This is a genomic window from Pontibacter liquoris (assembly GCF_022758235.1).
Classification (GTDB): domain Bacteria; phylum Bacteroidota; class Bacteroidia; order Cytophagales; family Hymenobacteraceae; genus Pontibacter; species Pontibacter liquoris.
Genome location: NZ_JALEBG010000001.1, coordinates 2,764,723 through 2,822,393 on the forward strand (window position 1 = coordinate 2,764,723; position 57,671 = coordinate 2,822,393).

A 57,671-nucleotide genomic window follows, 5' to 3' on the forward strand; every position below is an offset into this window, starting at 1 on the left:
CTATCAAGCTGGACTGCCGCTCCCTGGACTATGAATACATGGACATAGACATGCAGGATTACCGCATCGTCCTTTGCGATACCCGCATCAAGCACTCGTTGGCAGCCACCGAATACAACACCCGCCGGAAGGAATGCGAAGCCGGCGTTGCCCTGCTGCGCAAGCACTACCCCGAAATTACCAGCCTGCGCGATGTTACCCTGCCGATGCTGGAGCAGCACCAGGCAGAATTTGACCCGGTGGTATACCGGCGCTGTACGTATGTGGTGCAGGAGAACAACCGCGTCCTGGTAGCCTGCCAGCACCTGGAGGAAGGCGATATGCAAGCGTTCGGGCAACAGATGTACGTCTCGCACGAGGGCCTGCAGCACGACTATGAAGTGAGTTGCCCCGAGCTGGATTTCCTGGTAGACCAGACACGGCCGCTAAAAACGGTAGCAGGCGCCCGCATGATGGGCGGCGGCTTTGGCGGTTGCACCATCAACCTGGTGGAGACAGCCGCCGTGGACGCCTTTACAAAACAGATGGCCGACGCCTACCAGAAACAGTTTGGCGTAACGCTGCAGCTCTACATTGCCAGCATTGTGGATGGCAGCAGCCTGGTTGATTGTTGATTGCTAAATGGCTGGAGGTTAAATTGTTGTTATCATTTGATTATAACCATTTAACCGTCAACCACAAATAATTAACAATTTAACCATTTAACAATCAACAATTAAAACCCCTTGCCATGGCAACGTTTAATGCAGCAGACCATCCGCACCGAAGATATAACCCCCTGAACGGCGAGTGGGTGCTCGTATCGCCCCACCGGGCCAAGCGCCCCTGGCAGGGCCAGCAGGAAGAACTGAGCCCTGAAATGCGGCCGGCTTACGACCCTGGCTGCTACCTCTGCCCTACCAACGTGCGGGCAAACGGAGAGCACAACCCGGCTTATACATCCACTTATGTGTTTGACAATGATTTTGGCGCGCTGCAGGCCACCACGCCTCCGGGTGGGTTCAACAAAGGTGGGCTGCTGGTAGCTGAAAGCGAACGGGGTATTTGCAAGGTGATCTGCTTTTCGCCGCGCCACGACCTGACCCTGCCCCAGATGGACGTGGCAGCGATCCGGCACGTGGTAGATGTATGGCAGCAGGAGTATGAGGAACTCGGCAAGCTCGACTTTATCAACCATGTGCAAATATTTGAGAACAAAGGCGCCATGATGGGCTGCAGCAACCCGCACCCGCATGGGCAGATCTGGGCGCAGAGCACCATTCCGGCAGAGCCGGCCAAGGAAACGATGCAACAGGCAGCCTATTACAGCCAGCACCAGCGCAGCCTGCTGCAGGATTACCTGGACCAGGAACTTGCCGACACCTCCCGCATCATTTACCAGAACGAGCATTTTGTAACGCTGGTGCCTTTCTGGGCCGTATGGCCATTTGAAACGATGATCATCAGCAAGCGGCACCTGCAGCACATCGGCCAGCTAACGGATGCGGAGAAAGACGCCTTTGCCGATGCCATCAAGCAGCTGACCACTGCCTACGACAAACTCTTCAACATCTCCTTTCCTTATTCTTCGGGCATTCACCAGCAGCCCACCGACGGACAGGAGCACCCGGAATGGCATTTCCACATGCATTTTTACCCGCCGCTGCTGCGTTCGGCCACCGTTAAAAAATTTATGGTAGGCTACGAGATGCTGGGAGAGCCCCAGCGCGATATTACTGCCGAGACCAGCGCCGAAAAGTTACGCAGCTTGTTTTGAATGTAAACTTTCCTATATTTAGACCCACTTATACTAAAACATCTACAGTTTCTCCTTTACATGAGCGCACTTGACTACATTGTATTCCTGGTATACTTTGTGATAGTATCCGGTTACGGCATCTACATTTACCGCCGCCACCGGCGGCAGGAATTCGACTCCAAAGACTACTTCCTAGCCGAAGGGTCGCTTACCTGGTGGGCCATCGGTGCCTCTCTCATTGCCTCCAACATATCGGCAGAACAGTTTATCGGTATGTCCGGTTCTGGTTTTGCCATGGGCCTGGCCATCTCCACCTACGAGTGGATGGCAGCCGTAACGCTGCTGGTGGTAGCGGTGTTCTTTATCCCGATCTACCTCCGGAACAAGATCTACACCATGCCGCAGTTCCTTTCGCAGCGGTATAACGATACGGTAAGTACCATTCTAGCGGTGTTCTGGCTGCTGGTATACGTTTTCGTGAACCTCACCTCGATCCTATACTTAGGAGCGCTGGCGGTGGAAACCGTGTCAGGCATCGACTTTACTTACTGCCTCTACGGCCTGGCTATCTTTGCCTTGTTCATTACCCTGGGCGGCATGAAAGTGATCGGTTATACCGACGTGTTCCAGGTATTGGTGCTAACCCTGGGCGGCCTTGCTACCACCTACCTGGCGCTGGACCTGGTAGCTACGCAGTTTGGCGGCAGCGGTGTTTTATATGGCTTTAATGTGTTACACCAGGAAGCTGCCTCCCACTTCCACATGATCCTGAACGAAGGGCAGTTGATGATGCCGGACGGCCAGGGAGGCGTACGCGACGCCTATATGGACCTACCCGGCTTATCGGTTCTGATCGGTGGTATGTGGATCGTGAACCTGAGCTACTGGGGTGCTAACCAGTACATCGTGCAGCGTGCGCTGGGTGCCAACCTGCCCACAGCCCGGAGCGGCCTGTTGTTTGCCGCATTCCTGAAACTGCTTATGCCGGTAATTGTAGTACTGCCTGGTATAGCGGCCTATGTGTTGTTTAAAGAAGGCATGTTTCAGCAGGAAATGGTAGATGCTGCCAGCCACGTAAAACCGGACCATGCTTACCCTGCCCTGCTCGATCTGTTGCCAACCGGCCTGAAAGGATTATCTTTTGCAGCCCTGACAGCAGCCATTGTTGCTTCTTTGGCAGGCAAGGCCAACAGTATCTCGACGATCTTTGTGCTGGATATCTATAAGAAATTCCTTAACCCGAGAGCTACCGAAAAGAATCTGGTAAATACAGGTAAGATCGTGATCGTGATTGCCTTGATTATTGGCATTCTGGTGGCGCCTGCGCTGCGCAACCTCGACCAGGGCTTCCAGTACATCCAGGAGTATACGGGCTTTATCTCACCGGGCGTACTGGCCATCTTCCTGCTGGGTTTCTTCTGGAAGCGTACTACTTCGCTGGCCGCTATCGTTGCTTCGCTGCTGACGATTCCGCTCTCCACGTTCCTGAAGTTCCAGTTTCCTGAAATTCCGTTCCTCGACCGGATGGGCATTGTGTTCGTGGTACTGATTGTGCTGATGGTTATTCTGACCCTGCTCGATCCGAAAAGCAAGTATAACCCCAAAGGACTTGATATCGATTCGTCCATGTTCAAGCCTACCCTTTCGTTTGTGATCGGCTCGCTCATTATTATCGGTATTATCTCGGCCCTTTATACCGTTTACTGGTAGCAAGTATAAATCCCTCCCTGCGCAAGCAGCATATACCCGTGGCAGAGCTTTTTAGAAAAGGCCCTGCCACGGGTGTTTAGGGGCAGCTGTCAAAAATCATTTTTATGGTAACAAAGCCCTTGGTAACTTGCTGCTCCTATTATCCTGGTTTATGAAAGTACTTTCTTTTTTGCTGCTGCTCCTTTTTTGCGCCGGCGGTGCTTTTGCCAGGGCTGATAAAGACAGTCTGCTCACCCAGCTCAGTTATACCATCGCGCAAAAGGAGGTTTATAACAGCACCAAAGAAGACCGGATAGCCCGCTTAAAGCAACAGCTCGGAAACGAGGCGTTATCCCTGCAGGAGCAGTTCGGGCTCATTGATACGTTATATACCGAGTACAGGTCTTTTAAGTATGATTCGGCATTTACCTATGCGCAAAAACTGCAGCGCACGGCCGCTAAACTCAACGACACCAACCGGAGCACCTACGCTAAAATTCAGGTAAGCTTTATTCTGCTCTCGTCCGGCATGTTTAAAGAAACCCTGGACTCGCTGCGAACGGTTAGTTTGACCAACCAGCCCGACAGCATCCGGGTAGCCTACTATGCCCTGAAGGCACGCGCCTACTACGATCTGGCCAACTATAACATGGACAACTATTATGCCCGCCGTTATATAGCCAGCGGTAACCGCTACCTGGATTCGGCCATGGCCCTGACCAGCCCCAACACCCTGACTTATCACTCGCTGAGCGGGCTGCGCAACCTCAAGTCTGGAAAGTATGAGAAAGCAGCCGATGATTTCCGGCAGATCCTGCAGGCCCACCACCCCAGCTTACACCAGTATGCCATAGCCGCCGCCTCGCTCGGCACTGTTTACAAAGAAACCGGCGATACGGAAAAGGCCATTTACTGGATGGCCAGGGCTGCCATTGCCGACATAAAATCCAGCACCAGCGAGGCAGTGGCTCTCATGAACCTGGCAGAACTGCTTTACGAGAAGGGCGATGAGAACAGGGCCTATACTTATATAAAACAAGCGCTGGAAGACGCCACTTTCTATGGCGCCAGGCAACGCAAGATCCAGGTAGCCGCTATCCTGCCCATCATTGAGGGCGAACGGCTAACGACGGTGGAGAGCCAGCGACAGCGCCTATTCTTTTATGCCCTGGCGGTTACGGTGCTATCGGGACTGGTGATCCTTTTTGCTGTCATCATTTTCAGGCAGGTGCGCCGGCTCAAACAGGCAGAAAAGAAAATTTCGGAAGCCAACGAAGACCTGCAGCACATGAATGCTAACCTGGTGGAAGCAAACAAGATCAAGGAAGAATACCTGGGCTACTCCTTTAACAGCTACGCCGATTATATCAGCAAATTGGAGAAGTTCAAGCTCTCGATCGACAAGAAGTTAACGGCCCGAAAGTATGACGAGATCCAGCAAGTGCTCAAGTCGGTAAACCTGAAGAAAGAAAGAGGATTGCTTTACCAAAGCTTTGACAAGGTTTTTCTCAAGCTGTTCCCAAACTTTGTCCCGGCCTTTAATGCTTATTTTAATGAGGAAGACAAGATCGTGCCGGCCGATCATGAGTCGCTGACGATCGAGCTGCGGATCTTTGCACTCATCCGGATGGGCATCCACGATCACGAGCAGATCGCCCAGATCCTGGAATACTCGGTAAATACGATCTATACGTATAAGACCAGGGTCAAAAACAGGTCCTTGCTACCAAACGAGGAGTTTGAAAAAAAGATCATGGAAATAAAAGCCTTCTAGGCTTCCCGCATCCGCCTGCAGGGCAGCCGTTATTTAGGGCGTGCTATACTTCCTGAAGCCGATGAACTAACCAGCGGCCACCTTCCTGTCCGACCGCTATTATACCTTCCCGCTATCCTTTCTGCAGCGCTTGCCCTTTAACAGCAGCCTGCTAAAGACTGGCTATTCCGGCTTGCCCGTCCACTGCTGATTACTTATTTAGAAAGCACTTTTTTCCACTTACATACTACCAAAAAAGGCACTTCGGGCTGTTGAGCGGGCCCTTTTGGCCTATATCTCAGTTATATTTATTCAGGCTTCCCCGAAGGCTAAATTATTAGTAGGTAAGCGGTTACTCACCAGTAGGGCGTATTATTTTCTATACTATTTATGTATTCATTGTTAGGGATTGATTATGCGGTATTTTTGTATGGTAAACCCCTGAAAAAAGCTTCATCGAAGTTTAACCTTGAATCCCTTGACCATCTTGGCCGCGCCTCTGATAAATACCGATCTGCTGGAGACTTTAGCAGGTGCCGGATCGGTACCGCAGCCGGCCGAAAAGCGCCTCCTGCCAGCACTTGCCTACCCTGCGGAAGCGATCACTCACGGAAGTGACGGGACAGAAGAAGAGGCATTGCTCCGAAAGCATATTAACAAAAGCTGTACGAAATCTTTTATCCGGCCACTCGTAACTACGTATACTGAGCAACACAGGGTAAAGGCAGCCACTGTAGGTGCCTCATCTCTTTTCCTGAAGCGGGATGCGCAAGCTACGGCAGGAGCTCCTTTTATTTTTAACGACTTACAAGTGGCAGCGCTGCGCATGAAAGGAAAGCAGCACCAAAACAGCACTGCAGCCATCCTGCGCGACTGGCTTTTCCGGGAAAGGGCTGACTGCACCGCTCACTCCGAAAACATTCAAATAAAACCATATGTTACCCTAGTACTATCTCAGTGCCCCGAGCTTCTTAAATCGGAGGATTCATGTTTAAACGCAACCACATTAACCCACAAACCAATTTCATATGCAAAAAAAGTACACCAAGGGGCTAAGTTCTTTTAGCTTAACAGTAAGCTTGTGCTGCCTTTATATGACAGGCAATGCCCAATCTTACACCCCTTCTACCAACATGCTTGCCAGCAATTTCAAGCCGGCAGCATACCACCAGCCCTTTGCAGGAAGCCAGCAAACCGATGTAACTGTGCAGGGGAAAGTGACGGACGAGAACGGCGCTGCGTTACCCGGCGTAACGGTGGTACTGAAAGGTTCGACCCGCGGAACGGCCACCGACGTGAACGGTACCTATACACTTGCCGTACCGGCCACAGGCGCAACCCTCGTTTTCTCCTACATCGGCTATTCGACCAAGGAAGTAGCCGTTGGAAATCAGACTAGCCTGAATGTGGCGCTTGGTCAGGACACCAAGGCCCTGCAGGAAGTAGTTGTAGTGGGTTACGGCACGCAAAAGAAAAGCGACCTTACAGGCTCTGTGACTTCAGTTTCAGAGGAAGAGTTTCAAAAGGGAAACATCGTTACACCAGAGCAGTTGGTGGCCGGTAAAGTTGCAGGCGTGCAGATTACGTCAAACAGTGGTGCGCCAGGTGCAGGCAGCCAGATCAGAATTCGCGGCGGCTCATCCCTGAATGCCAGTAACGACCCACTGGTGGTGATAGATGGTGTTCCTGTAGATAATAACGCTATTTCAGGTTCATCCAACCCCTTGTCGCTTATCAACCCGAATGATATAGAGTCATTTAACATCCTAAAAGATGCCTCAGCCACTGCTATTTATGGCTCAAGAGCCTCTAACGGTGTGATTATCATTACTACAAAAAAAGGCAAAGCCGGAGATAAGCTAAGGGTTAACTTCAGCACGCTTGCTTCTATGTCTCAGGTACCCAACAAAGTTGATGTACTAACCGGTGACGAGTTTCGTAATGTGGTGAATCAATACGCTTCGCCTGAAAACAAACTGCTCTTAGGCAATGCCAATACCGACTGGCAGGATCTAATTTACCGCAAAGCCTACAGCACCGACAACAACCTGAGTGTAAGTGGCTCTATTAAATCCGTCCCGTATCGTGTATCGGTAGGCTACCTCGATCAGAACGGGGTGCTGCTTACCTCCAACATGAAACGAAGCACAGGAACGCTGAGCTTAAATCCGAGCCTGCTGGATGATCACCTGAAGGTTAATCTGAATGTAAAAGGCATGCTTTCCAAGCATCAGTTTGCCGATGAAGGAGCCATTGGTTCAGCTGTAACCTTTGACCCCACGCAGCCGGTTTATTCCGACAATGCTTTTGGCGGCTATTTTGAGTGGGTAGGTGCAGACGGCAACATCAATACGCTTGCCCCGCGAAACCCACTGAGCATGCTGAAGCAACGTGACGACCACAGCGACGTAAAGCGAAGCATTGGTAACATTCAGTTTGACTACAAGCTGCACTTTTTACCAGACCTGCACGCTAACCTGAACTTAGGCTATGATATATCGAAGGGCGAAGGTTCCACCACGCTTCCTACCACGTTAGCCTCTGTTTACACACAAGGCGGCAGCTTCCACCAGTATGAGCAAAAGAAGAGTAACCAATTGCTGGATTTCTACCTCAATTATGTAAAGGATTTATCAGGCATTAAAAGCCACATAGATGCAACGGCCGGCTACTCTTACCAGAAGTTCAACACGCAGGTGCCTCCCTTTGCCACTTTAAACCTTGCCGGCGATACCATAACACAGGCGCCTAGACCTGATGAGTTCACCAACGTGCTTCTCTCGTTCTTCGGAAGAATAAATTACAACTTCAATGAACGTTACCTGCTTACGGCAACCGTGCGCAGAGATGGATCTTCCAGATTTAGCCCGGATAACCGCTGGGGCACTTTCCCGGCACTGGCACTTGCATGGCGCATCTCGGAAGAACCCTTTATGAGAAACATCGCTTCGCTTTCCGATCTGAAGTTAAGAGTTGGCTATGGCCTAACAGGTCAGCAGGACATTGGCTCCTATTACCCGTACCTGCCCCGCTACGCGTACAGCAACAACGAAGCCAGCTACCAGTTTGGAAACCAGTATTATTATACGCTTCGCCCAGCCGGTTACGACAAGAACATCAAGTGGGAAGAGACCGCTACGTATAATGCCGGCCTGGACTTTGGTTTCCTGAATAACAAGATCTCGGGTAGTGTTGAATACTATTTCAAAAAGACCAAAGACTTGCTGGCTATCATCCAGGTACCTGCCGGTTCTAACCTCACCAACAGGCTTTACACAAATGTGGGCAACATGGAAAACAGAGGTGTGGAAGCCGTGCTTAATTACAGTGCCATCAGCACTGATAAAGTGCAGTGGGATCTGAGCGTAAATGGTACCTATAACCAGAACAAGATCACAAACCTGAGCAAAACAGGTGATACCACTTCTATTGGCATCCCAACAGGCGGCATTGGCGGCGGCGTAGGTAACAATATTCAGATATATACTGTGGACTACCCCAGAAACTCCTTCTATGTGTATAAGCAGGTTTATGACCAAAGCGGAAATCCTATCGAGCGCCTGTATAGCGACCTTAACGGTGACGGCATCATAAACGATCAGGATTTTTACCGTTATAAAAGCGCGGATCCGAAAGTATACCTTGGCTTTAGCTCGCAGTTAACCTATGACAGGTGGAACTTTGGATTCGTATTCCGCGGCTCCATCGGCAACTATGTTTACAACAACGTAAATGCGGCAAATGCCTATTATAACAATGTAGACTGGACCGGTTACCTGCTGACATTGCCGACAAACGTACTGGAAACCAACTTTGTAAGCGAGAAACCTGAGCGTCTGTTTTCCGATTACTATGTTGAGAATGCGTCATTCCTGCGCCTGGACAACATTAATCTCGGCTACAACTTCGGCAGCGTCCTGAATGATAAAATAAACCTCCGTTTAACCGCCAGTGGCCAGAACATCTTTGTGATTACCAATTACTCCGGCTTAGACCCCGAAGTAGCCAGCGGTATCGACAATAACTTCTACCCACGGCCACGTGTTTTCTCACTGGGATTAAATGTTGATTTTAAATAGTTGAAAGAAGAGCAAAAATGAAAACCATATATTTTAAAAGGATTCTATTTTCAGGAGTAATTGCGCTAACGATGGCCTCCTCCTGTACCGACGATTTAGATCAGACCCCGCCATACGAGGTAACCTCGGCCACGGTGTACAAGGATTTCAGCAACTACAAGAACGTGCTTGCTAAGCTGTATGCCGGCTATGCGGTAACAGGCCAGCAGGGCCCTGCCGGCAATGCTGATATCTCTGGCGGCGACGAAGGTTTCTCCAGCTACCTGCGCCAGTACTGGCAATTACAGGAGCTCCCAACCGATGAAGCCGTTATTGGCTGGGGCGACGCCGGACTCCCGGATCTGCACAACATGAGCTGGACCTCGAACAACCAGTTTGTTACAGCCCTGTTTAGCCGTATTTATTACCAGATATCACTTACAAACGAGTTTATTCGCGAAACCACCGATGCCAAGCTTTCCGAGCGCGGCATTAGCGGCGCGAACCTGGAAATAGCGAAGCAGTATCGCGCGGAAGCTCGTTTTCTAAGAGCGCTCAGCTACTGGCACGCCCTGGATATGTTTGGTGGCAACATACCTTTTGTAACAGAAGAAAATGCGCCCGGCGCTTTTTTCCCGAAGCCAACAAACAGAACAGACCTGTTCAACTATATTGAGTCTGAGTTGCTCGATATTCAAGACGACTTGGTAGCAGCCAGACAAAACGAGTATGGCCGCGCAGACCAAGCTGCAGCCTGGACCCTCCTGGCCAAGCTATATCTGAATGCTGAGGTGTATACCGGCCAGAAGCGTTACACAGACGTGGTTACATACGCAAACAAGGTGATAAATGCAGGCTATAACCTGGAGCCGGAATACAGCCACTTGTTCCTGACGGACAATAACACCTCCAATGAGATCATCTTCCCGATCGTATTCGATGGTTTGAGAACACAGACCTATGGCGGAATGACTTTCCTGACACACGCGCCCGTAGGCGGTAGTATGAAGCCGGCTGATTTTGGCATAGAAGGCGGCTGGGCAGGCCTTCGCACTACAAAAGCTATTGTTAATTTATTCCCGGATGTTACGGGTGATACAGACGAAAGAGCTTTGTTCTATACCAATGGCCAGGACCTTGAAATTGATGAGATCGGTCCTTTTACCGAAGGCTATCCCATCACTAAATACAAAAACATCAGCTCAACAGGCCAGCCAGGCTCAAGCCCAACAAAAGCCTTCCCAGACACTGACTTCCCAATGTTTCGCTTAGCAGATGTGTATCTGATGTATGCCGAAGCTGTTTTGAGAGGCGGAAGTGGCGGCGATATAGCTACTGCCGTAACGTACATCAACGACCTGCGTGAAAGAGCTTACGATGGCCCATCCGGCGATATAGCGGCGAATGCGCTGACACTCGACTTTATCCTGAACGAGAGAGCGCGGGAACTGAACTGGGAAGCGCAGCGCAGAACCGACCTGATCCGCTTTGGAAAATTTACAGGAAATGAATACCTGTGGCCATGGAAAGGCGGTACGAAGGAAGGCACAGCAGTTGAGAGTTTCCGCTCCATTTATCCCATCCCTTCGGTAGATCTGGTGGCCAACCCTAACTTAACACAAAATCAGGGTTATTAATCTGAAGCGATTAATGGGAAAGGCAAAAGCCTTTCCCATACTTCACCATTTTTTAAAGAGATTTTATGAAAACCTGGATAAAACAACTATTCATACTCAGCGCACTCTCGCTTGTGCTTTTTTCCTGTGAAAAAGACGAAGACAGAGCGATATTAAACGTAGGTGCTGCACCGGCACTTACTGCTTCTTCAACAAATCTTATTTTGCTGGAAGAAGCCGCAAAAAACGAGGCAATAACTCTTACCTGGACTGAGGCAGACTATGGATTTGATGCAGCGGTTAACTACCAGCTTCAGATCGATACAGCCGGAGACAACTTTGTAAAGCCTTACAGTGCTGACCTGGGCAGTACGCTAAGCAAAACCTATACGGTAGAGGAGTTAAATACCTTAATGACAAAGTTAAAGTACACACCAGAAGAGCCTCAGGAAATTAAAATAAGAATCAAGGCCAGCGTGTCTGAATTCGTGGATCCTGTTTACTCCAATGTGGCTGCTGTTACGGTTACACCTTACTCCACGTTTATAGAGCCTACCTTTATTTATGTGCCGGGTGATTACCAGGGCTGGGCACCGGACAAAGCACCGGCACTGGTTTCAGTAGAAGCCAATGGCATCTATACAGGCATTATCAGCTTTGCAGGCACCAATAACCGGAAGTTTAAATTCACCCCTGAAAGAGACTGGGACATGGATTATGGTATGGGCAGTACCCCGACCTCCCTGAAGGAGAAGGGTTCTGACCTGGAAGTGCCCGCCAACGATGTATATAAGATTACGGCCGACCTGAATAACCTTACCTGGTCATTTGCCCGATATTCCTGGGGTATTATTGGAGATGCTACTGCCGGTGGTTGGGATTCCGACCAAGACATGCAGTATGTGAACGGGGAAAGTATCTGGAAAGCTACTTTGATTCTGAAAGCCGGAAAAATAAAATTCAGGCTTAATGATGCATGGGACGTCAATTATGGCGATGATAATGTAGGTGATGATGCGCTGAATGCAGGCGGGGCCGATATACCTGTAGCGTCAGCCGGCACCTATGAAATCACTTTCAAGCTAGATCAGGAGGGTGTAGCCAGCTACACCATTGTTAAAAAGTAATTTTTTCCTTTTCTGACCACATAGTATATAAACCCGGCAATTAACAGTTGCCGGGTTTATTTTTAAATGAATACCTGAACCTATTAATTTAAGTAAAACGGATAGTATAAAAATTTCCTACAGAGCTATTCTCCTGTTGCTTGCCTTTCCGGCCTTCTATGTGCCGGCATTCGGACAAGCCAGCCCGGTACGACAGATCGGTAACGTGACAGCCGTGACCGTGGACGGGCAGCAGGTAATGCTTACCACAGCCGGTAATGAGCACATCGTGCTCTCCGTTTACAGCCCTACCGTGGTGCGCGTGCGCATGGACAAAAACCCCTTGCCCGCCGACTTCTCTTACGCCGTGATCGCCGGGCCGCAGCCCACCAAAGCCACCATTACCCAGAACAGCAACGAAGTAACGATTACCACAGACTCCCTGACGGCGCGCATTAGCAAAACGCCGTTTGCCGTGGCCTTTTATACCCGCGCGGGCAAGGTGATCAGCCAGGATGAGCAGGGGCTGACCACCTCCTGGATCGGCGAGGAGGTGACCACCTACAAGCACATGCAGGAAGGTGAGCGCTTTATCGGGCTGGGCGAAAAAACTGGTCCGCTGGACCGCAAAGGCATCGGCTATACGAACTGGAACACCGACGCCTACGGTTACGCGGCTACCCAGGACCCGATCTACGCCACCATTCCGTTTTATATCGGCATTCACCACGGGCTTAACTATGGCATTTTCCTGGATAATACCTACCAGAGCGATTTTAACTTTGGCGCCAGCAACAACCGTTTCTCCTCCATTGCGGCGCAGGGCGGCGAGATGGATTACTACTTTATCTACCACACCCGGGTAGCCGATATCATCACTTCCTACACCAGCCTGACGGGCCGCATGAACCTACCGCCGCTGTGGAGCCTGGGCTACCAGCAGAACCGCTACTCCTATTACCCTGAAACCGAGGTGATGCGCATTGCCCAGACGCTGCGCGAAAAGAAGATCCCGGCAGATGGCATCACGCTCGACATCCACTATATGGATGCCTATAAGCTCTTTACCTGGAACAAGGACCGCTTCCCCAATCCGGCCGCCATGAACAAAAAGCTGGAGGACATGGGCTTTAAGACCACCGTAATTGTGGACCCGGGCATTAAGGTGGAAGAAGGCTATGAGGCATATGAGAATGGCAAAAAAGCAGACATCTTCCTCAAGTATGTGGACGGGCAATACTATACCGGGCAAGTATGGCCGGGCTGGACGCACTTCCCTGACTTTACCAGCGAGAAAGGCCGTGCATGGTGGCGGGGGCAGGTAAAACGCTTTGCCGACGATGGCGTGGACGGCCTTTGGAACGACATGAACGAAATTGCAACCTGGGGCAACAAAATGCCGAACAACGTGCTGTTTAACTACGACGGGCACCTGACCACCAGCAAAGAGGGCCACAACGTATATGGGCTGCAAATGGCACGCTCCAGCTACGAAGGCACCCGCGCTGCCATGCACAAGCGCCCGTTTATACTTACCCGGGCCGGCTATGCCGGTTTGCAGCGTTATGCCGCCCTATGGACGGGTGACAACCGCGCTGAAGACGACCACATGCTGACGGGCGTCCGGCTGCTGAGCAGCCTGGGTTTGAGCGGCGTTCCTTTTACGGGGATGGACATCGGTGGCTTTACCGGCAACCCCACTATCGGCCTGTATGCCCGCTGGATTCAGCTGGGCGCCTTTACGCCCTACTTCCGCAACCACACCGGTGTGAATACCAAATCGTCGGAGCCCTGGGCCTATGGCGAGGAAGTAACCGAAATTGCACGGAACTTCATCAACCTGCGCTACAAACTGCTGCCCTACCTGTATTCGACCTTTTATGAAGCCACGCAGAACGGCTTGCCGGTGGTACGCTCCCTGGCCATCAACTACACCCAAGATGCCAAGATCTACGATGTGCAGTTCCAGAACCAGTTCCAGTTTGGCGAGGCCTTTTTAGTGGCGCCCTTTGTGAGCACGGTGAGCTATGGCAACGTATACTTTCCGCAGGGCAAGTGGTACAACCTGTATACCGGCGAGGTGGAAAACGGCAACCGGGAAAAAATCATCCCGCTGCCTACAAACAAAATACCGGTCTACGTAAAGGAAAGCAGCATCATTCCGATGCAATCGCTGGTGCAGACCACCGCCGAGAAGCCCACCGACACGCTGACGGTCAATATCTACAAAGGCAGCGTAAACAATACGTTCGTATACTATGAGGATGACGGCACCTCGTATGACTACGAGAAAGGCGACTTCTACAAGCGCTCCATCCGCTACGATGCCGGCCACGACACAATCACCTTCGAGAAAGCAGAAGGCAAGTATAGCTCCAACTTCAAAAACGTAAAAGTGGTGCTGCACGGCTTTGGCAAAGCTTCCAAAGTAAAAGTGAACGGCAGATCCGAAAAGCTCAGCGATGACTTCGTCTCCTTTATCACCCCGATCTCCCGCTTCGACCCACAGGGCACAGCCAACCCGGTGGAAGGCTACCCAGTGAAGCGCATTGTATTGAAGAACGACAACGACAAATTTACCATCAGTCTGTAATTTTCTATCAAAGCTCCTGTACCCCAAACCTGCAGGAGCTTTTAGCTTTACTAATTTCGAAAGCAGGTATAAACTTTCTGATTCCGTTAAAAGCGCTCCTCTTACTGGCACAAGTTTTCTAACTTGTGTCTTTTAATGCTGTCGGGTTTGTAACCCAACTGTGCCAAAGGGCCGTCAACTGGGACTAGGGCTGGCAAAGCAATGCTGCAACTATCAAGTATAAATCGAAAGTCCAATGCCTTATAGCAGCGCATGGGAGGCCTCAAAAGAAATGAATCCGGAGATTCGGGCCAGCTAAAGAAGGAAGGATAAAATCTGCCTTTTTATCAGGCCCTTTATACTTAGAAGGATCTTATACTTGCTGATGATCATTGTTAAACGACAAAATTATGAAACTGAAACTCCTCTTTCTTACCTCCTGCTTCATTTTAGCCACACAGCTCTATGCCCAAAAGCTGCCTAAGCTGGAGCGCGTGGAGCCTATGTTCTGGTGGGCGGGCATGCACAACCCCGAACTGCAGCTCATCGTGCACGGCGACAACATTGCCGGGCGCGAGGTGAGCCTCAACTACCCCGGCGTGCAGCTGAAGCAAGTGCATAAAGTAGAAAACCCGAACTACCTCTTCCTCGACCTCATCCTCTCCCCTGAAGTTAAAGCCGGTTCCTTCCCGATCCGGTTCAAGCAGAAAGGCACAAAGGCGCTCACCTATACCTATGAGCTGCGCCAGCGCGAGCAGCGCCCCAACCGCATTGCGCCGGTAACAAGCGCCGATTTCATTTACCTGATCATGCCCGACCGCTTTGCCAACGGCAATCCGAAAAATGATGTGCTCAAGGGGATGCAGGAAACAACGCTAGCCCGCGACTCGATGTATTACCGCCATGGCGGCGATCTGCAGGGCATCCTGAACCACCTGGATTATTTGCAGGAGCTGGGCGTGACGGCGCTTTGGCTGAACCCGGTGCTGGAAAACGACCAGCCCCAGGCCTCCTACCACGGCTATGCTAACACTGAGAATTACCGGATTGACCCACGCTTTGGCAGCAACGAGCTCTACCGCCAGCTAGGTGACGAGCTGGAGAAGCGCCACATGAAGCTCATAAAGGACGTCGTACCCAACCACGTGGGCAGCCAGCATTGGACTGTAAAAGACATGCCGATGAAAGATTGGGTGCACCAGTGGCCAGTGTTCACGAAGTCCAACTTCCGGGACCAGCCTGTGTTTGACCCTTATGCCTCCGAAGCCGATAAAGAACGCATGCAGAACGGCTGGTTCGATAAGCACATGCCCGACATGAACCAGGACAACCCTTTTGTGCAGCACTACATTACTCAGAGCAACATCTGGTGGATAGAGTATGCCGGCGTGGACGGTTTCCGCATCGACACTTACTCCTATAATGAACCGAAGTATATGGCAAGCTGGGGCAAGGCCTTACAGGACGAGTATCCCGGTTATCACTCATTTGGCGAAACCTGGGTGCGCGGGGTGCCCAACCAGGTATACTTTACCCAAGGCAATACCGTGAACCGCGGCCTGGACACCCACCTGCCCGGTGTAACCGATTTCCAGACGCTCTGGGGCATACAGGCCGCCATGAACGAGAAATTCAACTGGGACGACGGCGTGATCAAGCTTTATACTACCCTGGCCCAGGATTACCAGTACCAGGACCCGACCCGCAACGTGGTGTTCCTGGATAACCACGACATGAGCCGCTGGTATTCGGTGGTGGGCGAAGACCTGAACAAGTATAAATCCGGTATTGCCTGGCTGCTGACCACACGTGGCATTCCGCAGCTCTACTATGGCACCGAGATCCTGATGAAGAATTTCTCGAACCCGGACGGCAAAGTGCGCGAAGATTTTAAGGGCGGCTGGCCCTCCGATAAGGTGAACAAGTTTACCGCCGGCGGCCGCACGGCACTGGAGAACGAGGCCTTTGATTACGTGAAAACACTGGCCACTTACCGTAAAAACAACTCCGTGCTGCAAACCGGCAAGCTGATGCAGTATGTGCCGGAAGAGGGTGTGTATACTTATTTCCGCTATAACTCCGCTAAAACCGTAATGGTAGTAATGAACACCAGCGAGAAAGCCCAGACCCTGAAAACCGATCGCTTTGCCGAGCGTATGCAGGGTTTTAGCAGCGCAACCGACATTGCCACCGGCCAGGCACTGCCTGATATCCGGTCGCTGACGCTGCCTGCCAAAACTACGTGGGTGCTGGAGTTGAAAAAATAAGGTATGTTCTTTACTTTCACAGAAATCAAATGCAAAACAAAACCGCTCATATGAAAAAAAGTAACTCGCTGCTGCTGCTTGCCTTGTTTGGCAGCCTGAGCGTGAGCAGCCTGGTTGGCTGCAACCAGGAAAATAAAACGGACAACACCACGGTGGTTACTTCCTCAGAAGAAAAAAATACTATGGAGATTAAAAAAGAACCTTTCGGCACCACCCAGGACGGACAGCAGGTAAGCCTTTATACCCTTACCAACAAGAATGGCATGCAGGTAAAGATCAGCGACTTTGGCGGCATCATTACTTCCATTATCACCCCGGACCGTGACGGCAACATGGGCGACGTGGTACTGGGCTTCGACAGCATTTCGGGTTACCAGAGCCCGGCTTACGCCAAAAGCGGGCCATACTTCGGTGCCATCATCGGGCGGTACGGCAACCGCATTGCCAACGGTAAATTTCAGCTGGAAGGCACGCAATACTCACTGGCCACTAACAATGGTCCCAACAGCCTCCACGGCGGCACGAAAGGCTTTGACAAGGTGATCTGGCACGTGGAGCCGATGGCCGACCAAAACGCGCTGAAACTGACCTACACCAGCAAGGACATGGAGGAAGGCTACCCCGGCAACCTGCAGACTACGGTGGTGTATACGTTAACCGACGACAACGCCCTCAAGATCGATTACGAAGCCAAGACCGATAAGCCTACCGTACTGAACCTGACCAACCACAGTTACTTTAATTTGTCGGCCGGCAAGCAGGACGACATTCTGAACGAAGTACTGCAGGTGAATGCCGACAAATTTACTGCCGTGGACAAAAACCTGATCCCGACCGGCGAGCTGCAGCCTGTAAAAGGCACGCCACTGGACTTTTCGTCGCCGCAGGCCATCGGCCAGCGCATCAACCAGGTAGAGGGCGGCTATGATCACAACTTTGTGCTGAATGGCAAGCCAGGTTCGATGCAGCAGGCAGCCACCCTATACGATCCTGAAAGCGGTCGTTTTATGGAAGTATCTACCACGCAACCGGGCATACAGGTATACAGCAGCAATTTCCTGGACGGCACCTTAACCGGTAAAAACGGCGAGAAGTACACCAAGCATTACGCTGTAGCGCTGGAAACCCAGCACTTCCCCGACTCGCCGAACCAGCCGGATTTTCCATCCACCACGCTCAAGCCAGGCGACACCTACCATGAAACCACCATCTTTAAATTCTCGGTCAAAGACAAAGACGAATAACCGAATCAATTCCCAGCAAGTATAAAACTGATCAGAAAGGTCCTTGGGCACTGTGCCGGAGGACCTTTTTCTGTTGAGGCAAGTATACCTTTTATACCCAACGGAATCCGCAGCTCGGGTTCCTACTTTGCCAGGCACAGAAACCAAACAGACCAGCACTTTATGACCGACAAACCTGCCCCCGCCTACCTGCCCCTTACCATTACGGCTATTAAAGAGGAGATTCCCGGTTTTAAAACATTTGAATTTGGGGCGGAAGATGCAAAGGCGGTCCCCTACAAGCCGGGCCAGTACCTTACCTTTGTGCACCCGGGGCTTACGCAGGAAGTGCGGCGCTCCTACTCCATCATCTCGGCGCCGGCCCTGCAGGAGCCGCTGGCTATTGGCGTAAAACGGGTGGAGAATGGCTTTTATTCCCGCCGCCTGGTTGATAACGCCCAGGTGGGCGATACCCTGCAAACCATTGGCGCCACCGGCCTGTTTACCTTGCCTGATGATATGACGCCTTACCGGCAGGTCTTTCTGCTGGCAGCCGGCAGCGGTATTACACCCATTTACGCGCTGCTTAAAACGCTGCTTTATACTTATCCGGCTATCCATGTCGTGCTGATTTACAGCAACAGCACGCCGCAGCAGATCATTTTCCGGGAGGAGCTGGAGCAACTGGCTATCAGGTTCCCGGCCCAATTGCGCATCGAGTTCCTACTCAGCAACTCCCCTGACCTGGCCCGCGCCCGCCTGTACAAAGACCTGTTGCAGGACCTTTTGCAGCAATATACCCTGGCGCCCTATGAGCAGGTGCTTTTTTATTTGTGTGGCCCGCTCACCTACATGCGGATGTGCTTTTATGCGCTGCGCCAAGTAAATGTGCCGGCTGATAACATCCGCAAAGAAAGCTTCAGCACCGCAAAGGTTGCGCCCCGCGTGCTGCCCCCCGACACGGAGCCGCATACGGTGACACTCCGCTTCCACGATAACAGCTATTCGTTGCAGGTACAACACCCCCAAACCATCCTGCAGAGCGCTAAGAAAGCCGGTATTGCTGTGCCGTATAGTTGCGAGGCGGGCAAATGCGGCAGTTGCGCCGCACGCTGTATCACAGGCCAGGTATGGCTCTCGTACAACGAGGTGCTGACGGAAAAAGACCTGCAAAAAGGCCTCACCCTGACCTGCGTGGGCTACCCGGTTGGCGGCGATGTGGAATTGGAAATTCTGTAAGTCCCTACCTGGCAGCATATAGTATAAAAGGCATATAATATTTTACTATATTGGCCAACGAAAACATGTTGGAGGCTGCAGCGAAGCAAGCAGGGGATACCTAATTATAGCTATTGTGCTGATAAACGTATAGTACTGGCTATAAAATAGGTTGGGTAAAATAAGAATCATAAAGTAAGCTATGATACACTTAAACAAACTCTCCTTACTACGGGCAGATATGTATTGTGTGGAAGAGCATAACCTGCCTCTCATAAATGAAGCCGAGGCGGATGAATTCTTAAAGCTCATAAAGGATGAACATTCAGCTATATCTTGATAGAATAAATTACAAAAATCAGGTTACTGTAAGCAAGGAGGTGCTTTTTGACCTTCAGGCAGCGCATTTATTGAGTATCCCTTTTGAGAATCTGGATATCCATTATGCACATCAGATAAGGCTAGAATTAGATTCCATTTACAAAAAGATAGTTCTCAACGGCAGAGGCGGGTTTTGCTATGAATTAAATGGCTTGTTTTACCATCTTCTTAAGTGCATCGGGTTTGATGTACAAATGATTTCAGGCAGAGGTTATACCAAAGATGGTAGTTACGGAGCAGAATATGACCATTTAGCTATTGTGGCTACTATTGACGCAAAGAAGTACCTGGTGGATGTAGGCTTTGGGAAGTTCTCTTATAAGCCTTTAGAGATAACGCTTGGCGTTAACCTGGTCGATGCGTTCGGATTATTCAGGTTTGATAAAGCACAGGATGGTTATTTAAGAATAAACCTCATTGAGAATGGGCTCCTGGTACCACAATATCTATTTGAGATAAAAGAAAGGGAGTTTCGGGAATTTGAGGGGATGTGTGAATTCCATCAAACAAGCAAGGAGTCTCATTTTACAACTAAAAAGGTTGTTTCTATCGTTACGAAAACCGGTCGTAAAACGCTTACAAATAACCAAATCAAGATTTCAGACGGTGACACCGAAAGGATAACAGAATTTGAGGAAGAACTATTCGACGTTAACCTGAAGGAGTACTTTGATATTGAAATAAAGCTCGGTTACTGACAAAGTGTAAACGTCAGCCTAATCTATAGGTAGCATCAAACTGTTCCAACTATTCTAATCCAAATCCCATGAAAGAAAAAATCGCCATTGCCATAGCAGGAATTATACTTGCCTCCTGCGGGACAGCGCCCCTAGAGACCAATTCGGAAGTAAGCTCAAACCCGCTTACCGGCACCTGGCAGCTGGTTTCCGGAACGCTGATTGCGCAGGGCGACACCACCGTAACACACTATACCAACGGCATCTCCTTTATCAAGATCATCAACGACACGCATTTTGCCTTCCTGCAGCATGATCTGACAAAGGGCAAGGATTCAGCCGTTTTTGTGTCCGGCGGCGGCCGTTATACTTTAGCTGATAGTGTATACACCGAAAAGCTGGAGTATTGCAGCGCCCGGGAATGGGAAGGAAATGACTTTACGTTTACGGTAGCCCTGCAAGGCGACACGCTTGTGCAACGGGGCATCGAAAAGGTAGACGAGGCAGGCGTGAACAGGGAGAATATCGAAACCTACATCCGCATAAAGAACTAGCTACCCACTAGCCTCAACCTATGATTCGCCCCTATTCGCCCAATGACAAAGAAGCGCTGCTGGCCCTTTTACGGCTTAACACGCCGCAGTATTTTCACCCCGCCGAAGAGCAGGATCTCAGCGATTACCTGGAGCAATACGCGCAGGACTACTTTGTAGTAACGGAGGCAGCCACCCTGGTCGGTTCGGGCGGCATCAATTATTTTGAGGCCGATAAGGTAGCCCGTCTCTCCTGGGACATCATTCACCCCGATTTTCAGGGAAAAGGAATCGGCCGAAAACTCACTGAGTTCAGAATAGCCCGGATCAGCACCCACCCCGAAATAGACACGATCGTGGTCAGGACCACGCAACTGGTGTATGGCTTTTACCAGAAAGCCGGGTTTGCCTTAACAAATACCGCTAAAGATTTCTGGGCACCGGGTTTTGACCTTTACCAGATGGAAATGAAGATAAAGCGGTAAACAACTGGCGTTTTTCCGTAAAAACACGTACCTTTTTTTCTATACTTAAGAAGCTAATCTCATGCACAACTTAAAACTAACTCTTTGCCTGCTTACAGCCCTGCTACTTTCCGGGCACCTGACACAGGCACAGCAAACCGCCACAAAACCTGCCGCCCAGAAAACAGAAGAGCAGAAAAATAAAGAATACGAGGCCTGGACAAAGATGCGCGACGACTGGGCGAACCTGGGCCGCTACCGCGAGGATAACCAGAACCTGAAGGCGCCACTTCCCGGAGAGAACCGCGTTGTGTTTATGGGCAACTCCATCACCGAAGGGTGGGTAAAGCTTTCTCCAGAGTTCTTTGCCGGTAAGCCCTACATTGGCCGCGGCATTGGTGGCCAGACCACGCCCCAGATGCTGATCCGCTTTCGCCCGGACGTGATCATGCTGCAGCCCAAAGCGGTGGTTATACTTGCCGGCACCAACGATATCGCCGGCAATACAGGGCCTTCCTCTCTCGAGATGATAGAAGATAACCTGGCCTCGATGGCCGAACTGGCCAAATCAAACGGCATCAAAGTGATCCTATCATCTGTGTTGCCGGTATACGATTACCCCTGGAAACCCGGCCTGCAACCTGCCGAAAAGATCATTACCCTGAACAAATGGATCAAGGCGTATGCCGAGGCCAACCACATGATATACCTGGACTATTTCTCAGCGATGGTGGACGACCGGAAGGGCATGAAAGCTGCCTACTCGGAAGATGGCGTACATCCGAACAAAGCAGGATATAAAGTAATGGAGGGGCTGGCAGAAAAAGCAATCAAAAAAGCCTTACAACCTGTTAAATAAGCAGGCACAGCGGGTGAGAACGGCAGTATAAACCAGCCGCTACCCTTGCTGGGAGTACCGCCTCAGCCACAGGCGGGCATCTTCAATGTTATCGAACATCTCGGTCTGAAAGGCGGTGATGTTGGAATAAAAGTTTTCTGCCGAGGATGCACCCAGCGAGTCGGGATTGGTGATCATAGCAAAGTGCTTTAAACCGGCTTTGGCTGCATTTGGGGCCCACTCGTTCAATACCCAGTCCAGGGAGTGGTTCCAGGAACCGATAATCAGGCGCGTATCATTAAGTACACAGCTATAACCAGCCTTTTGTAGTGTTTCGGTATATGCTGCCGCTCCTTCCTTGATGTTCTCTGCCGTAAGATAGCCCATCCAGTTCACGTAGATCCACCTGTTCCGGCTATCCTGTTTAATGGTAAGATATACGCGCCCAAAAGGGTTGGTTAGTTCCTGGGTCATTTGTAAAAGGTACTGAAAACTTGATTGGAAGCAAAATACTTTCTGCCTTGGCGGCCTCCTTTGCCAGAGAATATCTTCTAAGATCTCCTCTGGCAAAGGCAAAGGCAGAAAGAAGATAAATATCGCTGCTTAGCGGCCAAAATCGTCCTGCACGCGCACAATATCATCTTCATCAGAAGGCAGTTCCACATCGGTGTGCTGCCAGATCTCGGCCAGCACGCCCCAGTCTTTTAAACCGACCAACCGGTGGCGCTCGCCTTGCTTAAGGGTGATCAGCTCGCCGGGCATCAGCTCTTTCACATCCCCTTCCTCATCGGTGTCGCTGGTTACTACGCCTACTTTGCCTTCCACCACTTTCCATATTTCAGCGCGGCGGTGATGATATTGCCACGACAGGCGCTTTTCCGGTGCCACGATCAGGATCTTCGGGCTTAGCTTACCCGATATCTTCAGCTGGTCTATGGACATGCCATCAAAATACGTATCGGCAAACTGCTGTGCCTGGTCCTCGTTGATCACAAAAAAGCCACCCCAGGGGCGTGTCGGGTCCTGCTTATTAATGGTAAAACCCTGCTCTTGCAACTGCTGCGCTGTTTTCCGGAAGATCGTCTCTTTGTCTTGTTGGGTACTCATAGTTTCTGTTAAAGCCTTAGTTAGGTTGTGCGTTCTCTCTAGTGATGCTTAAAAATGCATAATAATTCTTATTCGGCCATAAGCAGGCCCAATTTTGGTCCCGCGCTCCTGCCTGATTACGGCCTGGCCGGTAATAAAAAGAGGAAAAAAGTATAGCTTCCCTCCTCTTACTTTGTTGTTACATGATGGGTTACGGCATGACGGCCGGCTGCTTTTTATTTGGCTTTGCCCCCATGTAAAAAGTAATCGTACCGCCGTTCATTATATCGTCGTGGGTCAGGTAGTTACGGTTCAGTGGTTGCCCGTTCAAAACCATTTTCTGCACATACACATTTTTGTCGCTCTGGTGCCGGGTGCCGATGGTAAAGGTTTTGCCGTTCTCCAGGTGGAGGGTGGCTTCCGTTACAGCCGGGCTGCCCAGGGCATACTGTGTGGAACCGGGCGCAACCGGGTAAAACCCGAGCGTGCTGAAAATATACCAAGCACTCATCTGGCCACAATCGTCGTTGCCGCCCAGGCCATCCACTGTGGGTTTATACATGGCTTTAAGGATCATGCGCACGCGCTCCTGCGTTTTCCAGGGCTGATCGGCCCAGTTATACAGGTAGGCTACGTGGTGCGAGGGTTCGTTGCCGTGCACATAGTTGCCAATAATGCCGTCACGCGAGATGTCTTCGGTTTGCGCAAAGTACTTATCGGGCAGGTGCATGGTAAAGAGCGAGTCCAGGTGCGTGGCGAAGCGTTCCTTGCCGCCCATCATCCCGATCAGGGCTATCGGGTCGTGCGGCACATACAGGCTGTAGTTCCAGGAATTTCCTTCAATAAAGCCCTGCCCGTGCGTATCGAGCGGGTCAAACTCCTTTTTCCAGGAGCCATCGCTCAGCCGGGGCCTTGTAAAACCGCTTTTTGCATCGTACACATTTTTGTAGTTCTGCGCCCGCTTCATAAATTCGTCATAAATAGCAGGCTTGTTTAGTTTTTTAGCCATCTGGGCAATGCACCAATCGTCGTAAGCATACTCCAGCGTTTTAGAGACCGAGGAGCTGTTCTTGTCTTCGGGCACGTAGCCCAGCTGCATGTAGTAATCCAGCCCGTCGTAGTAACCTGTGCGGGCGGTGGCCACGCAGGCTTCCAGTGCTTTTTCCGCATCAAAGCCGGTGTTGCCTTTCAGCACCGCATCAGCTATCACGGGCACGCTGTGGTAGCCGATCATGCACCAGTTCTCATTCCCGTAATGCGACCATACCGGCAGCATGTGCTCGGCACTCTGGTTGTAATGGGCCAGCATACTCTGCACCATATCGGCATTGCGTTTGGGCTGCACAATATTGAAGAGCGGGTGAAGGGCGCGGTACGTATCCCAGAGCGAGAAGGTCGTATAGTTGGTAAAGCCCTCCGCTTTGTGATTGTTCTGATCCAGGCCACGGTAGCTGCCATCGGTGTCCATAAAGGTGGTAGGCCCCAGGAAGGTATGATACAGGGCGGTATAGAAGTTCACCAGGTCGTCTTTGCGCGTGGCTTTCACGGCCACTTTCTGCAACTCTTTGTTCCACAGGGCCTGGCTCTGTTGTTTTACCTTCTCAAAATCCCACCCCGGAATTTCGGCTTTCATGTTGGCCAGGGCTCCGGCCGTGCTCACCGGCGACAAAGCAAACTTGATCTTGATCTTCTCTCCTTCCGTGGTTTTAAAATCGAAGTAGGCGCGCAGTTTTTTACCGGCAAACTCCGGGAAGTTCTTGGTCTGGTCGAACTTGCGCCAGAAGCCTTTGTAGGGTTGTGCCTCTGCGTAGTCTTTGTTGCCATACTGGTAAAAAGGCTTGCTGAACGACATGGCAAAGTATACCGTACGGGTTCGGGCCCAGCCGTTCGTTTGCCGGTAGCCCGTAATAAGCGTATCGTTCTCCACGCGTACAAACGTCCACACGTTCTTTTCGTCGTAGTTATAGAGGCCATGCATCAAATCCAGGATGATGTGCGCCGAATCAGATTTGGGGAATGTATACTGGTGCATGCCCACGCGGGTGGTGGCCGTCATTTCGGCGGTGATGGCGTGGTCGTCGAGCTTCACCTTGTAATAGGCGGGTTCGGCCAATTCGTTCTTATGCGAGAAAGCCGAACGGTAGCCACTGGCCGGTTTGTCGGCCGTGCCGGGGTTCAGCTGCAGTTTACCGGTAGTCGGCATCACCAGGAAATCGCCCAGATCGGAATGGCCGGTGCCGCTGAAATGCGTATGGCTAAAGCCCACAATGGTTTTATCGCTATACTGGTAGCCAGCGCAGTACTTGTACACGTCGGGGTTATACTTGCCATTCACCGCGTAGGGGATCGTGTCGGTATCGGGGCTAAGCTGCACCATGCCAAAAGGCACTGTGGCTCCCGGGTAAGTATGCCCCATTTTGGCCGTGCCGATCAGCGGGTTCACATACTTTATATAATCCGCGGCAGGTTTGGTCTGGGCAAGTGCCAGTGCCGGGGCAAAAAGGAGAAGAACGAGATACTTCTTTTTCATGAGCAAATAGGGTTTACAGAACAAAATAGCAGGTGGCCGCTGTCCACAAAAACAGATAGCACCCGCCCTTTGCCGGGCTGCAGGCGCTGGGCAGATGGCTTTTCAAGGTATCACAATTTTTTAGGAGATAAAAATAACACCAAACCGCAGCACCATCCTAAGCTGGCAGCCCGAAGTATACTTCCGGATCTACCTGCGCCCTGGATATTGGTATAAACATAGCAAAACAAAAACGGACGGAAAGCTTTGTGTTGCCAGGCGATCGTAGCTCCTTCCTGTTAGCGGCATAACGGCATACGTTCTCCTACAAACATCTACTTCTATTCACCTCATTACCAGCCTACTTATCTCTTTATTTTATATTGAAGGTTAGGCCAAAATTGCACAATACAGGAGGCTTTCTTACTGTCTTTTTCATCTTTAAGAAGCTCCAGAATTGAAATACTATATAGCTCTCCCTTAATTTTTTGGACTTCTGTATAACTTTTTAGCAGTCAAAATAGTACCGATATAAGCCGCGTAACAAAGCACTGATTTGTTATAAGGCATCCGAGTTATCTACCTTTTCTGCATTTAAGTTCACTGCCTTTGTCCGTAGCCATGCTCCGGGCAAAGGCCTCCTACCATTTTCCTGATTGTTGGCTGTACAGAGATTGGACAGCTTTAATTAAGCTATGAACCACTAAAGCGGAGGGCCTATGTCCAAAACAAACTTAGATTACCTGCAAATCACCCTGTATGAAGAAAACAATATTTTGTACTCTAAATGGACCCGGGATGTAACCCAGGATGAGTATAGGGCGGGCATAAAACAGATCCTGCGGCGGCTGCAGCAGCCCCACATTTATTACTGGATATCAGATTGCGGGAAACTCACCGGCCTTACGATCTTAAATCAGCAGTGGCTGTTACGGGAAATTGCGCCAGCCTTATGCAGTATACCGCTCAAAAAGATCGCCCACATTGGTAATGATGATGTCTTCAGTTTCTTGGTAATGGACAATATCGTCCAGAAAACCATCGAGCTCTATGACTTTCAGGCAGATTTTATGCAGTTTAAAACTTATGAGGCGGCGGTGCACTGGCTGGGCTTTCACCAGAGCCAGTTTGCCTGAGCCCGGCGTAGGTATGAAAAGCGCTATTGATACTGGCACAAAAAACAAATCCCTTGCAGCAGCTTACGAAAGCTGCTGCAAGGGATTTGGATGCTGTCACTTATAAACGACCTGTTGCATGACAAGGCCGCAGAAGTACTTTTATTTTAATTCTTTGTAGAGCCTTTTTGATTTCACACTAAGAGAGAACCAGCTGTAATTGCTACGCAGTGTCACAAAATTATCGCCTTCGATAATGCCGTTCACACTCTTGCTGCTCAATGCTTCAGCCAGCACCTCATCCTGGATAAGCACGTTATCCTTTACCAGGCCTTCTTTTACAAAAGAGCATTCTACTCCTTTGTCGTTATACTTGAGCAACAAGGTACTACTGTTTGCTAATCCTTCCTGAATTTTCTGTAGTTCTTTCATAGGTGTGTTGATTCTTATACTCACTACATTTCAGCACACCTAATAGTTCAATATAATAGAAGATTAATTTCATTACAAAGCCCCATTATTCAAATATTTATACTCATTTCTTATTAAGGGGCAAAAAAGAACCTGCTTGCTACATTAAATCATAAAATTAATATATTGCTTCACCCAGTTTCCAGGTATAAACCAGGCCTCTCTGTGCTTTGCTACACGCCGATAGCTTCGTTCCAGAGCGCGGGCTGCTCCTGTATGAACTGCTGCATCAGCTCGTAACATGCCGCGTTATCGGCTACCAGTACTTCCACGCCACGGGATCGCAGCAGCTCTTCTTCTCCCATAAAGGTCCTGTTCTCCCCGATCACCACTTTCGGAATGCCATAGAGCAGAATAGTGCCAGAACACATGGGGCAGGGTGACAGGGTCGTATACAAAGTGCATTGCCTGTAAACCGACGCTGGCTGGCGGCCGGCATTTTCGAGGGCATCCATTTCACCATGCAGCACCACGCTGCCCTCCTGCACCCGTTTGTTATGGCCCCGGCCCAATATGCGCCCTTCGTGCACCAGCACGGAGCCAATCGGGATACCGCCTTCGTTATACCCTTTGCGGGCTTCGTCTATAGCTGCCTGTAAAAACTCGTCTGTTGTGTTCATTTGTTTTATAGTTTTATACTTCTGAATAAGAGCATTATACGGAAGCAGGGTTTCTTAAATGAAAAGCAGCTACCAAATAGCAGGTAACGTGCTGCGTGCCAGGCAACTGGTAAATACTTTTTATATAAGCACGGCTAATTAGAACCAGCGGGCAACGGAATGCGTTACCGAAGCTACAAAGCCCCAAGTACAATGCCCGTAGTTGATAAAATGACAGATGATGACTTACGGTCGATCATCTATAAGTATGATCATGTGATCGTAAAATTTGTGGATGCCCAATGCCCCATCTGCAAAGAACTTGAACCTACTTACCGAAAGCTTGCCGAGTCACCGGCTTATAAGGATGTCAGGTTTCTGCGCATGCAAGCCTCCGAAAATCCGGTGTCGAGCAGGCAAGTGAGATTAACGGGCACCCCTTTTATTGCTACTTACTACAAAGGCTTACTGCAGGCCTGCGGGCTCGTTAAAACCGCAGGCGAGCTGGAAGAGATGCTGCAGGACCTGGTGCTTTTGCCCCTGACCTAAACACTTCGTCCGGCCTCTTCTTGTGCGCTTTGTTTCTACTTTCTGCTTTAATATAACCGGCAGCCGGGGCGCTAACCCCATGTAGGCTGCTGCTAACTTCTGGCGGGCAGGCCCAACATTGCCCGGAACGACTCTTTGCCTACCGGCAGCTGTTTCAGGTTTCCGATCAGAAGTAGGGCCCGATCAATGCGCAGCTGGCTGTTTTTTACAGCGCCCACATACTGGATAATATAACGTTGCTTACCCGGGGAGAGCTGCTGAAAGCGCTGCATGCCTGCCTCGTCCTGGCTTAAAAGCTCCTCCAGTTCTTCGGGCATCTCCACGCCATACCTGCTTTCATCTTTCTCCAGTGCCACCTGTACCTTATCGCCGTTAGTTAGGTGCAGTTGCCGGAGGCGTTTGTTGTTAAGGCTGATATAAGCATCGCCATTGCCCAGGGCCACCAACCCGCACTGAAACGTTAACGTGTCATTGACCGTGCACAGAAGCCGGAGCTTTAATTTACCTCCCAACTGCGCTACAATTTCCTGCGGGATCAGCAGGTAATGCACCCCAAGCAGATGCTCGAGGCGGTAGATGTGGGTTGTAAACTGCAGGGCGGCTGTAGCAGGAGGCATGGTATCGAGGTTTCGGATGGAGAGGTAAGTATAACTAAAACAACTCAATATTGCCCGGGTTTTTACAGGCTGCCTGGTCTGTGTTTATTTGATTTTTGATAAAGCAGAACTCTGGTTCCCATTCTCCACTTGCGGCCTTGTGATCAGCTACAACGTTCACGTAGGGGCGCTTATACTTTAAATCTTTTTCTGTAAAATGAGCAGGTGTAGATCATCCCCCTCCCCCCTTCAAAGGGGGACTTTTCAGATGATGTAAAATACAGTTAATCTCTGCCACATTAAATATCTCGCTTTGAAGGAAGAGCCGTTTCATTCTAATAAATTAGGTCGCGTTTCACAGGCTTCCATACCTGTGACCGGTTATCGTTTAGGCTTCTGCCCTAGTCCGATTACAAATCCGACAGTATCTTTAGACATGGGTTACAAACCCGCGCCAGCAACTGAGAGGTTAAGCCCATATAACTTGCACCCAAGATCCTTTCAGAATGACAAATAGGAAAACGTAACGGCCATACTTTTAAGGGGCAGCATTTCTCTGAAATTGGATCCTTATAGGCTATACTTACCAGGACTGTAAGCTGACAAAGTAAAATGCAGTTCTATCCTACTTGTGCCAAAGGTCCCCCTTTGAAGGGGGTAGAAGGATGATAATTCTTAGCCTTCTGAATGTCCCAGCTTGCGTAAAGGCAGGGGAATGATATTCGAACGCTAACTTTATACTTACCGAAGGTATACATGCCAGCTACTTCACTGAGCAGTTGCAGGTAAGAAATAAGCTTTCTTTCGCAGTTATCCCGGTGGGGGCAGGAGCGGCTCAATAAAGATCTGTTTAAAAGCCGGGCGTTTTAGCTGAATCGACTTTTTAATCCTGTCGATTGCCTCCGCTATTTCAGGGCTTTGCAGGTGTTTATGAAATATGATCGTTAGTACCACCACGATCTCCTCGGGGGCCAGGTACATCGAAGGGGCATCCACTACGTCCAGCACCGCTTTGTCGGCTCTGGCCAGCGCCATTACCTCGTCGAGCTCGTCCTTTCCGGCACTTTCTCCCATCAGCAAGCTGCGGCTTTCCCGGGCCAACAGGGCCGAAACAGCGATCAGCAACAGGCCGATCATAATGGAAGCTGCCCCGTCGAAGTATGGATTCTGAAGCTCGTGCCCCAAAAACACGCCCAGAAAGGCAATACACAGGCCGATCACATCGGCCGCATCTTCAAACAACACCACAAACGTACTGGGGTCTTTGCTGCGCTTTACAGCTTTCCAGAAAGGCAACTCTCCGCGCTGCCTGTTAAACTCCCGGATGGCTGTGATAAAAGAGATGCCATCAAACACGATGGCGATGCCCAGCACCACGTAATTCCATAAGGGCCTTTCGATCACCTCCGGATCCAGGATATGCACAATGCCCTCGTAGAGCGAAATGCCCCCACCAACTGCAAAAATTAGCAGCGATACGATGAATGCCCAAAAATACTGCTCTTTGCCATAGCCGAAGGGCCGCTTTTTATCGGCCGGCTTCTGGCTGCGGCTAATGCCAAACAACAGCAGCACTTCGTTGCAGGAATCTACCAGCGAGTGAATACCTTCCGAGATCATGGCAGAACTGCCGGTAACAGAGGCTGCAACAAACTTGGTGATGGCAATGGCCAGGTTCGCGATCAGAGCCGTGTATATTGGTACTTTAGAAGCAGCCATGGAAAGAGGGTTAAGACGAATTGCTTCTCTTTAACGCCACGGCATAAGACAGGGTTAATACAAATAAAAGAGAGCAAGACGAGCTTACGCCGTTCAAAACCCCAGGCAGCGGGCACAGCCGGGCAGCGCTTTCCGCCTGATCAAAGGCCCTCCTATATATACTATAAACACAAAACTGGGGGACAATCAAGCACTGCACTACCGGATGGCAGCACAGTTTCCGCACATATGGAAAGCCCGCTTTGGGAAGTTGCAGCGGTATAAATGAAAAAGGAATGTAAAGAGGTTCTACTTGTTTGTCACCCTGAAAGTCACAGATCCCGCACTTGTTTCGGGGGATCTTATTAGCAGGTAGCATTGGTTTCAGCCCTTTTCTACCAATTTTCTTTACAGCATAAAGCCAAATATTGAGCTTATGTTCGCAGAACTGAACAGCCTTGGTTGGACAGGAGCTGGGAAGAAAACAGGTATACCTGTTACCCCAATAGCGCCGTTATTCGCGAAGCCAGCGGCGGGCACTTTCCTCGTCTGAAAAGTTCTTAAATGCGATTGGGATCACGATCATACTGTTGACCAGTTCTGTGGCATCTTCTGTTTTTTTCTCCCTTACCGGGTCAGTGGCCTTCAAGCGGGCAAATTTTACGAGGCGGGTTGCCAGCAGCTCGTGCGTGAACTTTGTCATCAGATTCAGGTAGGTTTCTTCGGGCACTTCCACTGTATTTCTTCGTGAATCTACCAGCAGCCGTTTAATGTCATAGTGTTTGAGCGTGTCAGTCAGCATTTTAAAAGAATAGGTAACCTCCGACAGCGAAGCGCCTGTCAGGTCAGGCCAGCGGACCGTCAGAATATCGGATGCAACCTCATAATGCAATTCTATCAACCCATCTTTGTGCAAAAGCATAAGGTATCGTCTCTTTTTTGTAAAACAGCGGTAAAGATAACACATTTAGCCGGCCATTAAAGTAGCTGAAGCTTCCGAAGCCCCGCTCCTGCAAACCATATAGTAGGAGCTGTAAAGTAAGGTTTATACTATAAGGAAGGCCCCCTGTACCCATGGTCAGCACATTTACCAGTATATAAGGCTAGGTAGCACAGGGTACTACTCCCATTGCTGGTGGCGCAGGCAGCAAAATATTTCAGGTTGCCAGCTAAAACGCATAATGCAGGCTACAAAGCCAAGGGGCCACTTTTGCCCGGAACGAACAGGGCCTCAGGGCATCGGCAACAGACTTATTTTTACTTTTTTTTATTTTTTATAAAAAATATTTAAATTTATTGAACATCTTTACATCGGAAAACGTCTTAGGCGTATAAAAGAACAAAATCATGAATAAAGGAACAGTAAAATTCTTCAATGACTCGAAAGGGTTCGGGTTCATTAAAGATGAAAATTCAAATCAGGAGTATTTCGTACACGTGACTGGTTTAGTAGACGAAATCAGAGAAAATGACGAAGTTACTTTCGAACTGAAAGAGGGAAAGAGAGGACTGAACGCCGTTAACGTAAAACGCGTTTAATTCAAGACATATAAGTCACTTTGCCGAAAAGCCTTACACCTGCTGGTGTAAGGCTTTTTTGTTTTCTGCCAGGCGCATCAGGTAAGTTGCTACTTTGAGGTCACAGGTGTAATCATCCCCCTATCATCTTCGAGGGGGACCTTTTTCTTGAGCATTTGCTAGTATTGCGCAAGCGTCCCCACATGTGACCTATTATCGCTTGGGCTTTTAGCCCAGTAGGATTACAAATCCGACAGTATAGTAAGACAAGGGTTAAAAACCCGCGTCAGCATAGTTAAAATCTTAGTTTTGTGAGTGTCCCCCTTTGAAGGGAGTAGGGGATGATAATCGTTTATGTATTCAACACTCTCACTGAGATGACTGCAACCACCAACAAAAAGCCCCTGTTCCTCTCCAGAACAGGGGCTTTTCAGCTTCGGGATTATACTTTTGCCACCTATCTACTCGCGATCACGCGCAGGGCGTCACGCATTTCCGTAAGCAGCACCTCTTCTTTGGTAGGTGCGGGCGGCACTTCCGGGGCAGCGGCTTTTTTGCGCATCAGGTGGTTCATGCCTTTCACGAGCAGGAAGATAATGAATGCCAGGATGAGGAAGGAAAACAGCACGGTAACAAAATTGCCCCATGCAAATACGGCCCCAAGTTTACGGGCCTCTGCCAGCGCAAGCCCTTTGGGGACATCTGCCGAAAGCGGCACATACAGGTTCGAGAAATCGATGTCGCCGACCACAGCACCAATCAGTGGCATGATCAAGTCATTTACGACCGAGTCAACGATTTTGGCAAACGCTGCACCAATGATCACACCTACAGCCAAGTCCATGACATTGCCCCGCATGGCAAACTCTTTAAATTCTTTCAGCATTCCCATAAGTCAGTTTATGTTTAGTGGTTAAAATAGTTCAAGCTTATTTTGCGGACGCTCCTACCCTTTCTGCCTCTGACCACGCCTTTGCTCCTGCAGGTTAAAATGCCACTACGATGCCCGCAAACACGACACACGACATTACCGGTTGAATTAAAGTATAAATCAGCATAATTCAAAGCCCTTCACCCTGACTTCAAACGGATTAGGCCGGGCTGCCTGTTGCTGATGCTCTGATAACAGGACGGGCGCCTGTTAATTTAGCCCTGCCATACGTATAAGCTGCGCATGTATCATCCTTTAACCCCTTTTGCCGATGACCCCAAGAGAAGTAACAGACCAGCAAGCCACCACCTGGACTTGCGTGCAGGCGTATGCCGGCGGACTAGCAGATAAACAAATCGAAAACGCAGCTGCGAAGCTGGCAGAAAACACCGACGGCACTGTGCCTGTGGTGTGCACGCCCAGCGGAGGCGCCCAGACGGTGCGGCTGGAACTGGACAAAAACTGGCTGGAAGATCTCTCCGATGAGGATTTGCTAGTGGCCATTGCTGCCGCTCGCAGCGAAGCATAAGCCTATGCCAAACTGATTAACGAGAAGAGCCACTGCGGCAAGGCAGTGGCTCTTCTCGTTTGCGTTTATACTTGTGATGCCGTCAGTGCATGCAGTTTAGAAACAGAGGCTTTGCCAGAGTGCTCTTTTGCAATCGATGAAAGTTTACTTCTTGTAACGCCAGTTACAAACTGGCCTTAGAATAAGCCACAAGTTGCGCTTACGCTAAACTTGCGGCATTAATAGTGGCATCGGAAGTATACGGGCAGATGCACCTAGGTTAGTAATCGCCTGATTTTTCGGCGGCTTTGGCTGCTTTTCGGGCTTGCTTGTCTGCTTTTTCGCGGTTTTTCTGCGTTTTGGCTTCCAGCTTGGCTGCTTTCCGGGCTTGTTTGGCCGCACGAGAAGCGGCTTTGTCTTCGCGCCGGGCTTTCCGGGCTTTTTCCTTGGCCTCGCGGGCGTCTTTCCTGGTTTCTTTTTTCAGATCAACGGCATCATCCAGCCGTTCTTTATCAGCCTTCTTTATTTGCTTTTCCTGCTCCTGATCTGTTTGCGTGGACTGGGCGAAGGTATGGCCGGCGATGCATGTAAAAAAAACAGTCATCACGATGCTGAGTAGTATCCTTGTTTTCATTATGTTGCCCGATTAGGTTGCTAGATAAGTACCCTCCTTTATACGTATGATTGGGCTGTCAGACTGATAAACAGGCACTTATACTTTAGCACCAGCAGCGCCCGATTATATCTCATGGAAGTTATACACAATGGTTAGCTAAGCAGGGTTACACAATCTCGGGGGCTTCGCTGTGGGCGTGCTGTGGGGCCACCAGCCATTCCAGAGCATCCTGCTCGGATATGAAGTCGCGGTACTGGCACGGAAGCGGTATTTCAGAGGCCATCTCGTAAATTGATTCGATGGCCAGCTGCTCGAAAATATCCATAGCCAGCACGTTGGCCACCCGCTTCAGCTTGCTGTGCTGCAATATTGCGGCAGACCGGTTGGCGATCCATACCTGGTCTTCGAAGGCGGGCGCGTTCATCTTGCTGAAATCGGCAAGTATAAACTCGATATTATGGGCTATGATGAACTCGCAGGAAAAGAACATGGCTTCGCGGAGCTGTTGGCTGGGAATGGCTCCGCGCCATTCGTTCCAGATAAAGTTTTCTTCGGCACAATGCCTGATCGTGACATATTCCTGCTGCAGGGCCACAGTAAAATTCGGCGCGTTTAATACGATCATAACCAACCACGATTACAAATTTGCATTAGTCCTTTTGTACGGCAATCCTATTTAATGTATTTAAATTTATACACAAATACCGTGAATGCTGTTTTTGAGCGGATTAAAATATTAAATCTTTTAATATACTATTTTCGTAATAGGAGAAGTATTGCTTAAAATGGTATAAGCTTTAAGTTATTAACGCATTACCAAACGTACTTTAAAACAAGAAAAAACCATGAAAAAGATAATCTTAGCAAGTGCCGTTCTGTTTTCTTCCCTGTCGCTGGTTGCCTGCGACACTAATAAAACAACTGACAGTGATGCTGGCGATAACAAAAAAGTGATCGCGAAAGACTCTGTTCCATCTGAGTATGAAGTAACAGAAACAAAGGTAGAAACCGACACAACCAAAGACACCAAAACGGTAGATGTTGACAAGGATAAGAACGATGACAAGCATTAATTAACCGGTAGGCAATAAGCCTGCTCATAAAACAAAAAGCGCCTGTTTGTGTAAACAGGCGCTTTTTGTTTTATACTTGATGTGATTAAGGCCATAACCCTGGTCTCGAACTATTGCAGGAGGTCTCGAAATGCGCCTGGGATTGGTACGCATGCTATGAGTTTATTCAGTTACTTATTGTGGTTAGGTTAAACCAACTTTACTTGGAGAAACAGACGGTCCGAAACTTCTCTGTTTAGAAGATTACAGTATAGATTATCAGAACAGTTATGCCTTTTGTATCTGCCTGTACTTATCATAATAATTACACTTTATAAAACAGCACAAGTAATTATTGGCATGTTCCTCGGTTTCGTTTAGGTTTATACTATCCCACAGGGTCTGCAAGGCGCTTTTGAACTGCTCCATCGAGGCGCGATCGGTTTTCAGGTCCAGAAAGGCTTTGCTAAGGTACTTTCGCGGAGTTAACCTATTCTGCTTCACCTCTTTGCGCATATTAACTAGGTAACATAAGTAAAAATAAAACTAAATGAAGCCCCTGCTATACCTGGCTTCGGTGTAAGGCAATACGTTACTACCGGCAAGTATAAAAGTATTTGAAAAGAAGTAGAAGGATGTCTCTGCAGCAGGAGCTATACTATCTCCGGGATTACGTCAGCGGCGCCCTGCTATTGTACGGTGCCAGGTGGCCATTCCGTCCGGAAGCAGCAAAAAGCAATAAAACACAGGTTATCAGCTAATTGCATTTAAAAATTCCATTACCGGGTTTATACCCTACAGATCAAATCATTGTCTCCTTTCTATTTAAATACTTTCACCCAATAAAAGCATCCACTTACCATTAATAGTGACAAGAGTTCTGTAAAAACTACATCTTTAACCTGTTGCACCCGTTTGCACCGGAACTATTCGCCTCAATCGTTGGGTTAAGCAGTACATCCGGAGGATAGAACAATAATACCTTTTTCTATAACTTTTGCTTTTAACAAATTTAACCTTAACCAAACATTGTATGGCTAACATGACCTTTACGCCTAAACTCGTTTATCCGCTGGCTTTCGCTCTTGCCGGCATGTTGTTCGGCTGCGGCCAGGAACAGGAACTGGCACCAGACGCTACCATGGCTGAAGCCCGCGCTGCCGCCGCCACTGCCGATACCGGCATGCCGACCATAACCCTGCGCGCCAGAAATTACATCGTTATTGCTTCCGGCGATGCGTTGCCTGCCGGTATTGCCAACAAGATCAGCGCAGCTAACGGCGAAGTAACCAGCCTGATGGCAGAAGCCGGCCTTGCCGCCGTTACCTCCGCCGATCCGGATTTTGCTACAAAAGCCGCTAAGATCTCCGGTGTTCGTTCTGTTATCCACGACTTTGATGCCCACTGGCTCGATCCGCAGGCCAGAACGCTTGACCTGGACGAAACCGCAGTAGATTTGTCGGCTGGCGCAGCTTACAACACCAACCGTTACTTCCCGCTGCAGTGGGGCGCAACCGCCATTCAGGCACCGGCTGCCTGGAACACAGGCGCCAAAGGAAAAGGCGTGCGGGTGGCCGTGCTCGACAGTGGTTTTGATCTGAAACACCCTGACCTGGCTGCCAACATCGACGTTGCTGCCAGCAAATCATTTGTTCCAACGGAAGCCTTGCAATTTGTAGCGGTTCCCGGAAAAACATTCAGCCACGGTACACACACGGCCGGTACTATTGCCGCTATTGATAACAATATTGGCGTAGTAGGCATTGCCCCAGAGGCCCAACTTATACTTGTTAAGGTATTGCGCGATGCGGGCTCCGGCTCATTCTCGTGGATGCTTCAGGGTATAGCCTATGCCACACAGCAGGGTGCTGATGTGATCAACATGAGCCTTGGCGCTGCTTTGCCACGCAACGGCCGCTACCTGGATGATAACGGCACGCCCGACGACACATCGGACGACAAAATCATCACTGATACCAAAGCAACGCAGGAACTGATTGTAGCCATCGGCAAAATGACTACCTATGCTTCGCGCCATGGTGTAACGGTGATCGCTTCCGCCGGAAACGACGGCAACAACGGCAACACCGATCAGTCGCTGGCTCACATCCCAACCGGTGCGCCAAACGTGATCTCCATCTCCGCAACAGGACCGACAGGCTGGGCAAACGATATTCTGAACACCAACCTCGACAAGCTGGCTTCTTACTCTAACTATGGCACGTCTGATATTGATTTCGCAGCGCCGGGCGGTGATTTTGTTTACCCTACAAACGAAATAGGCACAGTTGCCGGTGTTAGACAATATGTGTGGGCCCTCGACATGGTGTTGAGCCTTGCCAATGGCGGCAGCTATACCTGGTCTGCCGGTACCAGTATGGCAGCGCCGCATGCAGCCGGCGTAGCAGCCCTGATCATCGGCAAGAACGGTGGCAACATGGATCCTGCACTGGTAGAAGCCGCACTCCGTGCCTCTGCCGATGACCTTGGCAAAGTAGGACGTGATCCATACTATGGCTATGGCAGGATCAATGCCCTGAAAGCTGTTTCGAAGGTAAAATAACAGAAAGCACATACTTTTAGCCCTCTGCAGGTCCGGTAAACACGGGCACGCGGAGGGCTTTTTGTTTTAAAGCTCCTGCAGGTTTTCTAATGCGGCAAAGGCGCCGGCCAGGTATAAGGCCCTGTACTTTTTGCCGGACAGGGCTAAGGGAATAGTATAAATGCCTGCCTTTTGCTAGGGCACATCACATTTAAAGTAGTCTTCATCGTAGCCGGGTGCCGGCCGGTCTCCTATCCGTACGATGCGGTCCAGTCGGATCTCCTCCCCGGTAGCCAGGTGCAGGTATTCCCCGTCAGGCGCCTTGTGCAGTTCTTTAAGCAAGGCGTTGCGGGTCAGAAACTCGCGTATATCACTGAAATACTGGATACGCACATACGCCTTTTGCGCGATCAGTTCTTCCAGGGCATCTTTAAAAGCAGGGTCGATGGGTGAATAGGGTTGGCTCATACTTCTATTGGTCAAAATTATCAGTCTGAATGCAGGCAGGTGCCTGGTTTGTATACCTTAAATTTACGGATTCCGATGCAACGCGCGCAGACGTAACAAGCTTTTTATACTGCTGCGGCATCCAGCTCCCAATCTAGCCAAAACAGCATCCTACCACCCGTTTTCTTCCAAAACAAGAACCAGGGCCAAGGCTCATTTTATACTTTAACGACTACTAAAATCGCAGCCAAACAGCAAAACATACTTACATTCAGAGTACGCTATATTCCTGCTCTCAACCTTAACTTTATACATAGGGCGTGCGTAATAAATGTTTAAACCTTAAATTGCGTACTTTAGACCGATTCTCCGGCAGCATACCCTAGGCAAAGTATGCTTAAAAGCCAGGGAAAGTGGCAAAACCAACGCGTATACAGGCACAAATGCGTGCGCCAAACCCGCATACTTTGCAATTAATGCCGATAATTTTTCTATTTCCATAGCTAAATGCTAACTTACGCTAGTAGTTGGCAAAACCGATAAACACACCATGTCCGACCTTCAGAAGTATCAAGCAGAGCCATCGCGCACGAAATCCTTTTTACTGAACCTGTTACAGCAGAACGCCACTCCCGAGGCAATGGAATGGCTCCAAAAAAAGCTGGCACAACTCGAAGTTTCCACGGCAGACAAGGACCTTTACCTGGCATTCAGCTCGGTGCCCCGTTACATGGGCAAAGCGCCACTCGATTTAACTCCGGAACAGGCCGCTGAAGCGCAAACACTCCGCAAAGGATTAACGTTGGCGAACTGGACGGTGGACCAAACTGCCCGCACGCTGCTGCTGCTGGCCCTGCCGCATGACAAAAAAGATGCGTTTGTAACCCGTATCGAAACGCTGTTTACTTCAGCCGACATGCGGGAACTGGTTGCCTTGTATGCTGCATTGCCGCTCCTGCCCTACCCTGATGCCTTTAAAAAGCGCGCTGCCGAAGGCTTCCGCTCTAACATGGGCAACGTGTTCGAGGCCGTAGCCCTGGATACGCCGTACCCGGCCGATTACCTGGAAGAGGAAGCCTGGAACCACATGGTGCTGAAAACCTTGTTTGTGGCCAAGCCGCTTTACCGCATCCAGGGTATTGACAAGCGCGCCAACGCCAAACTGGCCCATATTCTCTCCGACTATGCACACGAGCGCTGGGCTGCCGGGCGGCCGGTTTCCCCGGAGCTGTGGCGCCCGATGGGGCCGTTTATCGATGATGCCCTGCTGCCCGATATCAAGCGGCTGTTTGCCCAGCCTGACCCGCTGCAACAGCAAGCCGCTGCGCTGGCCTGCTCGCAAAGCACGCACTCCGGCGCAAAAGCCTTGCTCGACGAGCACCCGCAACTCAAAGAACGCATTACTTCCGGTGAACTGACCTGGGACCAGATCGGCAACGAACTTCTGGCCCTGCAGTCCTAACCGCGAACAAACCATACTCCTTAAGACCTTTATGACCACCAACAAAATGCTATTCATAGATCCCCACGCGCACATGACCTCCCGCACCACGGACGATTACGAGCGCATGCGCCAAGCCGGCATTGTTGCCCTGATCGAGCCTGCTTTCTGGCTGGGCCAGCCCCGCACCGAGGCGGGTTCCTTTAAAGATTACTTCAGCAGCCTGGTGGGTTGGGAGCGCTTTCGGGCAAGCCAGTTCGGTATCCGCCACTACTGCACCATTGGCCTCAACTCCAAGGAAGCCAACAACGAGCCCCTGGCTGAGAAAGTGATGGAACTGCTGCCACTTTACATCTGCAAGGAAGGCGTGGTGGGCGTAGGCGAGATCGGGTACGACGACCAAACCGCCGCCGAAGACAAATATTTCCGGCTGCAGCTGGACCTGGCCCGGGAGAACAACATGCCAGTGCAGATCCACACGCCGCACCGCGATAAAAAAACAGGTACCATCCGCAGTATGGAAGTATGCCTGGAACACAACATTGCCCCGGGCATGGTGATCGTGGACCATAACAACGAGGAAACGGTAAGAGACGTACTCGACCGTGGTTTCTGGGCCGCCTTTACCATATACCCCAACTCCAAAATGGGCAACGAGCGCATGGTGGAGATCGTGAAGCAGTATGGCACAGAGCGCATTATCGTGAACAGCTCCTGCGACTGGGGCATCAGCGACCCGCTGTCGGTGCCTAAAACAGCTGCCCTGATGCTGGAAAAAGGCATTTTGGAGGCCGATGTGCGCATGGTGTGCTACCAGAATGCCCTGACGGCCTTTGGTCAGAGCGGGCAGATGCAGGAATCGGACTGGCTGGAAAATACCGAAGTAGACCAGCGCGAGAAATTCTCTGATAACTCCGTACTGCGTGGCGGCCAGACACCCGTGATCGGGGAAATAGAATCTTCAAACGATCTGCCTTCAAACCTTATCCGATGACGCGTACCGGTGCTTACCTGCGGTTGATGCGCCCGGCCAACATCATCACCGCCATTGCCGATATTTGTCTCGGATTTGCTGCTTCGGGCGCGCTGCTGGCGGCCCCTTTTCTTACCAGCCCAACAACGGCGACGGACTACCTACAGCCGCTGCTCTGGCTTATACTTTCCACGATCGGGCTATACGGCGGCGGCGTGGTTTTTAACGATGTGTTTGATGCCGAGCTGGACCACGTAGAGCGCCCGGAGCGGCCAATTCCAAGCGGTGTAGTAACTGTAAAAGGCGCCTCGGCACTGGGTGCCATCCTGCTTATCGGCGGCATCGTGGCGGCCTGGCAGGTGTCTGTACTCAGCGCTATACTTGCTGCAGCAGTGGCACTGCTGGCTTTGCTTTACGACTGGAAAGGCAAACATCAAAACGTACTGGGCCCCGTAAACATGGGCGCCTGCCGCGGCGGCAATCTGCTGCTGGGGGTGAGCGCCGTACCGGCCGCCGTGCCCCAGTTGTGGTACCTGAGCCTGATCCCGATCGTTTACATTTCGGCTATCACCATGATCAGCCGCGGGGAAGTGCACGGCGGCAATACGGCAGCGCTGAAAGGAGCCATCGGACTGTATGTGCTGGTGATCGGTAGTATTCTCTGTCTTTCGCTGCTCCCGGATTTTGATCTGCTGGCCAGCCTGCCGTTCCTGCTACTTTTCGCGTTCCTTATTTTCCCGCCACTGTTCAAAGCGCTGCCCACCAAAGCGCCTTCCCTTATTGGGAAAGCCGTAAAAGCAGGTATCCTGGCGCTGATCGTGATGGACGCCAGTATAGCTGCCGGGTTTGCCGGCTGGGGGTATGGGCTGATTGTATTGCTGCTGCTGCCGGTGTCTATATTTATTGCCCGGAACTTTGCTGTAACCTAAGGGCAAAGCTGCAACTATCGCAAGTTAAAGACTGTTCAAAACATGTGTAGCCTCCTTAAGACGGCTAACTAAGGTAAAAATGAGATCAATTCAACAATCATTTCAGGTTCATTTTCAGTACGGCGTATACTTTACGGAGGGGCTGTTTAAGCCGGTGAACCCGCTGCTGGTAAACGTGCTGCAGCAGGATGGCCATGCCACCGCACGCAAGCTTCTGTTCGTAATAGACAGCGGAGTGGCGGCTGCGCATCCTTCGCTGGTCCAAAACATCGAAGCTTATGCCACGCACCATGCCGGCGCTGTCACCTTGTTAGCCAAACCGCTTGTTGTACCGGGTGGTGAGGCGTCCAAAAACGATCCGCAACTGGTACAGGACCTGCTGGAAGCCGTGAATGATTTCGGTGTTTGCCGCCACTCCTACCTGGTAGCGATTGGAGGCGGTGCTTTGCTTGATATGGCCGGTTATGCAGCCGCCATTGCCCACCGGGGCATCCGCCTGGTGCGGATCCCGACCACAGTACTTTCGCAAAACGACTCGGGGGTGGGCGTGAAGAACAGCGTGAACGCCTTCCATAAGAAGAATTTCCTGGGCACCTTCGCGCCGCCTTTTGCCGTAATCAACGACAGCGATTTTCTACTGACGCTTGAAGACCGCGACTGGCGTGCCGGCATGGCCGAGGCGATAAAAGTGGCACTGATCAAAGATGCGGCTTTTTATACTTCCATCCGGCAGGATGCCGCCAAACTGGTTGCCCGCGACATGGGCGCCATGCAGGACCAGATCTTCCGCTGCGCCCAGATGCACATGGAGCATATCAGCGGCGGCGACCCATTCGAGAAGGGCAGCTCGCGCCCGCTGGATTTTGGCCACTGGGCAGCGCACAAACTCGAGCAGCTCACCAACTATGACCTGCGGCACGGCGAGGCAGTAGCCATTGGCATTGCCCTGGATGTGGTGTATGCCACGCTGGCAGGTATGCTCTCCCAGGAAGAATGCGAGGATATTCTGACCTTACTCACCGACCTGGGCTTTGCCCTCTATATTCCGGAACTCTCGCAACAAGCGCCGGGCGCTGAGAACCGCCTACTCATTCTCAACGGGCTTAACGAGTTCCGCGAGCACCTGGGTGGCCAGCTCACCATTATGCTGCTGACCAAGATTGGCCAGGGCGTGGAAGTACACCACATGGACGAAGCACTGCTGACAAAAGCCGTTGCGCTGCTGCAGGAACGCCACCAACAACAACAGGAAAAAGCGCCGGCACAAACCGTGTAACAAAACCTGAAATAGAAGACAGGAGAAGTATAAGCTGCTATTTAGACTTCTCCTGTTTTCCTGCGGAAAGCAGCCCTGCAAGTATAACTTCATAATATCGACAGGTATACTTATAATATTTTCAATCCCTATCCCCCGCACCCGCTAACCGGCTGCCAAGTATAAAACGGAACCATGCTCCTTGAAAACAAATACCATTTAAGTTACTGTACCAACATTCACCCCGGCGAAAGCTGGGAAGAAGTTTTCCGGAACCTGCAGGAATACCTGCCCCCGCTCAAGCAAAATTTATCGCCCGAAAAGCCCTTCGGTATTGGCCTGCGCCTCTCCGACCTGGCCAGCAGAGAGCTTGCGCAACCCGAAAAGCTGGCTGCCTTCCAGGTATGGCTGCGCCAGGAGGGGCTGTATCTCTTTACCATGAACGGCTTTCCGTACGGCGGTTTTCATCATCAGGTAGTAAAGGATGCCGTGCACAAACCCGACTGGACCACCGCCGACCGCGTGGCGTATACCTTGCGGCTGGCCCATATCCTGGCGGCCCTGCTTCCGGAAGGAACAACAGGTGGCATTTCCACCTCGCCTCTTTCCTACAAGCCCTGGCACCGTGAAAACGAACTAAAAACCGTTTTCGAAACGGCCACCCGCCACATGGTACAGGTGGTAGCGGAACTGCAAACGATCAAAGCCACGACCGGCAAAACGATCCACATCGACATAGAGCCGGAGCCGGACGGTCTGCTGGAAAATACCGAAGAATTCGTTAATTTCTATACCAATTGGCTGCTGCCCGCCGGCATCAAGATGCTTCAGGCAAACGGCCTCTCCGAGGAAGAAGCGGCCCAAGCGATTCGCACACACATCCAGCTGTGCTATGATGTATGCCACTTTGCACTGGTGTATGAAAAGCCTGCTGCTGTTTTTGCGGCCTTGCAGGCGCATGACATCCGTATCGGGAAAGTGCAGCTGAGCGCCGCGCTGAAAGCGACCCTTCCGGAAAGCGCGGCTGCGCGGCAGGAAGTGGCCGCAAGACTGGCGCCCTTTGCCGAATCCACGTACCTGCACCAGGTCGTGGTGCGCAACCAGGAAGGACAGCTGACCCATTACACTGATCTGCCTGAGGCTTTGGAACATATCAGCGACCCACAAGCCCGCGAATGGCGCACGCACTTTCATGTGCCGCTGTTTACCGATACTTATAACGGCTTGCTTTCTACCCAGGACGATATCCGGCAGGTGCTTGCCCTCTTACAGCAACAGCACCTCACCGAGCACCTGGAAGTAGAGACCTATACCTGGGATGTGCTGCCGGATGCAATGAAAAAGCCCTTACACCAGTCCATCCTGCGCGAGCTGGCGTGGGTGCTGGAAACTTTAAAATAGAAGAAGAACATGCAGAAGACTGTTGTAATAGACGTTGTGGGGCTCACCCGATCCGTTTTGGGCGAACACACCCCGTTTTTAACCAAATGGACAGCGCAGGCCAAAGGAGCGCTGGTGCACCCGGTGGTGCCGGCTGTTACCTGCTCGGCCCATGCCACCTACCTTACGGGTAAATCGCCCGAAGAACATGGCATTGTGGGCAATGGCTGGTACTTTGAGGAGGAATGCGAAATCAAGTTCTGGCGCCAGTCCAACAAGCTGATCCATGCCGAGAAGATATGGGAAGTAGCCAAAGCGGCCGACCCGACATTTACCTGCGCCAATATGGGCTGGTGGTATAATATGTACTCCAAAGCAGATTACTCGCTCACGCCGCGCCCGCAGTACCTGGCCGATGGCCGCAAAATGCCCGACTGCTACACCCAGCCACCTGAGCTGCGCGACCGGCTGCAGGAGAAACTGGGCACGTTTCCGCTCTTCAGCTACTGGGGGCCTAAAACCACCATTAAGTCTAGCCAATGGATAGCCGAGGCTTCCAAGCTGACGGATGAGTGGTATGACCCGACCCTCACGCTCATTTACCTGCCGCACCTGGACTATAACCTGCAGCGCATTGGCCCCAAGGACCCGCGCATTGCCAAAGACCTACGCGAAATTGATGCCCTTTGCCAGGACCTGATCACCTTCTATGAGGCCAAAGGTGCCCAGGTGATCCTACTTTCGGAATACGGGATCTCGGAGGTGAGCAACCCTGTGCACCTGAACCGTGTGCTGCGGGAGCATGGCTACATTGCCGTGCGCGAAGAGCGGGGCACAGAGCTGCTGGATGCCGGCATCAGCCAGGCATTTGCAGTGGCCGACCACCAGGTGGCGCATGTGTATGTGAACGACAAAAGCAAACTAGCCGAAATAAAGCAGCTGCTACAGCAGTTGCCGGGCGTGCAGGAAGTGCTGGCAGGCGACGAGCGCAACAAGTATAAACTGGCACACGAGCGATGCGGCGACCTGGTGGCAGTGGCTGATAAGGATTCGTGGTTTACATACTACTTCTGGCTCGATGATGCCAAAGCCCCGGACTATGCCCGCATGGTGGACATCCATAAAAAGCCCGGTTACGACCCTGTAGAACTGTTTACCAACCCTGATATCAAGTTCCTGGTGCCGCTGGTGGCAGGCAAAGTGCTGAAGAAAAAGCTGGGTTTCCGGATGGTGATGGATATTATTCCGCTGAATGCCAAACTTGTGAAAGGCTCGCATGGCCGTGTGCCGGAAAATAATAGCGAATGGCCGGTGCTTTATAGCAAGGGGCCCGGGCAGCTGCCGCAGGAAATAGCCGCTACCGATGTGTTCTCGGTTATACTGGCACACCTGCGCCCTGCTACCGTGAATATGCCGCAGCAGGCTTCTTAAACTTACAAAGGCAGTAGCTACTGGGCTACTGCCTTTGTTTTATCTTTTGTGTTGACTGGTGTTGCCGCTTTACGCTTCTGATAAAAAGCCGCTGCTACGGCAATGAGCATCACCACGGTCACGATCAGCTCGCCGAATGACTCGCGGGCCAGCTCCATCGAATACGTCTTCATCGACAGGTCTCTTTGCAGCAATTCCTGCTTTATCCAGTCGGAAACCGAGCTGGGGTATTTATACACGAATCCTACAAAACAAAAGAGCGCCTCTGCCAGCAGCAACGGAATATTATACTTCCCGAAGGCAGCCATGCCTACCAGCACGGTAGCAGCACCATACACCGAAACCCAGAACCAGGCATCGGGGTCGTTGAACTGCCAGTAAGTGAAGAGCACAAACATGAAAAAGCAGAAGCCGAAAAAAATGCGGAGGATCTTCATCTGAGTTGATTTTATACTGTTTCTGGTTACGTTCTGCTAAGATACTTAATCACACTTTATATTGATAGGGTTCGGAGGAAAGGCTGCTATACTTTTCTGGATGTTAAGCTGTTTTCTATGGATTTATACGCAGCTCTACCCTACCGGGGTGCTCTCGATCAGCGAAATCCCCGCAAATAAAACAGTATTGCCAGTCCAGGTTCATTACTATTCCGGACAAGTATAGCTTCCCTTTTAAAGCAGATTTTTACCGGCACCTTCGGATGAGCTGTTTTAAGGCGCTTCAGGCGGCTAAGCTCTATTCCTGCTTGCTTGTCTGTAGCCGGCGCGGGGATCTGGCAGGGACTGGTTTGGAGAGAATATGCAGGTAATAGCGTTGTCCGGGCTCTTTCGGGTTATACGTGTAGGAAGCCAGTGCCTGCACCCGGATGCTATCGGAGGGGGCTTGTGCCTGCGTGAGGCGCTCGGTGGCAAATACTACGGCTGGTAGAGTGCTGGGCAATTGCAGGCGGTTGTTTAGTATTCTGAGCGTATCTACCGGTTTGCCTACCTCCCAGATATACTTGGGGTTCATGCCCCCAACAGCATAAAAATCTAGGTTTCTGATCGCTTTTTTCTGGCGCACCTGCTGCAGGGTGGTCGTGCTGCCCGGCGGAAAAGTAGCGGCCTCAAAATTGGGAATGATCACGAGCAGCGCCAGCGTGTGTAGGGCTACAGCGGCCATTAAAAAGCGTAGCAGCTGGCGGGTTCTGGCAAAGTATAACACCGCGATGCCTGCCAACCCTCCGGCCACGGTAACTCCCAGTAAATGCAGGCCACTACCCGCGCCTGTTTTCAAAACAAACAGGTAATACCCCACGGGCAACCCGAAGGCCACCGCGGCCAACAGCAGTGCAGTGGTCAGAACAAGTCCGCGGTCCAGCCGGGTAGCGGTGCCGGAGCTAAAACTGTCGAGCAGGTAGCGGACATAACAAGCCGTTAGCAGGGCCAGCGGCACCATGGCGGGTAGCAGGTAGCGTTCTTTTTTCTCGGGCAGCAGCGAGAGCAGCAAAACAGTAAGCAGCACCCAAAGCACCACAAATTTATACCTGCCATAGCGTTGTATCTGCTGCCGGGCCTGGGGCAGCACCAAGCCGGCCGCTGCCAATAGCGCCCAGATGCCCGACTGCACCGGAAAGCTCCAGTAGTACCACAAGGGCTGCACATGGCGGTTCACCCAGGCTTGTCCTTCGTTCTGCACGGTAAGGGCAAGACTCTCGGGGGCGGCCAGGTAGATGTATAACGGCCAGGTCACGCTCACCGCCACGCAAACCAGCACCAGTAACACCACCCCCCGCCAGTGATCATACCTGAGGCCATACCCATAGCTGTAACTCACCAGAAAAGGCACCAGCAAGGTATAGAATGCCACAGGGCCCTTGCTTATAAAAGAGCATCCCAGCAGCAGGCCCGCTCCTATAAACCATCCATACGCCGCTTTCTTTTGCTGCCAGCCGGTTACCATCAGCCAGAGCGCCCCCACCATAAAGCTGTGGCAGTAAATATCCCAGGTGCCCTGCCGGCCAATATTGATTAACAACCAGGAAGTAGCCAGGATGAGGGTAGCCAGGAACGGTAGCAGCTTGTCGGTGGTAAGCCGCCGCACCAGGGCATAGAAAAAGAAAACGAGCAGACTACTCATCAGCGCAGCAGGAAGTCGCAAAGCAGCCAGGTTTTCGATGTTGCCGGCGGCCAGTCCTGCCCAAGCCGTCAGCCAGGTAGGCAGCGGTGGTTTGGCAAGCCGCACGTAGCCGTTCATGGTAGGCACCAGCCAGTTGCCGTGGCCCACCATTTCGCGGGCTGTGATAAAGTTGCGCGCCTCCATCAGACTCGGCTCCAGGGAGCCCAGGTTCACAAAATAGGTCAGCGACAAAACAAGCGCCAAAAGGACAATCTGCCACCTGGTCTCCCACAGCCAGCCCGGGGTGTTTGTCCGCTCGTTGATACTTTCCATAGCGTTATTAAATGCCCTATTTTATCCCCCTTAAGTTAACAACTAAACCTATACTTGCCTGAGGTTTATACTTGTACGGGTAAACGCATCCCTGCAACTCTTATCCTTAAACGTAGTATAGCAAACGTTATACTAGCCCGCGCGGGCGGGTACAGCGTGCCCACTTTTGAGCAAGAGCCGCATGAAGCAGAAGATAATTACCCGAACCGTGTGGGTGCTTTCCATGGTCAGCCTGTTTGCTGACGTGGCGAGCGAAATGCTGTACCCGGTGATGCCGGTATACCTCAAGAGCATTGGCTTTTCGGTGCTGCTGATCGGGGTACTGGAGGGCATGGCCGAGGCTACCGCCGGGTTAAGTAAGGGCTATTTCGGGAAGCTATCGGATAGCAAGGGGGTACGGTTGCCGTTTGTGCGCTGGGGCTACCTGCTGGCAGCCATTTCCAAACCGCTGCTGGCCTTATCCACGTACCCGCTCTGGGTTTTTGGGGCCCGCACCCTCGACAGGCTGGGCAAAGGCGTGCGCACCGGTGCCCGCGATGCCCTTTTATCCGAAGAAGCTACCCCGCAAACCAAAGCGCGCGTGTTCGGCCTTCACCGCAGCATGGATACCCTGGGCGCTGTGCTGGGGCCTGCGCTGGCACTGGTTTACTTATACTATGCCCCGGGGCAGTACCAGCCGCTGTTTTTTATCGCCTTTGTGCCGGGCCTAGTTGCCGTGGGCCTCATCTACCTGCTGCGCGAGAAAAAAAAGCCCGCAGCGCCACAGGGCAGCAGCCGGTATAATTTCCTCTCATTTATGCATTACTGGGCCCAAAGCCCTGCCCTTTACCGGCGGCTGGTAACCGGGCTGCTGCTTTTTGCCTTGTTCAACAGCAGCGACTTTTTTTTGCTGCTCCGCATGAAGGAAGCCGGCCTGGACGATACGCAGGTGATCGGGGTGTATATTTTTTACAACCTGGTATATGCCCTTTTCTCGTACCCGCTGGGGATAGCTGCCGATAAATGGGGCCTTAAGAAAGTGTTGTTGACCGGCATCGGCCTGTTTGCTGTGGTGTATGCCGGCATGGCAGTGGCTCAGCACCTGTGGCTTTTCCTGGTGCTCTTTTTCCTGTATGGTATGTATGCGGCAGCCACCGAGGGCATCTCCAAAGCCTGGATCACCAACATCTGTGCGCCGCGGGATACGGCTACGGCAGTGGGCACGTACACGGCTTTTCAAAGTATAGCAACCTTGCTGGCCAGTTCTTTGGCTGGTTTTATATGGTACAGGTATGGCGCTACCGCCATCTTTGGCCTGGCGGCAGCCATGGCGGTGGTGGTGATCCTATACCTGGCCGTGGCCGCACGAGAGTTTCCGCGAGAAAGCGAACTCTCCTAAACGCCACATGCCCCGCTTTACCTAAGGTAAAACGGGGCATGTGGCTGGATTAACTTTACAGGTATGTTAAGCCTGGGAGAGTTGTTTTAAATGCGCTACATGCGAGGCTACGGCTAGGCGCATTTTCGGAAACTCCAGGTAAGGCACGTTGTAATCGGCGCAGGCTTGCTTGATGATCTTGCTCAGCTGCGGGTAATGGATGTGCGATATTTTCGGGAACAGGTGGTGCTCGATCTGGAAGTTCAGCCCGCCTACCAGCCAGGTGATCACCTTGTTATTGGGCGCAAAATTGGCTGTGGTGCGCAGCTGGTGCACAGCCCACTCATCTTCGAGGCGGTTGTGCGGCTGTTCGGCCACTGGAAAGTTCGTCTCCTCCAAAGTATGCGCCAGCTGAAACACAATGCTCATTACGAATCCCGTAAACACACCGTAAAGCAAGAACCCGATCAGCCAGGGCACAAAGCCGACCATTACAATAGGCAGGGCCACAAAGAAGGCCGCATGCACCGCTTTAAATACCCAGAAGGAAATATGGTTGGTGCGCGTCATCTTTTTCAGCGGCATGGAGCCTACTTTTTTGGTGAAGTATTTCTGGTAATCCGAAAAGAAAACCCAGAAAAAGAACAGCATGGAATAAGCAAGCCAGAAGTATAAATGCTGGTAGCGGTGAATGCCATAATGTTTCTGGCTTTCGCACAGGCGCAAAAACGGACGCGCATCGATATCATCGTCTACGCCATCGATGTTGGTAAAGGCATGGTGAATAATGTTGTGCTTGGTGTTCCACATAAACACATTGGCGCCCAGCACGTTCAGGGATAAACTGGCCACTTCGTTCAGGCGTTTGATCTTGCTGAAGCTGCCATGCGAACCATCATGCATCACGTTAAAACCCATAGCCGCTGTCAGGCCACCAAGGATGATACACTCCACCAGTGAGAGCCACACAGGCGGCGTAAAGAAAACAAGGTGAATGTAAACCAGCACCAGGCTGATAGATAAAATAGCAGCTTTTGTAAACAGTTTGTAGTTGCCTACCGGAGAGATCTGCTTCTCCTGGAAATAAGTGTTGACGCGGCGTTTTAGTTCGGCGTGAAATGAGTTTTGTTGTACAGCGAATTTAGGTGCAGCCATGCAGGAATAATATAAGATTACGTTCGGCTTATTAAACAACGCATACCGCCTTGCTTTTTAAACCGGGAACAAAGATAACACTAAAAATGGCACTGAGAATGACGGTAAGCCGGCAGTGCTATAAAAAATAACCTGAAACTCAGGTACCCGTTCCGTTTGTAGGCAGTGAACAGGCAAAATCCGTACCCCGATTCAGGAAAATGGAAATTACCTTCGGCTGGCCGGCGCCACGAGTATAAAAACAGGATGGCGCTAACCGTTCCGGTATGTGGCAGGAAACAGGTGCATGTATAACCCGAAAGCTGCCTGATTGTTGTATATTGATTTAAAGAAGCTGCAATTTATACTTGTGCTGCCAGGGCGGATTTGCTTTGCAGCCCTTGTCGAAGGGCGCAACAGGTTGCCGGCAGGCGCTGCCTACAATGGAACCGACTTAAAGATCAACTTTGGCTAAAAATGACACATGCTTTCCTGAAAAACCCGCAGCAGGCTGATATCTGCGCTACCTGCGGCACCCGCTACCCCGGGCGGCGCACCGCTGCGGATACGTGCCCCATCTGCCTCGATGAGCGCCAGTATATAGGCGACAACGGCCAGGTATGGACGAGCCTAGAGGACCTTGCCCGCAACCGAAGCATCCGCTTCGAGCGGCTGAGCGATAGCCTGCTTTCCTTGCAGGCGGTTCCCCACCTGGCGATCGGCCAGAAAGCGCACCTTATCCTCTCCCCATCCGGCAACATGCTCTGGGACTGCCTGCCGTTCCTCGATGAGCCCACTGTCGCCTACATCCGGTCACTGGGCGGCCTGAGAGCCATTGCTATTTCGCATCCGCATTATTACAGCCTGATGACTGACTGGGCCGACGTGTTCGACTGCCCCATCTACCTGCATGCAGCCGACCGCCAATGGGTGATGCACCCCAGCGAGCGCATTCATTTCTGGCAAAGTGAAACGATAGCGCTCTGGGATGATATGGCCCTGGTGCAGACAGGCGGACACTTTGCCGGCGCCACTATTTTGTATCACCCCCGGTTCGGTGAAAAAGGCGCACTGTTTACCGGCGACAGCATTTTTGTGGCCCGCGACCGGAAAAGCGTCTCGTTCATGTACAGCTACCCCAACATGATCCCACTTCCCAAAAAAGCTATCCTTCAGATTCAGGAGCGCGTGGCGCGCCTGCAGTATGACGCCATTTACGGTGCTTTTGAGGGGCAGATCATCCCAGACAACGCCAAGGAAGCCGTGCACCGCTCGCTGCTGCGGTACCTGGCCATTTTTGAGGCATAGCCAAAATCTGCTGGTATACGTATTCCTTTAAAGCTATTTGCCGTATTTAAGGAAAATTTATACTTTAAAGAAGCTAATTACGTTATCTAACCTGATTTTAAGCTTATTGTACCCATTTAATTAAACCTGAATTTATGAAAAGAACACACGTATTCACCTCGCTTGCCCTCCTGTTTTGCCTGCTCCTATCCGTGACTAGCTGGGCCCAGAAACAAGAAGATAAATCAAAGCGACCAAGTCCGCCGGCTACTGCCACAGGTAAAATAGGCGATGCCACTGTAACGGTGAACTATAGCAGCCCCAGCGTAAAAGGACGCAAGATTTGGGGCGAGCTCGTACCCTATGACCAGGTATGGCGTGCCGGAGCCAACGAGTCCACCACGGTGGAATTCAGCAAAGATGTGATGGTGGAAGGCAAGCCGCTGCCTGCCGGCAAGTATAGCTTCTTCACCATCCCGGGGGAGAATCAGTGGACGGTAATCTTCAATAAAGTGAACGACAAATGGGGCACCGAATACGATGAAAAGCAGGACGCCCTGCGCGTGATGGTAACACCCGCCAAAGCCAAGACCATGAACGAGCGCCTCAAGTATGAGGTGACGCCAAAAGGCCTGGTGCTCCGCTGGGAAAACATGGAAGTGCCGGTAGCTATACAACCTGCCTCTTAAGTACCTGATAAAAATAAAACCAAAGCGCCGCCGGAATCCAATTTCCGGCGGCGCTTTGGTTTTAAAGCAGCTGGTAAAAGCCTATAGGGCGCAGGCACAGTTCCCTGTATTCAGGGCCATACTACGGAAGCTGCTTCCCTGAAAAAGATGATTTAGTATATATACCTTTCCTTTCCCTGCTTTCGTGTTTGGCCTGGTAGTGCACCTCTTGCCTGCAAGTTCAGTAAAAGAGCTTATACTTGCTGGCGCACAGCCAGCGCCACATCGGCGCCAACTTCTGGTAGCTGCAGCGTCAGGTCGCCGGCTGTTTGCTGCGTTACCTCCTGGCTGGCAAGTTGCATTCCGTGCAGTGTATCCCAGGTGATAACGCTATACTTGCCGGCTGCCATGCCCGGAATGGTGATTGAAATGGGCAAAGCTGGCGCCTCCCGGTTTATTACCAACCGGCGCTCCCGCTTTTGCATCGCATCCTGCCGCAGCAGCCAGACAATGGCCTGCCGGGCATCGGCACAGGCAAAAGCGGCAAAGCTGGGTGTACTCATGCTTACTTCCTCGTTCAGGTTTCTTCGGGCAAACTTTTTCCAGTCCAGCAACGCCACAAAACCGCCCATACTTTGCTGGGCAGCCCGCATGCCGTGCGTCAGGCAATGCGGATGCCGATTAGGCCAGCGCATACCGCCGCCTGCCCCCCCGGAGGCCAGGTGCGCCCACTGCATGTGCCGGAAATATTCGTCGTCGAAATACTCCGGTAACGTAACATGCCGGTCTTTGAAGGTATGGATCGGCCCGTGCTCACTGTCAAAGAACGGGCGTTTGCTGTCGAGGTGCTGTAATGCCTCGCGCACCAGCTTACCGGTGCTCAGGGCTGGTTTCACCGTATCATGGGGATGATTGATGGTAGCGGCATCATAAAAATGCGTACTGGCAAAATCCAGGTGGGCGTGCCGGAAGATCACATCGGCCACTTCGGGCCGCTCGTCTAGCACCGGGCCGTACAACGAAACCGTTTGGGGGTGGCTGCGGCCGTAGACGCGAAGCTCCGTTTCGCGCACATGTTCGCTCAGCTTTTTTATAAAATCATAGAAAGCCTCTGTGGAATTATTGCTGTGCGCGGGATGTATCTCGTTCCACAGATCCCAAGCAAACAAAACGCCACTGCCTCCCCAGCGTTCAATCACAAACGTAAACCGGTTTTTAAAGGCCTCCAGCGTATCGGGGCACAGCAGCCATTCGGAGCGTTTGCTGCAAGGCCCACCGTTTGCTTTGTTATAAGGGTGGTGTTTCCATTTGATCCACATCCAGAACGTATCCACGGGGGTGAGCAGGATGCGCAGGTTATACTTGCCGCAAAGTGCAAAAAGGTCGTCCCAGAGGCGCACCATGTTGGGCTGAAATTTGCCGGCAGGCCGCTCGAAATACCGGTTTTTGGTTTGCGCATACTCGAGCATAAAGCGCAGACACGTCACCCCGTGGCTCGCCAGCCAAGCCAAATGCCCTTCTACCTGCTCCATATCTTTACGCCGGAAAGCATTGGCAAAATCCGGCCACGTAATAGCATCGTTCTGCCCGATCGGCGTCCAGTTCTCTCCCTGCTCGGTTATAAAATAGGGTGCATCCGGTGCTACCTGTATCCAGGGAAGCGCTGCTGCGCAGCTGCCTGCCTGCCTGCTGCGTTTGCCTATACTTGTGACGGCAGTTGTTTTTTCTGACGGTATGAAACCGGCCGGCTGGCTATAGTCTAATTCTATTTGTGCTGTTTGTGCTTTGAAATCTTCTTTCTGCGTTTTGTATGCCATGCGTTAAGTCTGTGTTCTGAAGGGCTCCGGTCCTGGCTGCATAGAACCCGGACCGTAAAATTACCGCTTCTGCAAGAATGATCGAATAATTCATTTGAACGACATTGCTACAGGTTCCTTTTGCCGTTCGGTTATACTATAAGTTATACTAGAAAAGGTAGCAGCCTGAGGAAGTATATGCAACGCGTTTTAAGGCGCTTTTCTCGCTGCTTCCGGCCTCAGCTAAAATCGGTTTGGAGTATTTTACCGGAGGCTTCCACTTCCTGCAGCAATGCCTGGGCTTCGAGTAGCGCCTCTGCATAAGGTTTATGCAGCAGGCGCTGCGTCGTTTTACCGCGTCGTGGGGCAGCATCCCACAGGCCCGCGTTGTGCCAGGGTTGCAGATGGTCCCAGTCCGGACGATCAATGACAGGATACAGGCATATGCCCCACAAAGGCACGCCTGCCTGCAGGGCAGCAGCACATTGATCGGTTACAAACCGGATCCAGTTGGGGCGGTGCACCCCGGGATGACTTGTTTCAGCCAGCACCACAGGCTTTTGGTAACGCGCATGCACCTCCGCCAGCAAGCTGTGCAGCGGCCGCCACCGGGGGTCGTTATGCTCGTTTAGCCAGGGCAACCGAGTATGAGTGCCTGTCTCCCATTGATTGTTGTAATAATAGTTCAGCCCCAGAATATCCAGGTAATCGGGATTTCCACCAAGCTCCGGGCACATGCGGCCGCATAACATATCTGCGGCCTGGTACTGGAGCGCATGGGCCAGTTGTGCTTCTTCCTGCTCCCCGGCTGTAGCATGTAATGGCGGGACCACGTTTACCAACGGTTCTGTCGTCATGATCCGGACATTTGGGTCCAGTTCCCGCATCGCCGCTACGCCTTCAATATAAGCGCGCATCAGCCCATACTTTACCTCCCACCCATGCCCCACGCAATACGGCGAAGTGGCCCGCACATCACCGCCGAGCCAGGAAATAAAGCTCACTTCGTTGATGGGGGTAACAATAAGGATGTCGTCGGGATAGGCAGACCGGTAAAATTGCACGAACGCCCGGCACATGGCGGCAAAACGCCGCGCAAACAAGGGGTGCAACGGTGTCAGGTCGTCGGGGTAGCCAAAGTGGCACAGGTCCCATACCTGCTGCACGCCCAGGGCTTTTCCCTGTTCCAGCATATAGGCCACCGTAGTCCAGTCATACTGGTAGGGGCTTTTCTCTACCTGGCTCCAGCGAATTCCTTCCCGCACGGTTCCGATGTTGAAAGGCCGAAGCTTCCGGTAGTCCTGGCTGATCTTTTGCAGGTGGCCGGTGAGCGTCAGAAAATCTACCCTGTTGCCGAAAGCGTTGAGTTTATCCGTACACTCAAAGCCGCCCATCCAAAACGTTTTAAACGGACTCTCCTGCAAGGCCTGGTAACCCGGTATCCTGGCTTTGTTTCCCATAAGCAAAAGTATGCATGATTTGCAGCCTGCTTTGCGGGCAGGCTGCAAATAAACTTACGCACGATCAGAAACCAACACTCCCTAAAGCTTAACCGATCTCTGACCCAATGTTCTCGAGTGTTACACCATTCGGATTCAGTTTAACTTTACCTCCGTTCAAAATAGTAGCTGTTTCTTCCTGCGCAGCTATTTTCTTGAATAACGTCAGCGCCTGCGCCACTACCTGGTCCATGTTATAGTATTTGTAGGTAGCCAGGCGGCCGGCAAAGTGTACGCCCGGGGTCTCTTCTGCCAGTTTTTTATACTTGTTGTAAATCAGGGCATTCTCCGGCTTTGGAACAGGATAATACGGGTCGCCTTCGGCCTGCGGGTACTCGTATACCACGCTGGTTTTATGGTGCTGTTGCCCGGTCAGGTACTTAAACTCCGTAACGCGGGTATAAGCATGCTCGTTGGGGAAGTTTACCACAGCGGTGGGCAGGTGCACTTCTTTCTCCAGGGTCTCGTGTCGGAACTCCAGCGAACGGTAGGGCAGCTTGCCATACTTGTAATCGAAGAATTCGTCCACAGGGCCGGTAAAGATCATTTCCCGAAAAGGCACCATGTCCATGATCTCGTGGTAGTCGGTATTGAGCATGATCTTGATGTTGGGATGGTCCAGCATCTTCTCGAACATACTGGTATAGCCGTGCAGCGGCATGGCCTGGTAGGTGTCAGTAAAATAACGATCATCGCGGTTGGTGCGCACCGGCACCCGCGAGGTCACGGACTTATCGAGTTCGGATGGGTCCATGCCCCATTGCTTGCGGGTATAATTGCGGAAGAATTTCTCGTAGAGTTCCCGCCCCACTTTGCTCACCACCACATCTTCCGACGTCTGCACGGTGGGTACCTCCTCGGCCACCGATTTAAAGAAGTTATCGACATCAAAGGAAGTCAGGTTAAGGCCGTAGAGTTTGTTGATGGTATCCAGGTTGATGGGCATAGGCACCAGCTGGCCGTCTACGCTGGCCAGTACGCGGTGCTCGTACGGCCGCCATGCGGTAAAGTGCGACAGGTAATCGAACACGTCCCTGGAATTGGTATGGAAAATATGCGGGCCATACTTGTGCACCAGGATTCCTTCTTCATTGTAATGATCAAAGGCATTGCCGGCAATGTGCGGCCGTTTATCAATAATGAGCACTTTCTTGTTTAACTGCGTTGCCAGTCGTTCGGCAATCACACTTCCTGCAAAGCCTGCGCCTACAATCAGGTAATCGAACATCGTATACTTCTTCTCTGCTTTCATTTATCTCTATCCCCTCTTCTGCTGTGACTTTTGCTGTAATGTTTCGTTCATGATTGCTACCATCTGGCGCCAGGTCTGGTCCCAGGACATGTTGGCCAGGAAAGCGTCCACCTGCCGGTGCCAGTTCTTATCTTCGGCCTGCGCCAGGGCCTTTTCTATTCCCGCCACAAACGCTTCGGGCGTATGGGCAATATGCACCAGGTTCTGCTCGCCATAGGGCCGCACCACATCCTGAATAGCGGTAGACACCACCGGCTTTCCGGCTGCCAGGTATTCAGGTGTTTTGGTGGGGCTGATAAAGCGGGTCGATTCGTTAATGGCAAAGGGCAGCAGGGCTACATCCCATCCGCTCAGATAAGCAGGCAGCTCATCGTAAGTTTTGCCACCTAAATAATGGATGTTCTCGCGTTTTGGAAGCGATGCCGGATCGATCTTCACCACCGGGCCAATTATGACCAGCTGCCACTCC

51 protein-coding genes (2 of these 51 only partly in view) are annotated in these 57,671 nt (G+C 51.3%); 31 read left to right on the top strand and 20 right to left on the bottom strand.

Annotated elements, in window-relative coordinates; translation table 11 throughout:
* The 16 genes from LWL52_RS11460 to LWL52_RS11535 form a co-directional block, all read left to right on the top strand.
* Positions 1–614, top strand: partial view of a galactokinase gene (locus LWL52_RS11460; RefSeq protein WP_242919921.1) — the 3' portion only. Its footprint begins 538 nt before the window's first position; only the last 614 of its 1,152 coding nucleotides appear in the window; the start codon falls outside the window, past its left edge; the stop codon is at positions 612–614.
* Between the two features lie 116 nt (positions 615–730).
* Positions 731–1,756, top strand: a complete 1,026-nt coding sequence (locus tag LWL52_RS11465) for a UDP-glucose--hexose-1-phosphate uridylyltransferase (protein WP_242919922.1) — start codon at positions 731–733, stop codon at positions 1,754–1,756.
* A gap of 60 nt (positions 1,757–1,816) precedes the next feature.
* Positions 1,817–3,448, top strand: a complete 1,632-nt coding sequence (locus LWL52_RS11470; protein WP_242919924.1) for a sodium/sugar symporter — start codon at positions 1,817–1,819, stop codon at positions 3,446–3,448.
* 151 nt (positions 3,449–3,599) lie between these two features.
* Positions 3,600–5,201 carry a SusR family glycan utilization regulator gene (gene susR / locus LWL52_RS11475; RefSeq protein WP_242919926.1) on the top strand — a complete coding sequence of 534 codons (1,602 nt, stop codon included), beginning with the start codon at positions 3,600–3,602 and terminating at the stop codon, positions 5,199–5,201.
* Between the two features lie 448 nt (positions 5,202–5,649).
* Positions 5,650–6,246: a hypothetical protein gene (locus LWL52_RS11480; protein ID WP_242919928.1), complete on the top strand. Its 597-nt coding sequence runs from the start codon at positions 5,650–5,652 to the stop codon at positions 6,244–6,246.
* A 67-nt stretch (positions 6,247–6,313) separates the two neighbouring features.
* Positions 6,314–9,259 carry a SusC/RagA family TonB-linked outer membrane protein gene (locus LWL52_RS11485; protein ID WP_242919929.1) on the top strand — a complete coding sequence of 982 codons (2,946 nt, stop codon included), beginning with the start codon at positions 6,314–6,316 and terminating at the stop codon, positions 9,257–9,259.
* A 17-nt stretch (positions 9,260–9,276) separates the two neighbouring features.
* Positions 9,277–10,875: a RagB/SusD family nutrient uptake outer membrane protein gene (locus LWL52_RS11490; RefSeq protein WP_242919931.1), complete on the top strand. Its 1,599-nt coding sequence runs from the start codon at positions 9,277–9,279 to the stop codon at positions 10,873–10,875.
* A gap of 65 nt (positions 10,876–10,940) precedes the next feature.
* Positions 10,941–11,981 (top strand): SusE domain-containing protein, encoded by a 1,041-nt coding sequence (locus tag LWL52_RS11495; RefSeq protein ID WP_242919932.1) that lies wholly within the window; start codon positions 10,941–10,943, stop codon positions 11,979–11,981.
* Between the two features lie 136 nt (positions 11,982–12,117).
* Entirely contained in the window at positions 12,118–14,553 is a 2,436-nt protein-coding gene (locus tag LWL52_RS11500; protein ID WP_242919933.1) for a glycoside hydrolase family 31 protein, read from the top strand.
* 389 nt (positions 14,554–14,942) lie between these two features.
* On the top strand, positions 14,943–16,799 hold the full coding sequence (locus LWL52_RS11505) for a glycoside hydrolase family 13 protein (protein ID WP_242919934.1): 1,857 nt from the start codon (positions 14,943–14,945) through the stop codon (positions 16,797–16,799).
* A 50-nt stretch (positions 16,800–16,849) separates the two neighbouring features.
* The gene (locus tag LWL52_RS11510; protein WP_242919935.1) at positions 16,850–18,043 is read left to right on the top strand and encodes an aldose epimerase family protein; all 1,194 of its coding nucleotides are present in this window, start codon (positions 16,850–16,852) and stop codon (positions 18,041–18,043) included.
* Between the two features lie 162 nt (positions 18,044–18,205).
* On the top strand, positions 18,206–19,261 hold the full coding sequence (locus LWL52_RS11515) for a ferredoxin--NADP reductase (protein WP_242919936.1): 1,056 nt from the start codon (positions 18,206–18,208) through the stop codon (positions 19,259–19,261).
* Positions 19,262–19,557: 296 nt separating this feature from the next.
* On the top strand, positions 19,558–20,319 hold the full coding sequence (locus LWL52_RS11520; RefSeq protein WP_242919937.1) for an arylamine N-acetyltransferase family protein: 762 nt from the start codon (positions 19,558–19,560) through the stop codon (positions 20,317–20,319).
* A 68-nt stretch (positions 20,320–20,387) separates the two neighbouring features.
* Positions 20,388–20,852 carry a hypothetical protein gene (locus tag LWL52_RS11525; RefSeq protein ID WP_242919939.1) on the top strand — a complete coding sequence of 155 codons (465 nt, stop codon included), beginning with the start codon at positions 20,388–20,390 and terminating at the stop codon, positions 20,850–20,852.
* A 20-nt stretch (positions 20,853–20,872) separates the two neighbouring features.
* Entirely contained in the window at positions 20,873–21,316 is a 444-nt protein-coding gene (locus LWL52_RS11530) for a GNAT family N-acetyltransferase (protein ID WP_242919941.1), read from the top strand.
* A 61-nt stretch (positions 21,317–21,377) separates the two neighbouring features.
* Positions 21,378–22,154: an SGNH/GDSL hydrolase family protein gene (locus tag LWL52_RS11535; protein ID WP_242919942.1), complete on the top strand. Its 777-nt coding sequence runs from the start codon at positions 21,378–21,380 to the stop codon at positions 22,152–22,154.
* Between the two features lie 39 nt (positions 22,155–22,193).
* Here the strand turns inward: LWL52_RS11535 and LWL52_RS11540 are convergent, their stop codons facing one another.
* From LWL52_RS11540 to LWL52_RS11550, 3 genes are all read right to left on the bottom strand, one after another.
* The gene (locus LWL52_RS11540) at positions 22,194–22,607 is read right to left on the bottom strand and encodes an STAS/SEC14 domain-containing protein (protein ID WP_242919943.1); all 414 of its coding nucleotides are present in this window, start codon (positions 22,605–22,607) and stop codon (positions 22,194–22,196) included.
* A 129-nt stretch (positions 22,608–22,736) separates the two neighbouring features.
* The gene (locus tag LWL52_RS11545) at positions 22,737–23,240 is read right to left on the bottom strand and encodes a cupin domain-containing protein (RefSeq protein WP_242919944.1); all 504 of its coding nucleotides are present in this window, start codon (positions 23,238–23,240) and stop codon (positions 22,737–22,739) included.
* A 190-nt stretch (positions 23,241–23,430) separates the two neighbouring features.
* A complete protein-coding gene (locus LWL52_RS11550; protein ID WP_242919945.1) occupies positions 23,431–25,749 on the bottom strand; it encodes a GH92 family glycosyl hydrolase in 2,319 nt (772 codons plus the stop codon).
* 698 nt (positions 25,750–26,447) lie between these two features.
* Between LWL52_RS11550 and LWL52_RS11555 the strand changes: the two genes are divergently transcribed.
* A complete protein-coding gene (locus LWL52_RS11555; protein ID WP_242919946.1) occupies positions 26,448–26,864 on the top strand; it encodes a hypothetical protein in 417 nt (138 codons plus the stop codon).
* A gap of 141 nt (positions 26,865–27,005) precedes the next feature.
* Here the strand turns inward: LWL52_RS11555 and LWL52_RS11560 are convergent, their stop codons facing one another.
* The gene (locus LWL52_RS11560; protein WP_242919947.1) at positions 27,006–27,275 is read right to left on the bottom strand and encodes a hypothetical protein; all 270 of its coding nucleotides are present in this window, start codon (positions 27,273–27,275) and stop codon (positions 27,006–27,008) included.
* 212 nt (positions 27,276–27,487) lie between these two features.
* A complete protein-coding gene (locus LWL52_RS11565; RefSeq protein WP_242919948.1) occupies positions 27,488–27,934 on the bottom strand; it encodes a nucleoside deaminase in 447 nt (148 codons plus the stop codon).
* Between the two features lie 192 nt (positions 27,935–28,126).
* Between LWL52_RS11565 and LWL52_RS11570 the strand changes: the two genes are divergently transcribed.
* Positions 28,127–28,462 (top strand): protein disulfide isomerase family protein, encoded by a 336-nt coding sequence (locus LWL52_RS11570; protein WP_242919950.1) that lies wholly within the window; start codon positions 28,127–28,129, stop codon positions 28,460–28,462.
* A 92-nt stretch (positions 28,463–28,554) separates the two neighbouring features.
* Here the strand turns inward: LWL52_RS11570 and LWL52_RS11575 are convergent, their stop codons facing one another.
* The 3 genes from LWL52_RS11575 to LWL52_RS11585 all read right to left on the bottom strand — a co-directional run bounded on the left by LWL52_RS11575 (position 28,555) and on the right by LWL52_RS11585 (position 31,678).
* Positions 28,555–29,127 carry a DUF1905 domain-containing protein gene (locus LWL52_RS11575; protein ID WP_242919952.1) on the bottom strand — a complete coding sequence of 191 codons (573 nt, stop codon included), beginning with the start codon at positions 29,125–29,127 and terminating at the stop codon, positions 28,555–28,557.
* A gap of 741 nt (positions 29,128–29,868) precedes the next feature.
* Complete coding sequence (locus LWL52_RS11580) at positions 29,869–30,777, bottom strand: cation diffusion facilitator family transporter (protein WP_242919954.1); 909 nt, start codon at positions 30,775–30,777, stop codon at positions 29,869–29,871.
* A 493-nt stretch (positions 30,778–31,270) separates the two neighbouring features.
* Entirely contained in the window at positions 31,271–31,678 is a 408-nt protein-coding gene (locus LWL52_RS11585; protein ID WP_242919956.1) for a hypothetical protein, read from the bottom strand.
* A gap of 425 nt (positions 31,679–32,103) precedes the next feature.
* Here LWL52_RS11585 and LWL52_RS11590 point away from each other — a divergent pair, with 425 nt between their 5' ends.
* Complete coding sequence (locus tag LWL52_RS11590; RefSeq protein WP_242919958.1) at positions 32,104–32,295, top strand: cold-shock protein; 192 nt, start codon at positions 32,104–32,106, stop codon at positions 32,293–32,295.
* Between the two features lie 436 nt (positions 32,296–32,731).
* Here LWL52_RS11590 and mscL read toward each other — a convergent pair whose 3' ends face one another.
* Positions 32,732–33,166, bottom strand: coding sequence for a large conductance mechanosensitive channel protein MscL (mscL, locus tag LWL52_RS11595; protein WP_242919960.1), 435 nt, complete (start codon positions 33,164–33,166; stop codon positions 32,732–32,734).
* Positions 33,167–33,476: 310 nt separating this feature from the next.
* On the opposite strand from mscL, the gene LWL52_RS11600 reads away from it, so the two are divergent.
* On the top strand, positions 33,477–33,734 hold the full coding sequence (locus LWL52_RS11600) for a hypothetical protein (RefSeq protein ID WP_242919962.1): 258 nt from the start codon (positions 33,477–33,479) through the stop codon (positions 33,732–33,734).
* Positions 33,735–33,993: 259 nt separating this feature from the next.
* On the opposite strand, the gene LWL52_RS11605 is transcribed toward LWL52_RS11600, so the two are convergent.
* Positions 33,994–34,347: a hypothetical protein gene (locus tag LWL52_RS11605; RefSeq protein ID WP_242919964.1), complete on the bottom strand. Its 354-nt coding sequence runs from the start codon at positions 34,345–34,347 to the stop codon at positions 33,994–33,996.
* A gap of 148 nt (positions 34,348–34,495) precedes the next feature.
* Positions 34,496–34,954, bottom strand: a complete 459-nt coding sequence (locus tag LWL52_RS11610; protein WP_242919966.1) for a hypothetical protein — start codon at positions 34,952–34,954, stop codon at positions 34,496–34,498.
* 220 nt (positions 34,955–35,174) lie between these two features.
* Between LWL52_RS11610 and LWL52_RS11615 the strand changes: the two genes are divergently transcribed.
* Entirely contained in the window at positions 35,175–35,402 is a 228-nt protein-coding gene (locus LWL52_RS11615; protein ID WP_242919968.1) for a hypothetical protein, read from the top strand.
* 267 nt (positions 35,403–35,669) lie between these two features.
* On the opposite strand, the gene LWL52_RS20715 is transcribed toward LWL52_RS11615, so the two are convergent.
* On the bottom strand, positions 35,670–35,897 hold the full coding sequence (locus LWL52_RS20715) for a DUF7149 domain-containing protein (RefSeq protein ID WP_437179345.1): 228 nt from the start codon (positions 35,895–35,897) through the stop codon (positions 35,670–35,672).
* 517 nt (positions 35,898–36,414) lie between these two features.
* On the opposite strand from LWL52_RS20715, the gene LWL52_RS11620 reads away from it, so the two are divergent.
* On the top strand, positions 36,415–37,944 hold the full coding sequence (locus LWL52_RS11620; protein WP_242919970.1) for a S8 family peptidase: 1,530 nt from the start codon (positions 36,415–36,417) through the stop codon (positions 37,942–37,944).
* Between the two features lie 174 nt (positions 37,945–38,118).
* Here LWL52_RS11620 and LWL52_RS11625 read toward each other — a convergent pair whose 3' ends face one another.
* Positions 38,119–38,391 (bottom strand): hypothetical protein, encoded by a 273-nt coding sequence (locus LWL52_RS11625; RefSeq protein WP_242919972.1) that lies wholly within the window; start codon positions 38,389–38,391, stop codon positions 38,119–38,121.
* Between the two features lie 529 nt (positions 38,392–38,920).
* On the opposite strand from LWL52_RS11625, the gene LWL52_RS11630 reads away from it, so the two are divergent.
* The 6 genes from LWL52_RS11630 to LWL52_RS11655 all read left to right on the top strand — a co-directional run bounded on the left by LWL52_RS11630 (position 38,921) and on the right by LWL52_RS11655 (position 45,779).
* Positions 38,921–39,832, top strand: a complete 912-nt coding sequence (locus tag LWL52_RS11630) for an EboA domain-containing protein (protein ID WP_242919974.1) — start codon at positions 38,921–38,923, stop codon at positions 39,830–39,832.
* A 46-nt stretch (positions 39,833–39,878) separates the two neighbouring features.
* Positions 39,879–40,805 carry a TatD family hydrolase gene (locus LWL52_RS11635; protein WP_242919976.1) on the top strand — a complete coding sequence of 309 codons (927 nt, stop codon included), beginning with the start codon at positions 39,879–39,881 and terminating at the stop codon, positions 40,803–40,805.
* Positions 40,802–41,713: a UbiA-like protein EboC gene (eboC, locus tag LWL52_RS11640; RefSeq protein WP_242919978.1), complete on the top strand. Its 912-nt coding sequence runs from the start codon at positions 40,802–40,804 to the stop codon at positions 41,711–41,713. Before LWL52_RS11635 ends, eboC begins: the two co-directional genes overlap by 4 nt.
* A gap of 79 nt (positions 41,714–41,792) precedes the next feature.
* Complete coding sequence (locus LWL52_RS11645) at positions 41,793–42,989, top strand: 3-dehydroquinate synthase (protein WP_242919980.1); 1,197 nt, start codon at positions 41,793–41,795, stop codon at positions 42,987–42,989.
* A gap of 174 nt (positions 42,990–43,163) precedes the next feature.
* Entirely contained in the window at positions 43,164–44,369 is a 1,206-nt protein-coding gene (eboE, locus tag LWL52_RS11650; protein WP_242919982.1) for a metabolite traffic protein EboE, read from the top strand.
* Positions 44,370–44,378: 9 nt separating this feature from the next.
* On the top strand, positions 44,379–45,779 hold the full coding sequence (locus tag LWL52_RS11655; protein ID WP_242919984.1) for an alkaline phosphatase family protein: 1,401 nt from the start codon (positions 44,379–44,381) through the stop codon (positions 45,777–45,779).
* 17 nt (positions 45,780–45,796) lie between these two features.
* Here the strand turns inward: LWL52_RS11655 and LWL52_RS11660 are convergent, their stop codons facing one another.
* Together LWL52_RS11660 and LWL52_RS11665 are read right to left on the bottom strand one after the other, a co-directional pair.
* Entirely contained in the window at positions 45,797–46,216 is a 420-nt protein-coding gene (locus tag LWL52_RS11660; RefSeq protein ID WP_242919986.1) for a transmembrane 220 family protein, read from the bottom strand.
* A 298-nt stretch (positions 46,217–46,514) separates the two neighbouring features.
* Positions 46,515–48,209, bottom strand: a complete 1,695-nt coding sequence (locus tag LWL52_RS11665) for an ArnT family glycosyltransferase (RefSeq protein ID WP_242919988.1) — start codon at positions 48,207–48,209, stop codon at positions 46,515–46,517.
* Positions 48,210–48,390: 181 nt separating this feature from the next.
* On the opposite strand from LWL52_RS11665, the gene LWL52_RS11670 reads away from it, so the two are divergent.
* The gene (locus tag LWL52_RS11670) at positions 48,391–49,587 is read left to right on the top strand and encodes an MFS transporter (protein WP_242919990.1); all 1,197 of its coding nucleotides are present in this window, start codon (positions 48,391–48,393) and stop codon (positions 49,585–49,587) included.
* 66 nt (positions 49,588–49,653) lie between these two features.
* Here the strand turns inward: LWL52_RS11670 and LWL52_RS11675 are convergent, their stop codons facing one another.
* Positions 49,654–50,721: a fatty acid desaturase family protein gene (locus LWL52_RS11675; protein ID WP_242919993.1), complete on the bottom strand. Its 1,068-nt coding sequence runs from the start codon at positions 50,719–50,721 to the stop codon at positions 49,654–49,656.
* Between the two features lie 456 nt (positions 50,722–51,177).
* On the opposite strand from LWL52_RS11675, the gene LWL52_RS11680 reads away from it, so the two are divergent.
* Together LWL52_RS11680 and LWL52_RS11685 are read left to right on the top strand one after the other, a co-directional pair.
* Positions 51,178–52,008, top strand: coding sequence for an MBL fold metallo-hydrolase (locus tag LWL52_RS11680; protein WP_242919995.1), 831 nt, complete (start codon positions 51,178–51,180; stop codon positions 52,006–52,008).
* 134 nt (positions 52,009–52,142) lie between these two features.
* Positions 52,143–52,676 carry a DUF2911 domain-containing protein gene (locus LWL52_RS11685; protein WP_242919997.1) on the top strand — a complete coding sequence of 178 codons (534 nt, stop codon included), beginning with the start codon at positions 52,143–52,145 and terminating at the stop codon, positions 52,674–52,676.
* Positions 52,677–52,909: 233 nt separating this feature from the next.
* Here the strand turns inward: LWL52_RS11685 and LWL52_RS11690 are convergent, their stop codons facing one another.
* From LWL52_RS11690 to LWL52_RS11705, 4 genes are all read right to left on the bottom strand, one after another.
* Complete coding sequence (locus LWL52_RS11690; RefSeq protein ID WP_242919999.1) at positions 52,910–54,472, bottom strand: glycoside hydrolase 5 family protein; 1,563 nt, start codon at positions 54,470–54,472, stop codon at positions 52,910–52,912.
* 218 nt (positions 54,473–54,690) lie between these two features.
* Entirely contained in the window at positions 54,691–55,911 is a 1,221-nt protein-coding gene (locus tag LWL52_RS11695; protein WP_242920001.1) for a glycoside hydrolase family 1 protein, read from the bottom strand.
* A gap of 88 nt (positions 55,912–55,999) precedes the next feature.
* Positions 56,000–57,202 carry a UDP-galactopyranose mutase gene (gene glf, locus LWL52_RS11700; RefSeq protein ID WP_242920003.1) on the bottom strand — a complete coding sequence of 401 codons (1,203 nt, stop codon included), beginning with the start codon at positions 57,200–57,202 and terminating at the stop codon, positions 56,000–56,002.
* A gap of 6 nt (positions 57,203–57,208) precedes the next feature.
* Positions 57,209–57,671, bottom strand: partial view of a glycosyltransferase family 1 protein gene (locus LWL52_RS11705; RefSeq protein WP_242920005.1) — the 3' portion only. Its footprint extends 809 nt past the window's final position; the window shows 463 of its 1,272 coding nt (coding positions 810–1,272); the start codon falls outside the window, past its right edge; its stop codon occupies positions 57,209–57,211.

Bases quoted from the DNA above. Each gene is read 5' to 3' on its own strand.
- mscL (WP_242919960.1), bottom strand. From the start codon at position 33,166: ATGGGAATGCTGAAAGAATTTAAAGAGTTTGCCATGCGGGGCAATGTC.
- LWL52_RS11560 (WP_242919947.1), bottom strand. From the start codon at position 27,275: ATGAAAGAACTACAGAAAATTCAGGAAGGATTAGCAAACAGTAGTACC.
- LWL52_RS11545 (WP_242919944.1), bottom strand. From the start codon at position 23,240: ATGAGTACCCAACAAGACAAAGAGACGATCTTCCGGAAAACAGCGCAG.
- LWL52_RS11580 (WP_242919954.1), bottom strand. From the start codon at position 30,777: ATGGCTGCTTCTAAAGTACCAATATACACGGCTCTGATCGCGAACCTG.
- LWL52_RS11615 (WP_242919968.1), top strand. From the start codon at position 35,175: ATGAAAAAGATAATCTTAGCAAGTGCCGTTCTGTTTTCTTCCCTGTCG.
- LWL52_RS11585 (WP_242919956.1), bottom strand. From the start codon at position 31,678: ATGCTTTTGCACAAAGATGGGTTGATAGAATTGCATTATGAGGTTGCA.
- LWL52_RS11505 (WP_242919934.1), top strand. From the start codon at position 14,943: ATGAAACTGAAACTCCTCTTTCTTACCTCCTGCTTCATTTTAGCCACA.
- LWL52_RS11635 (WP_242919976.1), top strand. From the start codon at position 39,879: ATGCTATTCATAGATCCCCACGCGCACATGACCTCCCGCACCACGGAC.
- LWL52_RS11540 (WP_242919943.1), bottom strand. From the start codon at position 22,607: ATGACCCAGGAACTAACCAACCCTTTTGGGCGCGTATATCTTACCATT.
- LWL52_RS11610 (WP_242919966.1), bottom strand. From the start codon at position 34,954: ATGATCGTATTAAACGCGCCGAATTTTACTGTGGCCCTGCAGCAGGAA.
- LWL52_RS20715 (WP_437179345.1), bottom strand. From the start codon at position 35,897: ATGCGCAAAGAGGTGAAGCAGAATAGGTTAACTCCGCGAAAGTACCTT.
- LWL52_RS11530 (WP_242919941.1), top strand. From the start codon at position 20,873: ATGATTCGCCCCTATTCGCCCAATGACAAAGAAGCGCTGCTGGCCCTT.
- LWL52_RS11495 (WP_242919932.1), top strand. From the start codon at position 10,941: ATGAAAACCTGGATAAAACAACTATTCATACTCAGCGCACTCTCGCTT.
- LWL52_RS11490 (WP_242919931.1), top strand. From the start codon at position 9,277: ATGAAAACCATATATTTTAAAAGGATTCTATTTTCAGGAGTAATTGCG.
- LWL52_RS11670 (WP_242919990.1), top strand. From the start codon at position 48,391: ATGAAGCAGAAGATAATTACCCGAACCGTGTGGGTGCTTTCCATGGTC.
- glf (WP_242920003.1), bottom strand. From the start codon at position 57,202: ATGAAAGCAGAGAAGAAGTATACGATGTTCGATTACCTGATTGTAGGC.
- LWL52_RS11695 (WP_242920001.1), bottom strand. From the start codon at position 55,911: ATGGGAAACAAAGCCAGGATACCGGGTTACCAGGCCTTGCAGGAGAGT.
- LWL52_RS11520 (WP_242919937.1), top strand. From the start codon at position 19,558: ATGAACATTCAGCTATATCTTGATAGAATAAATTACAAAAATCAGGTT.
- LWL52_RS11525 (WP_242919939.1), top strand. From the start codon at position 20,388: ATGAAAGAAAAAATCGCCATTGCCATAGCAGGAATTATACTTGCCTCC.
- LWL52_RS11655 (WP_242919984.1), top strand. From the start codon at position 44,379: ATGCAGAAGACTGTTGTAATAGACGTTGTGGGGCTCACCCGATCCGTT.
- LWL52_RS11515 (WP_242919936.1), top strand. From the start codon at position 18,206: ATGACCGACAAACCTGCCCCCGCCTACCTGCCCCTTACCATTACGGCT.
- LWL52_RS11605 (WP_242919964.1), bottom strand. From the start codon at position 34,347: ATGAAAACAAGGATACTACTCAGCATCGTGATGACTGTTTTTTTTACA.
- LWL52_RS11690 (WP_242919999.1), bottom strand. From the start codon at position 54,472: ATGGCATACAAAACGCAGAAAGAAGATTTCAAAGCACAAACAGCACAA.
- LWL52_RS11660 (WP_242919986.1), bottom strand. From the start codon at position 46,216: ATGAAGATCCTCCGCATTTTTTTCGGCTTCTGCTTTTTCATGTTTGTG.
- LWL52_RS11535 (WP_242919942.1), top strand. From the start codon at position 21,378: ATGCACAACTTAAAACTAACTCTTTGCCTGCTTACAGCCCTGCTACTT.
- eboC (WP_242919978.1), top strand. From the start codon at position 40,802: ATGACGCGTACCGGTGCTTACCTGCGGTTGATGCGCCCGGCCAACATC.
- LWL52_RS11600 (WP_242919962.1), top strand. From the start codon at position 33,477: ATGACCCCAAGAGAAGTAACAGACCAGCAAGCCACCACCTGGACTTGC.
- eboE (WP_242919982.1), top strand. From the start codon at position 43,164: ATGCTCCTTGAAAACAAATACCATTTAAGTTACTGTACCAACATTCAC.
- LWL52_RS11590 (WP_242919958.1), top strand. From the start codon at position 32,104: ATGAATAAAGGAACAGTAAAATTCTTCAATGACTCGAAAGGGTTCGGG.
- LWL52_RS11550 (WP_242919945.1), bottom strand. From the start codon at position 25,749: ATGAAAAAGAAGTATCTCGTTCTTCTCCTTTTTGCCCCGGCACTGGCA.
- susR (WP_242919926.1), top strand. From the start codon at position 3,600: ATGAAAGTACTTTCTTTTTTGCTGCTGCTCCTTTTTTGCGCCGGCGGT.
- LWL52_RS11565 (WP_242919948.1), bottom strand. From the start codon at position 27,934: ATGAACACAACAGACGAGTTTTTACAGGCAGCTATAGACGAAGCCCGC.
- LWL52_RS11485 (WP_242919929.1), top strand. From the start codon at position 6,314: ATGCTTGCCAGCAATTTCAAGCCGGCAGCATACCACCAGCCCTTTGCA.
- LWL52_RS11645 (WP_242919980.1), top strand. From the start codon at position 41,793: ATGAGATCAATTCAACAATCATTTCAGGTTCATTTTCAGTACGGCGTA.
- LWL52_RS11685 (WP_242919997.1), top strand. From the start codon at position 52,143: ATGAAAAGAACACACGTATTCACCTCGCTTGCCCTCCTGTTTTGCCTG.
- LWL52_RS11465 (WP_242919922.1), top strand. From the start codon at position 731: ATGGCAACGTTTAATGCAGCAGACCATCCGCACCGAAGATATAACCCC.
- LWL52_RS11665 (WP_242919988.1), bottom strand. From the start codon at position 48,209: ATGGAAAGTATCAACGAGCGGACAAACACCCCGGGCTGGCTGTGGGAG.
- LWL52_RS11510 (WP_242919935.1), top strand. From the start codon at position 16,850: ATGAAAAAAAGTAACTCGCTGCTGCTGCTTGCCTTGTTTGGCAGCCTG.
- LWL52_RS11555 (WP_242919946.1), top strand. From the start codon at position 26,448: ATGTCCAAAACAAACTTAGATTACCTGCAAATCACCCTGTATGAAGAA.
- LWL52_RS11680 (WP_242919995.1), top strand. From the start codon at position 51,178: ATGACACATGCTTTCCTGAAAAACCCGCAGCAGGCTGATATCTGCGCT.
- LWL52_RS11675 (WP_242919993.1), bottom strand. From the start codon at position 50,721: ATGGCTGCACCTAAATTCGCTGTACAACAAAACTCATTTCACGCCGAA.
- LWL52_RS11625 (WP_242919972.1), bottom strand. From the start codon at position 38,391: ATGAGCCAACCCTATTCACCCATCGACCCTGCTTTTAAAGATGCCCTG.
- LWL52_RS11570 (WP_242919950.1), top strand. From the start codon at position 28,127: ATGCCCGTAGTTGATAAAATGACAGATGATGACTTACGGTCGATCATC.
- LWL52_RS11470 (WP_242919924.1), top strand. From the start codon at position 1,817: ATGAGCGCACTTGACTACATTGTATTCCTGGTATACTTTGTGATAGTA.
- LWL52_RS11620 (WP_242919970.1), top strand. From the start codon at position 36,415: ATGGCTAACATGACCTTTACGCCTAAACTCGTTTATCCGCTGGCTTTC.
- LWL52_RS11630 (WP_242919974.1), top strand. From the start codon at position 38,921: ATGTCCGACCTTCAGAAGTATCAAGCAGAGCCATCGCGCACGAAATCC.